This window comes from Streptococcus merionis DSM 19192 (assembly GCF_000380085.1).
Taxonomy (GTDB): Bacteria; Bacillota; Bacilli; order Lactobacillales; family Streptococcaceae; genus Streptococcus; species Streptococcus merionis.
Genome location: NZ_KB904538.1, coordinates 1 through 57,671, shown reverse-complemented (window position 1 = coordinate 57,671; position 57,671 = coordinate 1). Strand labels below are relative to the sequence as shown.

The window sequence follows — 57,671 nt, the reverse complement described above, 5'->3', positions numbered from 1 at the left end:
CTCTTTAATCTCCTCGCGGAAGCGATCATTGAAAAATCCAATACCAGACATTTGATAGCTGTTAAATTGGTGAGCCAAATGCGCGGCATCTAATCCTGTCATCATCTGCCACCCCTCACCGTAAAGATAAATATTTGGATATTTATCACGCGCAGCTTTTTCGATAGCGAGCATGGTTTTTGTATCCAAAATTCCCATCAGGTCAAAGCGGAAGCCGTCCATATGGTAGTATTTCATCCACATTAAAATGGAGTCTATGATGAATTTTTGCACCATTCGCCGCTCTGTTGCCATGTCATTTCCACAGCCAGTACCATTATAACGATGATTATTGATGTCAAAGCGAGAGCAATATCCTGGGACAATTTTCTCAAGAACAAATTTGTCAACATCATAAACATGGTTGTAGACAACGTCCATAATGACACCGATGTTTTGATGGTGGTAGGCAGCGATCGCTTCTTGGAGTTCGATAATGCGTGCATAAGGATCGTTAGGATCAGTAGCAAAGCTGCCTTCTGGAACGTTGTAGAGCATTGGGTCATATCCCCAGTTGTAAACAAGATCAATGTTGTGTTCATCCACACTGCCAAAATCATAGACAGGCATGAGTTGGATATGTGAAACACCCAGATTTTTAACATAGTTAAGTCCAAATTGATGGCCATCTTGCTCGGGAGATTCTGTCAAGCCTAGGTAACGTTTGGACTGTTTGAAGCCATATTTTTCTTGGGCCGAAAAATCTCGAACACTCATCTCATAGATAATGGCCTGGTTGATTGGGATAGGATTTCGATAGGACGTCGCGCTCTGGATTTTTTCAAGGTTGATAATGTAGCTGTGTCCGCTATTAGCTTGAGCTGATAAGGCGTAGGGGTCTTGAGCCTCCTGCCACTTGCCATTGATCAAATGAAGGTAGTAGTAGGGTTGTCCATCAAAATCACCTGAGATACTAGCGGACCAGACGCCTTTTTGCTGACGCTTCATGGGATAAGGTTGTTGGTTAATGACAACAAAAACTTTTTCAGAAATAGGCGCCCACAATTTGAAGCTCGTTTTATCAGGAGAATAGGTTGAACCGAGATCATTACCATCATAATAAAAATAGTCATCAAATTCATTCGTCCGAACAATAGCTCCCCACTGAACCTGACTCACATTACGATCCATGTCATAGATCATATATTGCTCATCATAATCAAGCGGTTGCACCGTCTGTAGTTGATAAACATGCTTGTCACCATCACGATAATAATCGATGACAGGTAGTGGTAGTCCTTCTGAGCTTAGGTCGTTTTTTAGCGTTAAGGTAAAACTTAATTTAGGGTTGAAGAACCGGTCTTCTATCGTCACTCTAATGGTTTGTCTATCCTGTAATTCTGCGATGAAAAGTCGATAAGCCATAGTCTCTCCTTCATACTTATAAATACATCCATTATATTATATCGAAAAAAAAAGAATAGTCAAAGACTTGTATTTTAATCGCCTTTGGTGTATAATAGAATCAGCGCAACCGATTGCACTGATTGTCACAGAATCTGTTGTCAAAAAAAGAAGGGATGCACATTATTTTATGAATAAACGATACAGTGGCATCTTGATGCACATATCTTCTTTATCTAACCGTTTTGGAATTGGGAGTTTTGGTCAGTCGGCCTATGACTTTGTCGATTTTTTAGATAGAACAGAGCAGAAATACTGGCAAGTTCTACCTCTTGGGCCAATTAGCTATGGTGACTCCCCGTATCAATCTTTTTCTGCCTTTGCGGGAAACACCTATTTTATTGACCTAGAACGTCTCGTTTCCGAGGGCTTGCTATCTTGGGAAGATTTAGAAAATGTTGACTTTGGTGCTAATCCTGAGTATGTGGATTATGCTAGAATTTTTGAAGTGCGACGCCCTTTGATGGAGAAGGCTGTTTGGGCATTTCAAGAAAAGGGTAATCAGGAAGCTTACCAGCATTTTCTAGCTGAAAATATGGAGTGGATTTATGACTTCGCTGATTACATGGCCATCAAGGAACATTTTGAAAATCAGTCTTGGATTACTTGGCCTGATGAAAGCATTCGTCGTCGGGACTCTGAGCGTTTGACTTACTATCGAGAACTCTTGGCAGACAAAATTGCTTATCATAGGATTACACAATTTCTCTTTTTTCAGCAATGGCATGACTTGAAAGCCTATGCTAATAGCAAGGGAATTGAAATTATTGGAGACATGCCGATTTATGTGTCTGCTGACAGTAGTGACATGTGGACCGCTCCTCACTTCTTTAAAACTGATGAGGCTGGCCGTCCAACGGTGGTCGCAGGTTGTCCACCAGATGCTTTCTCTGAAACAGGACAACTCTGGGGAAACCCTATCTACAACTGGGATGCAATGGCTGCTGACGGTTACAGCTGGTGGGTTCGCCGCATGAGAGAGTCGCTTAAACTTTATGATATGATCCGTATTGATCATTTCCGCGGTTTTGAGGCCTATTGGGAAGTACCATCAGAAGATGACACGGCCCTCAACGGTCGTTGGGTCAAGGGACCTGATAAGGCGCTCTTTGCAGCCTTTCAGTCTGAATTAGGTGAGAATCTTCCGATTATTGCAGAGGATCTTGGCTTGATTACTGATGAGGTCATTGAACTTCGTGACAGCCTTAAGTTACCGGGTATGAAAGTTCTCCAGTTTGCTTATGATAGTCTCGGAGATAGCACTTATCTGCCTCATCGTTGTGACTATAATACCGTAACCTATACCGGAACGCATGATAACAACACGATTCGTGGCTGGTATGAGGATGACATCACTGAAGAGGTTCGTCATTTCTTTGACCAGTATAGTCATCGGTCACACGACGAGACAGCTAGTCAAGCCATGATTAGGCAAGCTTGGGCTTCTAACAGCCAATTAGCGATTACGTCTATGCAGGATTTACTGAATTTAGGCAGTGAATCTCGGATGAATATCCCCTCTACGCTAGGAACAAACTGGCAATGGCGCATGTCTTCTGCTATAATAGAAAAGATGGTTGAAAATAACTTGCACAACCTCACAAAGCTTTATAGCCGTCAGAAGACAACGCAGACAGCTTATCAAGAAAGTACATTTTAGGAGAGAAAAATGTTAAATTTGCAACAACTTGTTCAGGAAACCTATGCGAAACGCATTGAAGATTGTAATAATGAGGAGCTTTATTACGTCCTTCTTAGTTTGACGCAACGTGCTAGCGATGTTCTTGCGACAAACAATCAAAAGAAAAAAGTTTACTATATTTCAGCTGAGTTTTTGATCGGAAAACTTCTATCAAATAATCTCATTAACTTGGGGCTTTACGCTGAGGTCAAAGATCAGCTTGCAGAAGCCGGTAAAGATTTGCTTCAGATTGAAGAAGTGGAGATGGAACCCTCTCTCGGTAACGGTGGCTTAGGCCGTTTGGCAGCTTGTTTCCTTGATTCTATTGCTACCCTTGGTCTCAATGGTGACGGTGTTGGTCTCAACTACCATTTCGGACTTTTTCAACAGTTATTTGAGGACAACCAACAAAAGGCTGTTCCGAACCCTTGGATCACACCCGAATCTTGGTTGAAACCGTCGAAGATTTCTTATGAAGTGCCTTTTGCCAATTTCACCTTGACCTCAAAACTCTATGACATTGATGTTCCAGGTTATAAGACCGCTACTAAAAACCGCCTCCGTCTCTTTGACTTAGGTTCCGTTGATGACAACATCATTTATGATGGGATTGAGTTTGACAAGCCAGATATCTTCCGCAATTTGACCCTCTTCCTCTATCCAGATGATTCGACGCGTGAGGGAGAATTGCTTCGTATTTTCCAACAATACTTCATGGTGTCAAATGCTGCTCAGCTCTTGATTGATGAAGCTGTAGCGAAGGGTTCAAATTTGTATGACTTAGCAGACTATGCCGTTGTCCAAATCAACGATACCCATCCATCATTGGTAATTCCAGAATTGCTTCGTCTTTTGACAGAGCGTGGCATTGACTTTGACAAGGCTGTTGAGATCGTCTCTAGCATGACGGCCTATACTAACCATACCATCTTAGCAGAAGCTTTGGAAAAGTGGCCGCTTGACTTCTTAAATGAAGTTGTACCACACCTGGTGCCGATTATTGAGGAATTGGATCGCCGTGTCAAAGAGACGTATCATAATGATTCGGTCAACATTATCGATGAGCAGGGTCGTGTTCACATGGCGCACATGGATATGCACTATGGTTTTTCTGTTAATGGGGTTGCTGCCCTTCACACCGATATCCTGAAATCGTCTGAGTTGAAGCCATTCTATGACATCTACCCAGAGAAATTTAACAATAAAACTAATGGAATCACCTTCCGTCGTTGGCTCATGCATGCTAATCCACGTTTGGCGAAATACTTGGATGAATTGCTCGGTCATGGGTATCACCATGATGCGACTGAGCTGGAGAAATTCTTAGAATTTAAGGGCAATGCTGATGTCAAGGCTAAGTTAGAAAGTATCAAAAAGCATAACAAACGCAAACTCCAAGCGCATCTTGAAGCGACGCAAGGTGTTACGATTAATCCAAATGCAATCTTTGATATTCAAATCAAGCGTATGCACGAGTACAAGCGTCAGCAGATGAATGTTCTCTATGTGATTAACAAATACTTGGACATCAAGGCCGGTAATGTGCCATCAACACCGATTACAGTCTTCTTTGGTGGTAAGGCTGCCCCTGCCTACACGATCGCCCAAGACATCATTCACTTAATTTTAGCCTTGTCGCAAGTGATCGCTAATGACCCAGAAGTGTCACCGCACTTGCAATTGGTCATGGTTGAAAACTACAATGTCACTGCAGCCAGTTTCTTGATTCCTGCTGCGGACATCTCTGAGCAGATTTCCCTTGCTTCTAAAGAAGCTTCCGGTACAGGGAATATGAAATTTATGCTGAACGGAGCTTTGACCCTTGGTACAGAAGATGGTGCTAATGTGGAGATTCATGAATTGGTAGGCAGTGAGAACATCTATATCTTTGGCGAGGATAGTCAAACTGTTATTGATACTTATGCAAACGAATCTTATGTAGCTCGTGATTTCTATGAACGTCCAAATATCAAGCCTTTGATTGACTTTATCGTGAGCGATGAAGTTCGCCAGTATGGTAATGACGAACGTCTTTTCCGCCTCCATAACGAATTAATCAACAAGGACTGGTTCATGACTTTGCTAGACTTAGAAAGCTACATCGCCATGAAAGAGCAGGTGCTCAAGGATTATGAAGATCGTGACGCTTGGTTGGACAAGGTTATTGTCAACATTGCTAAAGCAGGCTTCTTCTCCTCAGACCGTACGATTGCAGAATACAATCGCGATATCTGGAAATTGGAAGCAGCTAAGTAAGTTTATATAAACAATACGAGGGTTAAGCTTCGTGCTTAGCCTTTTTGGGTTTTGTACACTTTGTTTTAGAAAGAGACCTAGAGGGATGCTTGCTTTTGGTGAAATACCGCTCTAATCGTTCTTCATCGCCGTTGTTGTGCAGACCAGAAAGAGATCACTAAAAACTTTAAAGATAGTAAAACCGCATGAAACCTGCGTTAAGTAAACATTGATTTCATGCGATTTTTAATCATTTAACCCTAAACCTGTATTTACAAGTGAGCTATTTTCATTCTAGAGGCTTGTTTTTTGGCAATTGAAGTGCTCACTTATGATTCTGCAGGTTTTATTTTGTCTTTTTTGGTTTACGGCCACGTTTGGCTTTGGGTTTGACCAGTTCTAGGTAATAGGTTGTGAAGCGAGGGACAGTAATGGTTGTCTTACCATCTTTGACATAGAGATTGAACGTTTCAGTTGGAATGGCATTGGAGGAGAAGACGAGTTTGTATTCAGCATTATCTGGTAATTCTAACTCTGTTTCGTAGAGATTTTGGTCATTGAAGTTATTAACGACCAGAAGCTCTTGCTCATCACTGAAGCGACGGAAGGCATAGAAATTACAACTTGGATCAATCTTAGCCCACTCGAACCCATCTTCTTGAAAATCTTTAGCCCAAAGGGCACTGTTATTTCGATAAAAACGGGTTAGGGTTTTCATCATATCATGGAATCCTTGGTGGATAGGATAGTCTAGAAGGAACCAATCCATTTGACGGTAGTCGTGCCATTCTCTGATGTGTCCCCACTCATTTCCCATAAAAAGATGATTTTTTCCTGGATGAGCGTAGAAGTAGGCATAATAAGCACGCGCTTGATGGAATTGATCTTCGTAAGAACCTTGCATTTTCTCCACGATAGACAGTTTTCCATGAACCACTTCATCATGTGATAGTGGTAAAATGAACTGTTCGTTATGGTTGTAAAACATACCGAAGGTAATTTCATTGCTGTGATAAGTTCGGTGGATGGGTTGACGTTCAAAATACTTGAGCGTGTCGTTCATCCAACCTAAATCCCATTTAAGGTCGAAACCAAGGCCTTCCTCTTCGAGCGGATGTGTCACCTTAGGATAGCTCGAAGAATCCTCAGCAATCATCATAACACCCTTAAACTCAGTGTGGACTAAAGCATTAACTCGCTTGATAAAGTTAAGTGCAGGGTGATTGACTTTATCATCATCAGTTTCCCCACGCCAATAGATAAGATAGGAGAGTGCATCAACACGAATGCCATCGAAATGAAATTGCTCTAGCCAATACTTGATGTTGGATAAGAGGAAACTTTGTGTTGAGCCTTTGGAGAGGTCGAAGTTGGCAGTCCCCCATTGATAGTTTTCTCGGTCGTGTTCATGGCTATATTCATAAAGCGGGCTGCCATCAAACATGTAGAGACCGTGAGCATCTTTACAGAAATGCAGAGGTACCCAGTCTAAGATGACACCGATTCCTGCCTGATGACATTGGTCAACAAAATATTTAAGCTCATCAGGTTTGCCATAGCGACTGGTCACACTGTAATAGCCTGTGACTTGATAGCCCCAAGAAGCATCTAGTGGGTGCTCCATAATAGGCATAAGCTCAATATGGGTAAAACCGTGACTCTTGACATAGTCAATTACCAGAGGTGCCAATTCCTTATAGGAATAGAAATAGTCCAGTGGCTGCTCACCATCTAACTGCTCATCTTTACGACGTTTCCAAGAGCCTAAATGCAGCTCGTAAATAGAGACAGGGGCTGTCTTGAAATCATAGTCAACTCGCTGATACATCCAGTCGGCGTCCTTGAATTTATAACGCGAGTTATAGGTTGACGAAGCAGTACCAGGACGCGTTTCGCTGTAGAAAGCATAAGGATCTGCTTTAACAATCTCACGGCCATCATGGGTGATGATGGCGTACTTGTAGAGGACTAGTGACTTGACATCAGGCACATAAAGTTCAAAGATCCCTTGGCCGTCAGTGGTCATCGGGTGCGTCTTTTGCCAATCATTAAACTGCCCAATGACAAAAACTTCCTTAGCATTAGGAGCATAAACACGGAATTGGGTTCCCATGATTTTGTTACGCTCTTTGATAATATGAGCGCCCATGGTTTCATAAAGATTGGTATGCTGGCCAGTATTCAGATAATACAGATCTTGTTCTCCAAATTGAATCATCGATTCCCCTTTCTTAGTGTGTGATGCTTTGATAAAGATCGAGATAAGCCTTAGCTGATGATTCCCAGCTGACATCTTTGGTCATGGCATTTGCTACTAATGTTTTCCAATCTTCTGGGCGATTATAGTAGGTATCAAGAGCATAATCGTAGACCATCCGCATAGCATCCGCTGACTTGCCACTAAAGACAAAACCAGTGCCCTCTTGGTTGAATTGGTTGTACGGCCAAACGGTATCCTTAAGGCCACCGGTTTCCCGTACTAAAGGCAGAGCGCCATAACGCATAGCAATCAACTGACTGATCCCACAAGGTTCAAACATAGATGGCATGAAGAAGAGATCGCTAGCAGCATAGATTTGATGCGCCAGAGTTTCGTTATAGCCTTGGTAGAAGGCAAATTTGTCAGGATAAGCATGCTTGTAGTAGTTAAAGGTATTTTCGATGTTAGCTTCGCCATTGCCTAGTACAACAAACTGGACACGAGCCTGCAGCATTTCTGGTAATTTTTCCACCATGAGGTAGAAGCCCTTTTGCCAAGTCAATCGTGAAACAACACCGACTAAGATCGTATCCTTATCTTGTGGTAAACCGAATTGTGCTTGCAGAGCTAGTTTATTAGCGAGCTTATCTTCAATAGTATCAAGGCCAAACGGTTTGGCTAAGGCCTCATCTGTTTCACTGTTCCAGACGTCATAGTCAATCCCGTTGACAATACCAGACAGGTCAAAATAACGCAAACCGAGAACATACTGCATATTCTCACCAAATTCATCTGTCAAGATTTCCTGAGCATAAGTATTAGACACGGTTGTGACCTTATCTGCGTAGAGAATTCCCAGTTTCATGTAGCTAATCTGATCATTGTAGAATCTTGCCGTGCCATCAAGGAAATACCCATAATTCATGCCAAGGCTTGCCCAGAGTTCATGTTCTGGAAAGACGCCTTGAAAGGCTAAATTGTGGATAGTTAGCACATGCTTAATCTTGCGAAATTCTTCTCGGTAGCTGTAGAAAGTCCGGCAAAGAAAAGGAATAGCAGCTGTGTGCCAGTCGTGCGTGTGGATGATATCTGGAAAGTAGCTAAGAGCCTCAAGCAAACGGCAAGTAGCGTGCTGGAAGAAACCGAAGCGGTAGGCATCATCGCCATAACCATAAAGCTCATCACGCTCAAACATATCACGATGTTCAATGAAGTAGAAGGTCACCCCATCGCGGACTTCGCTGTAGACATTGGCCATCGTGTGAATATTGCCAGCATTAACATCATAACTCACAACATAATCAAAGCGCTCGTGGTCATTGATGGCCATTTTCTTGTAAAGAGGGAGGACAACACGGACATCAGCACCGCTTTTGGCGAGTTCTTTAGGAAGCGACCCAATCACGTCAGCCAGCCCACCGCTCTTGATGTAGGGAAGTCCCTCAGAAGCAACAAATAAAATAGATTGTGTCACGGTAAGATCCTTTCTGTGAGAAAGCAGATTAAAGGAAATCGGAGCAAGAGCGTTGCCCAGCCCCGACTATATTCCAAAGTAGTGTAGGATTCATTAGGTTTGTTCGGAAGTTCATTGAAAAGTTAGTTCCTTTTCATAAACTGTCATTCTAAGTTTTCAAATGGCTTTCTATGAGTGATGGAGAAATCTGACTTCTGAGACAGTTTTTTTGTTTCCGAACAAGTCTATCAGATAATTTCGCGCGGCTTGATGTAAACAGGGGTTTCAGGAGTCCCTTGAATATCGATAGAATGCTTGATTTCAGTTTCTTTATCGATGATGGCATTTTCAATTGTCACACCTGAGCGAATAATGGCACCGTTCATGATGATAGAATTTCTGACCACAACCCCGTCTTCAATGACTACATCGCGGTCAATGACGGAATTTTCCACCTGACCATTGATCGAACTACCGTTTGAAATCAGACTGCCAGAAACCTCAGCAAGCGGACCATACAAAGTAGGAGAACTGTCGGTTGTCTGAGTATGTATTGGCCATTTTGGCTTGAAGAGGAGCTTGCGGTTAACGGGATCAATAAGATCAATCTGTGTCTTGTAGTAGGATTCGATGGTATTGATACAGGCCACATAGTCACGATGGGCATAGCCCATGACTTTATAATCATTCACCACATCAGCCAAAATTTCCTTAAACCAATAAAGAGACGAAACTTTATTGGCGCGTTTAATAAGCTCAATGAAGAGAGTGCGCTTCATAAAGTAAGCTTCAAGAGAAATTTGGCGGTTTTTGTACTTACCGTGGTTTTCCTCAAAACCGATGATGCGTTTATTATTATCAAATTTCAAGGTATCACACCCGATAAAGGCTTCTTTAGCATTGGTCGTATTTTTGTAAAGAACAGTAATATCAGCACCTGTCTGTTCATGGGCCTCTTCAACCTTATTAAAATCTTGACTGTAAACGAAGTAACTTGGTGCAATCAAAATATATTCCTTTTTAGACCCTTCAATATAGCGAATGTTGTCTGTAAAGGCTTTGACATCATGTTGGTAGATTGATGTTGCGTTTGACTCGCTCATTAGAAGACGAAGCTTCCCGCGTTTGCTATTGATATTGTATTGATCACCAGTCCCAACGTGCTGAATGGTTGAACGCATCTTGGAAGACATGTAAACTTGGAAGTCAGTAATACCTGAGTTAGAAAAGTTAGAGAGAACAAAGTCAATCAAGCGGTAGCGCCCCAAAAAGCCGTATGCCTGAGTGCTACGGTGCGGCATAAATTCTGGACCAAAATCGACATTTTTACCATCAACATTGACAATTCCTAAGGTGTTTCGTAACATTTTAGTCCTCCTTGTTGTTTGCGATATCTTTATCAATTAGTAATATCTTGTCTTTCGTTCCAGACAAGACAACACCTGGTCCGACCTTGACTTTTTCAGCAACAATGACATACTCCAGATCAGTGTCATCTGCGATTTGCGCTCCTGGCAGAAGAACGGAGTTTTTCACAACAGCTCCTTCAGCAACTTGAACGTCAGTCGAAATAACAGAATGCTCGACATCCCCTTCAATAATGGCACCTTTGTCAATATAGGCTGACTTGACTACAGCGTGCTTTCCAATAACCTGAGCAGGAGATCCAGAGTCCTCAGAGTAAATACGCCAAGTGGCATTTGATAGTTCAAGGTCATTGCTAGAATCAAGCAGATCCATATTGGATTCCCAAAGGCTGTTAACGGTTCCAACATCCTTCCAGTAACCCTTAAACGGATGCGCATAGAGTTTTAAGCCATCTGCCAAGTATTTAGGAATAATGTCGTGTCCAAAATCGTGTGTCGATTCTTCGAGACTTTCATCTTCGAGGAGGTATTTCTTGAGCGTTTTCCAGTTGAAGATATAGATTCCCATAGAAGCGAGATTACTCTTAGGCTCAGCCGGTTTTTCTTCAAATTCCTCAATGCGATAATCCTCGTCAGTATTCATGATACCGAAGCGCGAAGCTTCTTTGAGTGGCACTTCAATAACGGCGATTGTAGCATCTGCCTTGTTGCGTTCGTGTGTTTCAAGCAGTTTGTCATAGTTCATCTTGTAGATGTGGTCACCAGACAGGATAAGGACATGCTCAGGCTCATTTAGGTCAATAAAGTCAATGTTTTGAGTAATGGCATCAGCAGTGCCCTTGTAAAGGCCAAAACCGCTAGTCTTTTCACGCGGAGGTAGAACGAAAATACCAGAATCCTTAACATCAAGCCCCCAGCGTTGCGATTTAGCAACATAGGAGTTGAGTTGAACAGACTCGTACTGAGTCAAAACACCCACGACTTCGATACCAGAATTTGCACAGTTGCTGAGCGGAAAATCAATAATACGATACTTTCCGCCAAAAGCCACTGCAGGTTTAGCGACTTTCTTTGTGAGTCCTTCTAAACGCGTTCCACGACCACCAGCAAGAATCATTGCCAACATTTTATTATTTGCCAAATCAACCAACTCCTTTGTTTTTATTATAGATATATTATATCATAAACATCAGAAAAATGAAATCGCTTTCTATATTTTTTGTCAATTTTTTAGCTAAAACTTACAAATCTTTTGCAAAGTCTTTCCATGACTGATTTTGTAAGAAATCAAACGGTTTCAGATGACATTTTAGAAACCTATTTTTTCAAAAATTAGCCTCAATTTATGAAAAAATTGAGAGGGATTACATGGTAAAGTCGATGAAAAATGAATGATAAACAAAGTGGAGAAATTAACGTTCGGTTTTTATAAGAAAAGCAGCCTTAATTAGCAGGTTCTACCAAAATATGAAAAAGGAGAAAGCTATTTTGGCTGTCTCCTTTTATTTCTATGAGGTTTTATTATTTTACAAAGGCATTAATATCAGCTTCGATAGCGTCAATTTTAGCTTGCGCATCGCTGAGATCTGTGCCAACGGTCGCAATGTAGAACTTAATCTTAGGCTCAGTTCCTGAAGGACGAACGGCAAACCATGAATCGTCAATCAAGCTGTACTTGAGGACGTTGCTTGGTGGCGTTGTCAGAGCTGTTACGTGACCATCCGCAGTAGTAGAAGTGAGTTCTTGGAAGTCTTCTGTTTGTGCCACAGCGATTTGTCCAAAAGTGCTTGGAGCATGGCTGCGGAACTTATCCATAATCTTCTTAATTTCGGCCGCACCGTCAACCCCTGATAAGGTCACTGAAATGGTCTTCTCAGCAAAGTAACCATATTCCTTGTAAATCTCATCAATGCCATCAGCTAATGTAAGGCCGCGAGAACGATAGTAGGCTGCGATTTCAGCGATGATAAGAAGCGCTTGAATCGCATCCTTATCGCGCACAAATGGCTTGATTAGATATCCAAAGCTTTCTTCAAACCCAAACATATAAGTGTGGTTATTGGTGTCTTCAAACTCTTGAATTTTTTCAGCAATGAATTTGAAGCCTGTCAGGACGTTGAACATGGTTGCGCCATAGCTTTCGGCAATCTTAGTGACTAGCTCTGTTGATACGATAGATTTAGCTAACGCTGCATTGGCAGGCAGAGTACCTGCTTGCTTGTGAGCTTCTAAGATATATTTGGCGATGATGGCACCGATTTGATTACCAGAGAGGTTCGTGTAGCTACCGTCTGGTTGACGGATTTCAACACCGAGGCGGTCTGCATCAGGATCGGTAGCGACAAGAACATCTGCTCCGACCTCACGACCTAATGCTTCTGCCATAGCAAAGGCTGCTTGGCTTTCAGGGTTTGGTGAGGCCACAGTTGAGAAGTCTGGGTCTGCAATTGCCTGTTCCTCAACAACCTCAACAGCCTCAAAGCCAGCTTGTGCTAAAGCACGACGCGCTAACATTTCACCTGTGCCGTGAAGAGGGGTGTAGACAATCTTCATATCACGGCCGAATTCAGCAATCAAGTCTGTGTTGATATTAACTGACTCAACTTCTTTGAGGTACTCTGCATCAACAGTTTCCCCAATCATTTCAACAATACCATTTTCTTTAGCTGTATCTAGATCAGCAACAGCGATGTCAAATGGATTTTCGATAGCACGGATGTAATCAGTCAGTGCATCAGCATCAGCAGGTGGCATTTGGCCCCCGTCTTCCCCATAAACCTTATAACCGTTAAAAGGCGCAGGATTGTGGCTAGCTGTAATCATAATACCAGCCCAAGTATGGAGATGGCGTACCGCAAAGGAAAGTTCAGGGGTTGGTCGCAGGCCTTCAAAAACATAGGCCTTGATACCGTGGTAAGCAAGGACAGCAGCAGCCTCATCTGCAAACTCTGGCGAGAAGTGGCGGCTATCATAGGCGATCACAACACCGCGTCGCTTAGCATCGTCTCCTTTGCTTTCAATCAGTTGTGCCAGACCTTCTGTTGCCTGACGAACAACAAAAATGTTGATACGGTTCGTTCCAGCACCGATGATACCACGCATCCCAGCAGTCCCAAACTCTAAGTTAGTGTAAAATGCGTCTTCCTTGGTCTTTTCATCCATGGAAATTAATTCTTCACGAAGGTAATTGGGAAGAGTAGCGGCATCGAGCCATTTTTGGTAATTTTCTTGATAGGACATGGGAAAACTCCTTTATTAATTAATCGCTTTCATTATACCATGATTTTGTAAAAATAACAGTTAAAAATGGAATATTTCTGAAAAATTTTCATAAGAAATCTTTGGAAAAGGAACAGAAAAAGGTGAGTCAACTCCTTCTGAGCCGACTCACCCACACAGTCATGGTAATAACTGTTTAAAACTATCTTTTCACTATTCATCATTAGCCTTTCATTGATCTGTGAATATAGGCCTAAACAGTTAACGCTTCGCTAATTTTTCTAAAACAGGAACAACAGCTACCGTTAATATAGCTGAAATCACCATCTCTGCAATAGCATTGGCACCAAAGACGGTAGCTAGCATTGCTTGGACATCACCAGAGTAGACATTGGCAAAAAGAATGAAAATACCACCTAGCACGAATAAGGTATTGGTCATGGAACCAATAGCGCCAGCAATGATAAGCCCTGTCTTGTTTTTCAAAAAGTTGTAAACGAAGTAAGGTGTAATCCCAATTAAAATCCTCGGTATCATAGCAATGATCAGTGAGTTGATATTCCCATTAGGGACAAAGGGAGAGAAAAGGTAACTAGTCGGTAAGAGGATCATTGTGTTGGTTACCACACTGATAATCCCCATTAAAAACCCTAGACTAGCACCAATACGTGGTCCGTAGATGATAGAGGCGATGATGACAGGGACGTGAACTAATGTCGGTTTGATGGGAACCGGAAGCACATTGAAAATAAATGAGGTCATAAAATGGATGACTAGCATAGTCGCAAAAAACATGGCAACAACAGCCAGAGTGTTAGATTGTTTTTTTCTATTGAGTGATGGCATCTATGGTCTCCTTGATCGTTTGGATAATGAGTGGTAAGTCGGCTAAGGCACCGCGTCCATAATCACCGCAGGCCAGTAAGGCTTCGCGTGGCATGATTTCTTGGTAGCCATAAGCCTTCAGGCTTGCAATATTGGCTTGGGTAATGGAATTTTGGTACATTTGGGTGTTCATAGCTGGCGCAATCAACTTAGGCGTCTCAGCAGGTAAAGCCAGGGCGACACAAGAGACAATATCATCGGCTAAACCATGCGCTAACTTAGCAATTGTATTGGCAGAAGCTGGCACAACGATAAAAAGATCCGTTTGCTTCGCCAGTTCGATGTGATTGACTTTATCTGCTTTTGGCTCATCCATGACATCCAAATGAACACTGTTTTTAGACAAAACTTGTAGGGTTAATGGTGTGATGAATTGCGTGGCAGATTTGGTCATCAAAACGGTCACATCATATCCCAACTTGGTCAACTGACTGGTCAAATCAGCTGCCTTATAAGCTGAGATAGAGCCTGTAACGGCTAACGTAATGCGTTTAGTCATGACTGATGTTCCTTTCGTTCGAGATAGTTCAAGAGTTGTAGGGAGATTTCCTGCTTGGTTGTGGCACGTTGCTCGGACTCATGATCAACAAGGTAAGCGATATGCCGATCCCCTGAAATCTCTGTCAAATCATTGGCCACAATCAAATCAGCTTGGTTTTTAAGAAGGCTATTCCTAGCAACACTAAACAGTTCAGACTTGTCAACATCGACCAAAAGTTTAAAACCAATAAGAATTGTCTCAGGGTTCCATTTTTTGATCATGCTGATGAGTTTCGGTGTTTTTTTGAGAAATAGAACTTGGTAATTAGCGTTAGACGAAATTTTAGTTTCCGAGTTTTGAGCATGAAGAAATTCAGTCAGATCGTCCGAGTTTGCCACAGTATCAAAGTCAGTCATATAGATTGGACTGTAATCAGAAACCGCCATAGCATGGATAACGGCATCGTGCGTAGGAACTTGCTGTTCTAAAGCCTCTAGCAAACTGGCAACATTGCTCACAAGCAGAGTTGTCAACCTATCGTGCTCGGGTGGCTTCAGCGCATGCTTGGTGGTCACAAAAGTCACCTCATGACCGGCTGCCAGAAAGATTTCAGCCATGACTTGTCCTAGTCTACCAGTGGCTTGGTTGGTAATCTCACGGACTTGATCAATGCTTTCAGCTGTCCCGCCAGATGTTATCAAAATTTTCATAGGCCTATTTTACTTTATTTGACGCAGTAAGTCCAGATTTTGCAACAGTTTGCAGAAATTAAATCGTATCTTCTGATTGATTTTTAGGTGGTTTTGACCAGTACCAGCTCAGCGCGATGATATGAGCAAGGTAAATTCCCAGAAGCATCCATTTGACTCAGACAGTACATGCCCAACCCAAAAATGATTGTCAATGAGAGAAAGAGGTGGCTTTTTTTACGTTTACTTACTTTTCGCTCGACAAAAGGTTCGACAATATATTCTTGATATTTCTTAGAGGATGCCATTTTTGATAGAGCCGATCAGGAGATCTCGCAAAACAAAAGGCTGCTATCAGATAAAAGACCGTCGTTGGTAATATCGGCAAGTACAAACCCAGCGTTCCAAGAACAAAAACAAGCAGACTGATGATTAAAAAGATAATTTTTTAAGATGGTGCATGTTAATTCCTCAGTCAAATATCGTTTTTAAAATTGTACCATATTTTTGAAAAAAGAAGAGACATAGGCAACTTTCTTCCTACACAAGAACTTATCCCCAAATAGCGTTGTTATCTTTTGTAAGGGAAATATTATACAATTGTTACATAATGTCCTTTATTCGTCAAACCCTTCTGTTATAATAAACCTTGGACATTAAAAGAATCTCAGGAGAATTGAAAATGAAAAAGATGGCTCAGAAAACAATAATGACAGGCCTAGCCTTGGCAGGTGTTTTTGCTGGATTGGTTGGAAATCCTTTCACGGCAACTGATAATAACGTCGAAGCACAAGGATTGACTGGAGATGCAACGCAGGATTTTATCAACTTAATTGGTGAGCGCGCGCGCCAAATCGGCCAAGAACGTGATCTTTATGCTTCGGTAATGATTGCGCAGGCTATTTTGGAATCGCACAGCGGTCAGTCTGGACTAGCTATTGGTCCAAGCTATAACTTATACGGTATCAAAGGCTCTTACAACGGTCGCTCCGTTACGATGAAAACTTGGGAAGATGATGGCTTTGGCAATCCTTACTATATTGACGCACCGTTTCGCGCCTATAATAGCTGGGCTGAATCAATGTACGATTATGCCAATCTTTTAAGCTCTGATTTTTATGCAGGAGCTCGTAAGTCTTTTGCGCCCAACTACTGGGATGCAACGGCAGCATTAACGGGAACTTATGCGACTGATACATCCTATGCGACAAAACTCAATAGCATTATTGAGCGTTATGGTCTGACAGTTTATGACCAGCCAGCCTATGTGGTAGCCGCGCCAGCCGGAGATACGGTTTGGAACAGCTATCGCGGTCAGTACACCAGCTCACAGACTTTAGCAGAAGACGAATCTTGGAGCACCTATCTTCGTAGTAACGGTTACGGACAATAAAAAATTGCCCTCACAACTTAACACTTATCACAGTGCCTCACTTGTGATACAAATTCTAAAAATTACAGACTGCGTCTTACAAAAGATTGCAGTTTTCTTTTTTTGAAAAATCTCTTGACAAGTATTTTTAGATATGCTAGACTAAGCTCATTAATAAAAATGAAAGGAGTTTGAAAAAATGAAACAAGCAACAGTAAAATCAATTCAAAATCTGACTCCTTTTATGGTAGATGACGTGTTTTAAGTGTGCAGCTTAGGCTCAAGTAGTCTTTTCGTGTGTAAAAATACTAAAACCATACCCTTTCAGGCGTCAGATAGCTTGAAAGGGTATGGTTTTTTGTGTGGAAAAGTGAAATAGGAGAAGCTCGTTTGAAGAAAGTTTAGGAGCAATTGCTGTCTTTGTCAGCGTTTCTGTTTTAGTGATTTTAATGCTCGAGCCGTCCTAAATCCTGAACCCTCTGCGTCCGTGGTTCATTGGTGCTAAAGCACCTAGTGACTTGCTGCCATTTTTCGTTGCTTTTCTTAACGGGCTTTGTATCTTAATGAACTGAACACGGGCTAAAATGCTCGGTAAAATTCAAAAATTTCCTAGAGTGTTTACACTCCTCGTCAATTTTCTCATTTTTCAACGNNTNTCTNAACGGGCTTTGNATCTTAGAACTGAACACGGGCTAAAATGCTCGGTAAAATGCGTGAGTTCCCTTGAGTCTTCGGACTCATCGGTCACTCCCTTATTTTCCAGCGCATTTCTATACGCCCTTTGTATCTTAGTATAAGGAGAATTTTATGAACGATTTGTCTAAGGAACGGTCGATGCTGTCTGCAATTTGGTTTTTTGTGAAAGCAAATTGGATGACTTACTCAATTGTTAGCCTTGGTCTTTTGATTAGTTATGGGCTTTTTGTGGTGCCAACGCAAATGACTCAGAAGGTCATCAATCAGATCAGTCAAGGAACGTTGACACAAGAAAGTTTGCTTTGGTCAGTGTTTATAGTTTTGCTGGCAGGTATTGTCACATATATTGCTGATTTGATCTGGGTTCGCTTGCTTTTTGGAAAGGCCAGTCGTTATCGCTTTGAGTTACGTCGAGGTCTTTTTAACAAACTGATTCACATGCGGACGCCTTTTTATGAAAAATTTCGGTCAGGTGATATGCTGACACGCTTCACCAACGATACCAATGATTATTCTGAACTGCTAGGCTTTGGTGTGATGAGTATCTTTTCAGCTTTGGGAACGATTTTCTTTGTCCTACCTGCCATGGTTTTGATTTCCTGGCAGATTACCCTGCTAGCTAGTCTGCCGATTCTGATTTTGGGCATCATTGTCTACTGGATCAGCACTAAGCAGGAGATTGCTTCTGAAGAATCACGGGAGGCTGTGGCCAACCTCAGTAATGAAGTCCTAGAAGTGATCGAAGGCATCCGCGTTACACGTGCCTACGGTAAGAAGGATTTAGGTGCTAGGCGTTTTCAGAAAAAGACTGAACAACTGGTGCTTAAAAATGATAAAATCATGTTTTATCAATCTGCCTACGGGCGTTTGGCGCTGACTTTCTTGGGGTTAAGCACCGCTTTGGTTGTCGGATTTGGCGGCTATTACATGAGTATTGGGAGCCTCCAACTAGGGGATGTCGTTGCTCTTCAGCTTTACGCTATCATGCTGATGGATCCGATGTGGGTGCTCTCTGACATGGTGTTGGTTTACCAGATTGGTAAGGTGGCTTATGATAAGCTGACCGAGCTCATGAACAGCACCGATGATATGGAAAAGGACGGTCAGCTTCAAGCGGATGCTCTTGAGCGCATTACGTTTAGAGATTACAGCTTCGCCTATGCTGGCAGTGATTTGCCTACCCTAAAAAATATTAACTTGACTCTGGAAAAAGGCCAAACATTAGGAATTGTTGGGAAAACAGGTAGTGGAAAAACGACTTTGGTCCGCCAACTCTTGCGTCAGTATCCGATTGGAACAGGGCAATATCTGGTCAACGGCCGTCCGATTACCCAGTTTATGCGTCAAAGTTTGGAAGACAAGCTGGGCTATGTCCCACAAGAACACATCCTTTTTTCTCGTAGCGTGGCAGACAACATTCGTTTTGGCCAGCCAGAAGCTAAGGCTGTTAAGGTCATGAACGCAGTTGAAGCAGCAGTTTTTGCAGAAGATGTGACACGGATGAGCCAAGGCTTAGAGACCATGGTTGGGGAGAAAGGCGTGTCCATCTCAGGAGGCCAAAAGCAACGGATTTCAATCGCGCGTGCTCTCATCAAAGAGCCTGAATTGCTAATTTTGGACGATTCGCTGTCAGCAGTTGATGCTAAAACTGAGCGAAAAATTATTGAAAACATTCAACAGCTCCGCCAAGGCAAGACCAATGTCATCGTTACCCACAGGCTCTCAGCAGTTAATCATGCTGACTGGGTGATTGTGCTTGAAAATGGCCAAGTGGTTGAAGAAGGACGCCCTGCTGATCTGCTAGCTCAGGGTGGCTGGTATTTTGAACAATACCAACGCCAGCAAAGCGAAGAAACGATAGAAGGAGGAGCTTAAAATGCAGATTACCTTACGATTATTAAAAGAAATTAAGCTCTTTTGGAGACTCTTTGCTCTGGGGATTTGCTTGATGATCCTCTCAGGAATTATGGTTCAAGTGGCACCTTTGATTGTCCAAGAGACCATTGATACTGTACTGACACCTGTTTCAAAAGGTGCTCCGCTAGATACAGGGCGTTTGCTGACCCAGCTGGGACTTTTCATTGGACTGACCATTATCGGAAATAGCATCAGCTATGGTTCGGTTCGCATACTCATGCATGTGGCCAATAAGGTCGGCGAAGCCCTTCGAAATCGTGCCTATGATGTCATGCAACGCCTGCCTATTTCTTATTTTGACGATAAGCCTGCCGGAAAAATTTCCTCACGGATCGTCAACGATACTGAAACGCTGCGCAGCCAATTTTACGGCACTATGCTATCTAATATCATCATCAATCTACTCTGGGTAGTCATCATCTATGCGGTTTTGATTTACCTCAATGTCTGGCTGGGGCTTTCGCTCATGCTTTTGATTCCTGTTTTTATACTCTGGCAAAAATATTACTCTCACCAGACAGAAGCTGCTATGACTAGCTTCTACGAGGCCCAGAGCGAACTCAATAGTCAGGTCAACGAAGCGATGAATGGTGCGAGTATCATTCAGCTTTTCGGCCAAGAAGAAGCAATGGCCACTCAGTTTGACCAGACCGCTGAGCGCATGCTGGCTTCAGACCTCAAAATGACCAAGGTGGAGTCTACCATATCCTGGTCTTTAGTTGAACTCTTCAAGCGGATTGTTCTATCCTTGATTCTTGCTGTGGTTGGCTATTTCTTTCTCGGAGGAAGCCTTGGCATTTCCGCTGGTTTGATTTTCTCCTATATCAACTACACCGAGCGCCTCTTTAATGCTTTGGGCATGCTGGTACGTTTGTTGCCAAATATGCAGCGCTCCTTAGCGACTGGCAAGCGGGTCTACGAACTCTTAGATCAACCTCTAGAAAGCGATAGTGACCGCCAATTGGTGGTTGAAAAAGGCGAGGTTGTTTTCGAACACGTTTCCTTTGCTTATAAGGAAGGCCATGATGTCTTAAAAGACATCAACATCACTGCTAAGCAAGGCCAAACCATTGCTCTGGTCGGACACACAGGTTCTGGTAAGAGTTCCATTATGAACCTACTCTTTCGTTTCTATGATCCGCAAAAAGGACGAATTTTGATTGACGGCCAATCTATCGCTGACTTCAATCGTGAAAGTGTTCGTGCTGAGATGGGGATTGTCCTGCAAGACCCCTATCTTTTCACAGGAACCATTGCTAGCAACGTGGCCATGGATGATCAGAATATGTCTGATGAGACGATTTTGTCTGCCTTAGAAAAAGTCGGCGCCAGTGATATGATTGCTCGTCTTGAAAAAGGGATTCATGAGCCAGTCGTTGAGAAAGGCAATGCCTTCTCCAGCGGTGAGCGCCAATTGATTGCCTTTGCGCGGACGCTAGCGTCTGACCCTAAAATCTTGATTCTAGACGAAGCAACCTCTCACATTGATACCGAAACCGAAGAAGTCATTCAAAAAGCTATGGACGTGGTCAAGGAGGGACGCACCACCTTTATCATTGCCCATCGCCTGTCTACGATTCAAAATGCCGATCAGATCTTGCTTCTCCACGAAGGTCAAATTGTAGAACGAGGGACGCACCATGAACTCCTCGCACTCGGTGGTCGTTACGCTGATATGCACCGCATGCAGCAAAAGGTGTAACCTAGCACTCCCTTTAAAATTTGTACGTTAATTCTCGGGTAAATCCCCCTTTTAAAGATTAAACTATACTCGGAAGGAGAACAGGACATGAATATGATCCAATCGTTTAATCGTACGATTGATTACCTTGAAACAGTTCTTGACGATGAGATTGATGAGAAGAAAGTAGCTTATTTATCCGGCTATTCCTATTCCATGTTTAGTCGCTTGTTTTCCATATTGACGGAAGCCCCTCTATCAGACTATTTAAGATGCAGAAGACTGACAGAGTCTGCTATAGCACTAAGAGATACTGACGAAAAAATTATTGACCTCGCTTTCCGCTTTGGTTATGAATCATCAGACTCGTTTGGAGTAGCCTTCAAGAACTTTCATGGTTTTTCGCCTTCCCAAGTCAGAAAGGGAAAGCCTTTCAAAGTTGTCTCACGTGTGCAATTAGCACTAAGTGTCAAAGGAGGAAGAAGTATGAACATCACCATTCAAACAAAAGAAAGTTTTACAGTTGCAGGGGTGAATGAACAAAATATTGATTCATCATTATGCACCAAAGTCTGGAATAAACTCTATGCTAAGTATAGCCATGAGGAGTTTGCTGTATTAGGAGAAGGGCAGTGTGTTGGGGTTTGTCATGATATATTAAATCTTAAAACGCACGATGTTTTAAATTCAAACACGATCAATTACATGGCAGGCTATATCATTACTGATGTGGATAAGGCTAAAAACATGGGCTTAGATATCCTAGAAGTGGATAGGACAGAATATGCTGTTGTTGAACTCAAAGGCTCTGTACCAGACTGTATTCACCAAGGCTGGAAATATGTCATGGAAGTCTTTTTCCCCGAACATGGCTATAGGCATTCTGGGCGTCCAGATTTCGAATATTACTACGAAGGTCACATGGATAGTCCAGATTATAAAATGGAACTGTGGATACCGATTATCAAAGACTAATAGTCATTGATTTGTATGTTGAACTTCCTTGTCTAGGTCTAGGAAAAAACGAGAAGAACGATAAAGGGCTGTGTCTACAGTCCTTTTTGACTTTATTAACCACATAAATATAATGCTTGTCTTCTTCGAACAACGGTTAAAAAATATATATTCAGGTTAAATTTTGTAGTATTGTTCGGTAATAACACTTGATCTGACGTTTCGCAAGTTAAAAATTCTCTATTGATACTGGAAATGCTATAATAGTCCTAGATTTTGCTGAAAAAGAAGGAGTCCCATGAAAACAGATATCGAAATTGCTCAAAGTATTAACTTGAAACCTATTGTTGAAATTGCCCGTAAAGCGGGAGTTGCAGAGGATGATTTGGAACTCTATGGCAAGTACAAGGCCAAGCTATCTTTTGACGCGATTAAGTCCGCTGAAGAAAATACCAAGGGAAGCTTGGTTCTGGTGACGGCCATCAATCCCACTCCTGCAGGGGAAGGCAAGTCTACGGTGACCATTGGTCTAGCAGATGCCTTGTCTGCCCTCAATAAAAAAACGATGATTGCTCTGCGCGAGCCATCACTCGGTCCTGTTATGGGGGTCAAAGGCGGTGCTGCTGGTGGTGGTTATGCCCAAGTCTTGCCGATGGAAGACATCAATCTCCACTTTACAGGGGACATGCATGCTATCACGACAGCAAACAACGCCTTATCTGCCTTGATTGATAATCACCTCCACCAAGGAAATGAGCTCAATATCGACCCTCGTCGTATTCTTTGGAAGCGTGTGGTGGATCTTAACGACCGTGCTCTGCGTCAGGTGACCATTGGTCTGGGAAGTCCGCTCAATGGCATCCCACGTGAGGACGGATTTGACATCACAGTTGCCAGTGAAATCATGGCTATTCTCTGTCTAGCGACGAGTTTGGACAATCTCAAGGAACGCCTAGCTAATATTGTCATTGGCTACCGCTATGATCGCACGCCGGTCTATGTTCGCGACCTTAAGGTAGAAGGAGCGCTAGCCCTCATTCTCAAAGATGCCCTCAAACCTAATTTGGTGCAAACGATCTATGGAACACCTGCTCTCGTCCATGGTGGCCCATTTGCCAATATTGCCCACGGCTGTAACTCTGTTCTAGCCACCAAGACAGCTCTTGGCTTGGCCGATTATGTGATTACCGAGGCTGGATTTGGCGCTGATTTGGGCGCTGAAAAATTCCTTGACATCAAAGTGCCGCAATTGCCTAAAGCTCCTGATGCTGTGGTTATCGTCGCTACCATTCGCGCCCTCAAGATGCACGGTGGCGTGGCCAAGTCTGACCTAACTGAGGAAAATGTAGTAGCACTGAAAAATGGTTTTGCCAACCTAGCCCGTCACATCCAAAACATTCGCCAGTACGGTGTACCAGCAGTCGTTGCCATCAATGAATTCGTCTCAGATACCGAGACAGAGATTCAAACACTCAAGGAACTTTGCCAAACTATTGATGTTCCAGTCGAGTTGACCTCTGTCTGGGCCAAGGGAGCAGAAGGAGGAGTGGCACTGGCCGAAACTTTGATCAAAACCATTGAGCAAACATCAAGCCAATACACGCGCCTTTATCAGGACAATCAATCGATTGAGAGCAAGATTGAAGCTATTGTGACCAAGGTCTACGGTGGTAATAAGGTCATCTTCGAGAAAAAAGCCAAGACTCAGATTGCTCAAATAACTAAGAACGGCTGGGATCAACTTCCTATCTGCATGGCCAAAACTCAGTACAGTTTTTCAGACGATCCAACCCTGCTTGGCGCGCCAAAGGAGTTTGCCATCACTATCCGTGAGCTGGTACCCAAGCTGGGTGCAGGGTTCATTGTTGCTCTGACGGGTGATGTCATGACCATGCCAGGCCTGCCAAAAGCCCCTGCGGCCTTAAATATGGACGTCACAGCTGATGGTACAGCACTTGGCTTGTTCTAAGCCGTTGGAATCTGACGATTCGAGATACTTTTTGCCCGAATGCTATTGAAAAAATAGGCATAATTGAAAGGAGATTTAAGAAAACAGTATTCACAGTTCTGTACATACATTCGAGGTTGCTTTTTTGGAAAAACAATCTTTCAAATCAAAGCATCTTACTTGTGAAATACTGATTTTAAAAACATCATGAAAAAGAAATTCACTCTATCACTTATCTTACTAACAGCGCTCGTGACCCTCTCAGGCTGTCAATCCATTCAAAATTGGTTTAGCAATTTCCGCGAGGAGTGGCTTGGTCTGGATATGACAGTTCGTACCTTTGATGAAAATTCCCAGTTGATTGATGAAATGTCAGGAACATCGCTATCTATTTCCCGAAACGATGACTTCGACTCTGTCGATGCTGACGGAACATCAAATGCGGACAGCACTGTTCTCAAAATTACTCTCGGAAAGTATGAAATTGACCACGTTGGCTCATCTCTGATTGCAGCCGAAGAGGGCTTAGAAGACATTTTCGCTAAGTATCAGTCAAGCGTTTCAATCGAAAACACCGACCGCAGTGTACCTGTGCTTAACCGTATGGTCTCAAGTTTCAAAAACGACTTTACAGGAAAAGCAAAGGTTATCCTGATTCGTTCGCAAAATGGCACACCGCTAGCAACCTATGTCGGAAATAAAGTGTCCCTCTACGCATCAGACGCTCCTAAGACTAGCGAACTCTTGATAGACGGGAAGCGTCTTATCATCTACCGCTGTGATTACACCATTTATGACAGGGAATTGTTGGAACAATAAAAAAGATTTAAGCAAAAGTCGGACTCAAAACGAAGCTAAACAGGCTTAAATCTCATCATAAAAAGCTAGTGATCTCACTGTTATGGTCACTAGCTTTTTTATCTACCCTACCCCGATGACAATAATCCCCTCAAGGATCAGAAATAACAGTGCTATCAGTTTTTGCTTTATCATGTGACGATACTCACTTTCCTTTTTCTCTATTGTATGATAATATAGGAAAAACACTATTTCATTCCCATATATGCCTACTGGAGGGTTACTATGAAAAATTTTGGAGAAATTTTTAGAAAATTTAGAGAATCAAGAGGTTTGCGGTTAAAAGATGTTACCAAAGCTGGTATATCAACCTCTCAACTCTCGCGCTTTGAAAAGGGAGAGACGGATTTAACCATTACAAAATTCATGGCCATCCTAGATCAAATCAATATGCCGATTGATGAGTTTATGTATGCCGCCCATGATTTTCATCGAGACGAATTAAACGACTTACTTGAGAAAGTAAGATTATTTGTGACGACACACGATGTTGAAGGGCTGGAAAAACTATTGATTTCTCAAATGGAGAAGGACAGCCAAAACGAAAAATTCCACCAGCTTAATACGATACTCTTAAAAATTCGACTTCAAGACCTTTCAGGAGACACTTACTATAACGAGTCTGATCTGACTTACTTGACCGATTATTTGTTTAGTGTTGAGCATTGGGGAAACTACGAGCTATTGATTTTTATGAATACATTAGATGTTTTAAAGCATAAACCATTTATGATTTTATCGCGTGAAATGGCCAGACGTTCTGACTTTTACAAAGAGATTCCAACCAATCGCCGGTTAATTTCAACCATGTTGCTCAACGGCTACATCACATGCATTGAACGCCAGAAGTTTATGGATGCTTTGTATTTTGAAAAGCAATTAAAGCAGTGCTTTTTCATCGAAACAGAAATTTATGAACGTTTAGTTTTTCAATACGCCCAAAATTTATATCATTACCAAAAAAACGGCACAAAATCAGCTATTATTGAAATGAGAAAGTGCATTGCCGCAATGAAACTAGCAGGAAGTAACCATCTAGCACAGACCTACGAAGGCCATTTAGAAAAAACGTTAGCCAGCAAGTAGCAATGTGCAGATACGGGAAAACTATTCTATACAAAATAAATAGAGCTATAATAGAATTATCAAAAAATAGAAGTCTAGCGATATTATGACTAAAGAGCTCGAAAAAGTCCTTAATGATTACGTATAAAAAGTATTCTGTCTTGTTTCTTTTATAGTCTGAATGGATTGACGTAGTGCATTTAAGACTAAGAACACGAACTGTTTAACTTGTAGCTTAGTCAAAATTTGTGAGGGTGGTTGTTATGTTAATCTTATCAAGGAGAAAAATCCAGAGTTCTCTCGGGATTCAGTTTGCGAATTATGAAGTCTAACCGAAGACACTTATTTTGGATGACTATTTTTCTATCTAGTCTACCCTATTATTTTGTAGCAATCCTTTTATTAAAAGAGCTTGGCTTTTCGTTTACGTTAATTGGGACGTTGTCTGTCATTACTGAAATATTTGGTTCCCTTTTTGATATCCCATTAAGTCTTTTTTCTAAAAAAATTGGATATAAGAGGATTTTGATGATATCTCAACTATTGCTGGTTTTGGGGCTATTGTGTTTAATGTTTGCAGATCCTCAGGTTGCTTATGTTTCTGCTATTTCATTCGGATTATCAGAATCACTTTCTTCTGGAGTACTTGTTGCCTATCATTTTGAGATAATTGATAATAAAAGTGAATATGATAACTTTTTAAGGAATCTGAGTACTATAAAGTATCTCTTTATTGCAATGATTACGATGATCTCACCCTATTTACTCCAGAAAAACTATCTTTATCCTATCATGCTATCCATTCTGTTTGTTTTGTTGAGCTTATTAAATCTGTCTAGATTGCCTGAAATTAAAGGTGAGGCAGTTGATGGCAAGACCTCCTTTTCCTTGCAAAATATGAGGCATATTCCTTGGGATTTAATCGTATTAGGAGTAACTTTCTCAACTTTGATCATGATTGTCAATTCCTATTCGGGAGTGTATTTGAATCAGTCAGGTATCTCTTTGAAAATATTAGGCTTCATACTGTTTATCTTTAATCTATCAATGGCAATAGGAAGTTATCTGAAAATAAGGTTTGCGTTAACGTTATTGCTACCGATGCTTGTCATTTGCCTCTCCCTTCAATCAAATCCGATTGTTCAAATTATTATTTTCCTGATAATTAGAGCGCTTAATTCGAGCTATAACAATCATTTCTATTCAATGTTTAACACCGCAATAAGTAACAACAGAGCAACATCATGGTCAATCTTTAATTTTCTCATGTCTATTACTTTTATTTTGGCAGATTTTTTAGCAGGAATTTTAGCAGAAAATTTTGGATTGCAAATAACCTATCAAGTATTTGGAAGCATCTCACTCATTTTTTTAATTCTATATTTTACGGTAAAAAAGAAAACAGAATGACCACAGTAACGCTAATCAATGTGAAATTTAGGAAAGAGCAGACAGCTCTTGTTTTCAAAGAAATTGATTTGCTGTCACACCTTCGTAAAGTTAACTGGGATAGAACAAATCCAAACCATCTTGTGCAGGTTTTAAAACTGGCAAAGATCAAGATTTAGCATTGCACGAGCATCTCGCTTTTCAGTAATCAGCAAAATTATTAGTTCATTAAATAGTTATGAAATGGAAATCAATAAAAGTTGATTCATATCAATAAAAGAAGATACATTTAAAAACTTAGTTTCATTGGGGTTATTATTGATGAGTGAAGTCGAAGTGGAAGTGTATGGTGTCAAAAAATATTTTCGTAATCAATTAATATTAGAAATACCTAGCTTTGAGGCAAAAAAAGGAGAAATCGTTTCTATAATTGGTACAAATGGTGCAGGTAAATCGACTTTGATTAAAATTATTTCTGGCTTGATGATTCAAGATAAAGGGAATGTTTTGATTTATGGACATAAAAATACATCAAGTATTGTTCACAATGCTGTGAAGTTGGTATTGGAAAGTGGCAGAGGTTATTATGAGTACCTAACGGCAAATCAAAATATTGATTATTTTTTACATTTGAATAAAATATCACGATCTGATGTAAAGCATGAGTTAGAAGACCTGTTTCATAAGTTAGATTTTGGATCCTATGCCGATAAGCTGGTGTCTGAATTATCGCAGGGAACAAGGCAAAAATTGTCTTTGATTATTGCTCTGGTCTGTCAGCCAAAAGTGCTATGTTTAGATGAACCAACAAATGGTTTAGATGTGGTAGCTAAAAAGCAGTTTGCAAAATTGTTAATTGAACTGAGTCAAAAGAAGGGAACAATTATTCTGTTAACAACCCATGACATATTTTTTGTAAAAGAAGTATCAACTAGAATTTGTGTCATGAGCAAAGGAAAGATAAAAAAGCAGGGTAGTTTTTTAGATATTTTTGGAAAAAATAACAAATGGGTCAAATATAAAATTGGCATCTCTCAGTCTGAAAAAATAAGGTTTGATAAAATTTTTTCTGGTATCCATTATCAATTAGAAGATGAAAAACTGATTGTGGAAGTCACAAGTAATGAGTTAAAAAATAGCATCTTTCAACAGTTTGATATTGTGTTTTTTGATGAAGTCAGAAAAAGTATTGAAGAGATTCTGTATGAGGTAATTACTGATGATTAAGGAGATAAGAAGGGAACTAATAAGGCAGCTACAAGAGATGCTACAATTCAAATTTAATTTGTTTTTTGCAAATTTTGGAATTCTAATTATGGTTTCTTCGTACCTTCAATACTTTAAAGAAACTCAAAGTAAATTCCTATTATTTTGCTTATTATTTACTTGGTATTTTACTAGTCATAGTGTGACACATCCAACATTTTTTATTGAGGAAGATCTTTATGATAGAACATTAATAAGTGTGATTCAGAGCAGTAAAAGTATTTTTCATGTGGTTATTTTTAAAATTATTGTGCAAATCCTGATCGATTTAGTTAAGGCGATTCCAATTTTTATAATACTATCAATATTAAATAACATTGATTTTCCTCAAAATTCCCTAAGGGTAGCTATCAGTTTCATGGCTTGTTTATTAGTCATTGTTGTGATATACGGTTTAGGTTTTTGCCTTTCAAGTATCTGTTTTATTTTTAATCGAACATCCAGTATAACATCTTTAATTTCTTATTTTATGCTATATTTTACTGGGATACTTACTCCATTAGATGGTGTGCTTTCGACTATTGGAAATCTTTTTCCCTACTATTCGTTAAGAAATTTTATCATATCTCCAACATATAAAAATATACTCGAAATAATCGTCTACGGTATCGTATATTGGTCATTGGGGATCCTACTGTTTTCTAGATTGTTAAAAGTTGCTAAAAAAAGAGGGAGCCTTTTCCATGTTTAACGAATTAAAACGATACTTTAATTATAGATTCAGGTATTTTTTTGATAGTATTTGTGACATTCTCTATTCAGTCATTTTTATTATTGGGATAATGGTTATTTTTGACCGCAAAGAACCGATAAATTTACTTTATTTTTTTATTTATTATGCTATCACAAATGTGATATTGCTTGCCAATGAGGAATTAGAGTACGAAATAAGAACGAATCAATATGCGAATATAAAAACAACAAAACGTAGCCCTTTGGTGATTTACATCTCAAGGTCAGTAACCTATTTTATTTGGACAACTCTTGTCTTTTTGATTTCAATCATTTTGTCTTTGCTTTTCTTAAAAGTTAGATTTGTACTTCCTTCCTTAACTTTAGTTGATTTGATAATTATCTCAATACTAAATTATATTATGTTTTTAACACTTTATACTTTGTCTATTAAAATGACAGAACGGTTCGAAAGGATTTCTGTTTTTTTGAACCTAGTTAATACAGTGCTGTTATTTTACTCTGGTTTAGTATTTCCAACACCATTTATCACTTATGTGGATTTGCTCGATTTTATATTATCAAAATAATATTAATGTTGAACGACTTTCTAAATCTCCAAGCCATGATCTAACACATTAGGTTGAAAAACTCATTAAGCGCTAGATTCAAGAAACAGAGTGGAGAAAGGCATAAAGAAGAAGCAAGGTTATTATGAAATTATTATCTTATCTTGAAAAATTCAAGTACACAGCCCTACTCATTTTTATGCTAGGTGGCTTTGCTAGTATTTTACAGTCACTCGTGATTAAAAGAGTTACTGCGATTGATACGATATCTGATTTTAATTCTTTGTGGAAACTCTTTGTCGTGGGACTTTTGACCTATTTAGTATTCTACAGTTTTGAATTTGGAGCTGATGTGGTCTATGATGTAGCTTGTAAGCGCATTATGCTGATTTTGCGAGATAAACTGGTAAAAAATCTCCTTTTATCCAGCGAAGCAGTAGACCAACATGAGTCAACGAACTTTCTTAGTCAGGATCTGGAATTTTTTTACGACAACTATGTGACACAGGTCCTACATCTCCCTAAAAGTGGAATGATTTTTATCGTTGTATCAATGTATCTTGTAACCTTGAACCCGCTTTTGGCGTTTCTTTTTATCTTGGGTTCTCTGTTGCGGCCGCTGCCTCAGGTGTTTTTGACCAGGCTAGCCAACTCTTTAGGAAAAAGACAGAGTGAGGAGCGCGAACGGTCTATGGCCTTAATAATAGACTACGTGAATGGCAGTAGCACGCTTTTACATCATCAGGCTTTTGGTAGTACTTATGGCAAGCTTAAAAATCAAGTCCTCACTTACGAAACTGCTCGGCGTAATTACTATTATCTATCTAATTTCCTCTTTTTCTGTAATGGACTGACACAATTTTTGGGTCGCATTTTGCCAGTTGGTGTTTATTTCTTATTTCCAAATACGTTTGGTCATATTCCTGTATCTTCCCTTGTAGCCATGTTTATTGCTTCAAGTAGTTTGTCCAGCCCCCTTCAAAATATGATGTATGCCACTTTTAGCATGCAGGCTGCTTCATCGGTAAAGGAAAAAATTTATCAATTGATGGACAAAGTGGTGGTTGAAGAAGAGGTGCCTTATATCTCAGATTTCAAAAATCTGACCTTGCAAGACATTACAAAATCTTATGGAGAAAAAACTATTTTTAAAGATTTTTCCTATACGTTTGAAAAAGGTAAGAAGTATTTAATCAAGGGAGCTAGTGGACGAGGAAAGTCAACACTCTTGAATATCATCATGGGAGAGCCTGTCGATTCAGGTAACGTAGCCCTTATCACAAAAGACAATCAAGCGTTTGAGGGCTATCAATCAAATATTGGTGTGGTGAGTCAGGCACCATTTCTCTTTAATGGTACCTTGGAAGAAAATGTTTGTCTAAATCAAGAATTTTCTAAGGAGAGTATCCTGAAGGCTTTAGAGCAAGTTCATCTTCTAGAAGAATTGCCTGACGGATTGGCCTTCAAAATCGAAAATAATGGAAGTAATATTTCAGGTGGTCAACGTGTACGGATAGAATTGGCACGATTTTTACTCCGTCAAAAGGATGTTTTGCTTTTGGATGAGGTGACTGCTGCCTTAGATAAAGACAATGCTCGGAGAGTCAGAGAGCTGATTTTCTCGCTGCCAGTGACCATTATTGAAGCGGCTCACCATATGGACGAAGCGTTCAATTATGATGCTGTGATAGAACTGTAGGTGATGAGATGTTTAAGTATTTTAATAAATTTTTGGTGACCTTAGCCCTCATCTCCAGTGTTTTAAATAGTTTCGTCTTTCTCATTGAACCATTGATGACAGACAAAATCTTTGATCTTACAGCATTAAATAGCCGCAAAGAGACATGGGATTTTTTGGTCTACGGACTGATACTCTATTTGCTTTTATATGCGGTGATGTTTATTGCCAATCTCTTGCTGAACCAGATAATGACCATAGGTTGTGGCAACATTCGACTTCGCCTCTATCAACAGTTGATATTAGCTCATCAGGAAATGGGCAATGATAAGAAAATTTCAATACTGACTCAGGATGTTGAATACTATCTCTGGAACTATATCAGCCCTAGTGTCCTCCTCGTTGCACACATCAGTAATTTCCTCTTACTTAGCATCTACCTCTTAGTAAAAAATATACCGATTGGTTTGTTGTTTATTGCCTGTGCCTTTATTTTCTTAGTTGTTCAACTTAGGATTAGTAAAATGGCAGAGCGAAAAGGTGGCGAGCAAGCCGCAGAAAGACAGAAATTACTGAGTTTATTGAGCGATACGATTGCTGGAAGGTCAACGTTGATTCATAATCAAGCTCTTTCTCCTGGTCTCAAAATGGTTCAAAACCAATCAGCACGCTACGAAAAGTCACGGCAAACATTTGGGATTTATCAATCTTTCTTTGTCTTTTTAGCTAATCTAATGCTCTTTGTGTCTCAATTCTTACCAATCTTTTTAGGACTGGTCTTAATGACAGTAGGTACAGAATTGAGAACGACTGACCTGATTGCTATGTTTATTGCGGCAACACGTCTGGAGCAACCATTGTTGAATATTGTTAACGATATTTTTAGGCTCAAAGGAGCAAAAGCTATTTCTGAAACATTTGATCAGATACTGGTGCAACCAACTCCTGACCATCAGCTATCGTCTTTATCAACGGAAGGTTTTGAAGCTTTGGAATGCTATCATTTGACTAAATCATTTGCAGATAGGGGTGCTTTTTTCAAACCTTTCTTATCGTTTTGAAAAGGGGAAGAAGTACCTGATTAAGGGAGCAAGTGGGTCTGGGAAATCAACTCTCTTTAAGCTGATGTTACAAGAATTAATTCCAGACAAAGGCGAACTAACTATGGTACTTGATAAGGATCAGGTGGCGAAGGATTACCAACAGCGTATCGGTTTAATTGCCCAGTCTCCTTATCTATTTAATAACAGCATTCGTTATAATTTGACGTTGGGAGCGGATTTTTCAGATGATTTATTGTTAGAAAAACTGGAACAAGTTGGTTTGACGGATGAATTTGACGCTATCTTAGACTATCAGATTGTCAATAATGGCGAAAACATCTCAGGTGGTCAAAAGACACGTCTTGAAATTGCGAGAAGTCTCATTAGGCAAAAAGACGTTCTTCTAGCCGATGAAGTAACAGCTCCGCTTGATGCTAAAAATGCGAAGGTCATTCGAAATTTGCTTTTCAATTTACCCGTAACTATTATTGAAATTGCTCATCATATCGATGATGAATTTATCTATGATGGCGTCATTGATTTATCACAAACAATAGAATCAAAGTTATAATGCACGCTATTTTACAAAAAAAGCCTGAGATAAAAAAGATTTCTCAGGACAAAAACCAAGGAGCGGGACTCAATCGTAATTGATTGTTCTCACTCCTTGGTTTATAGATTCAAGCTAAAAATGATTTGCAGTTTTTTAACTTTTTCTAATGACTAATTTTCCTTACGCGTTTGATATTAAATCTGTCCCATCGTGACTTTTTCTGCCAAGTTTAGGACATGGTCAGACACTCTACTGTAATGTGAAATCATATCAATAAAACTAACGCCAGCTTGTGGTGTGCATTGCTCATTATTAAGCCGTTTGATATGTTTTTTACGATAATACCGCTCCAAGCTTTTGACCTGTTGGCATTGATCGATGAGCTTCTGAGCTAAATAACTGTCTGACGCTTCAATTGCCTGAAGGACATCTTTAATCATTTGGAGGGTTAAGGAATGGATTTCGTCCACTTCTTGCATCGCAACTGCTGACAATCTGGTGTGATGGTGGTTAATCTGGTTGACAACTTCGACCAGTCGAAAGGCGTGATCGCCAATCTTTTCTAAATCCCGTGAAGCATCTAGCAGATTCCCCAAGACATCACTTTCAGAGGGACTAAGCTCTTCACGAGACAGTTCAATCAGATAACGTGTCAATTCATCATCAATCGTATTGATTGTTTTTTCGTATGTTGTAACTTTATTAGCTTCCTGTGTATCTGACGTTATCAAATACTGATAGGCATGTGACAGGGATTTAACAGCATAGGAGCCCAGATGTAGGAATTCTTTTTTGGCATTTCCAATTGCGATAGCCGGTGATTGACTGATAACGATGCGTTCTAGATACAAGGATTCGTACTTGACTCCCTCGTCTTCGCCTGGTATCAGTTTCGTAACCAAATAGGCCAAGAAATTGATAAAAGGAAAGAGAAATATAGTATTGGTCACATTAAAAGAACCATGAGCTAAAGCAACAGTCATTTCTGGACTGAGCTTTAAAGTCACTTCCAACCACTGCATGATATGGGTGAAAGGGGTCAATAAAATAATAAAAATAACAGTACCGATGACATTGAATAAGACGTGCGCAGCAGCAACTCGCTTAGCAGCAATATTGGCTCCAATCGCTGCCAAAACAACGGTGATACAGGTTCCAATGTTACTTCCTAAAAGAATGGGAATTGCCCCTTGAAGCTGGAGTAGACTTTCTGCATACAGCCCTTGGAGAATTCCGATAATGGCAGCAGAGGACTGAATGATGGCGGTTAAGATAGTACCAATAAAAACACCTTGGATAGGTTTGTCACCGAGAGTGGCTAGATAGGATTGAAAACTGGAGACATCACGCAAAGGAGCCATGGCATCGCTCATGATAGTCAAGGAAAAGAAGATGCCGCCGATACCAAAAACAATTCTTCCCAAATTATTTAAGTGTCGCTTATTTGTGAAAAATAGAAGCGTTGCCCCTACAAAAATCATAGGAAGCGCATAAGCTCCTAAATTAAACCCAATCAAAATTGAGGTGACAGTTGTCCCAATATTGGCACCCATAACGATACCGATAGCTTGCTTTAAAGTGAGTAGATTGGCCATTACCAAACCAACAGCGATGACAGTTACCCCAGAGCTCGACTGAATCAAGGCGGTCATGACAATCCCAACTAAAATCCCTAGAAGAGGATTACTAGTATATTTATCAATGTAAAATCGCAACCGTTCACCAGCGACCTGTTGTAAACCATCTCCCATGTATTTGATACTAAACAAAAACAAGCCTAAGCCACCAAGGAAATGAAACGCCATCTCTTGCCAATTGATTGTCATAAGTACCTCTCTTCTAAACCGGATTCTAATCTCACTCTATTTTAATCCAAATACTCATTTCATACAAGTAAATCTAGAGAAATAAGATGAATATTTTTTAAATTAAGTCCTCAGACTTTGCTTTTGTGATATACTAATTAGTAAAAAGAAGGAAAAGCTATGAAATCTATTTTTGCGTACGAGAGCAGCCAAGAATTAGAAACGATAAAGCCACTGGTAGAGGAACTGCTTGCCCAGTCGGAAGCTTACAAGGCTTATCTGGTGCAGAATTTCCAACTGATTGATCCTGCTCAAGCCGTTATCTGGACAAGGGCAGAGCAAGCCATGACCGTTTTCGCTCAGCAGCCTATCCCTGCTTATAACAACGGCATCAGGATTGTCATGACACCTGATATCGTAGAGTGGCGGACGTTCTTTGAGGAGATGTTGTCGCCATATCCAGATATTCCTGATCTGGTGCGCAATTACTATCAAAACCTTCCAGAACATCATATTCAGCAAGTCTTCTTTCATGAATTAACCCATGATTGCGATGTTTTCGAGTCAGATTACGAGAGTAGCAGAGATGATCTCTGGTTTGAAGAGGGAATGTGCGAGTATTTATCACGACGCTACCTGTTATCTGATGAGGCTTTTGAGCAAATTTACCAAATCGAAGCACAGCAAGTTGCTTACTTCGAACAATATTTTGGGAAATTTCATGTCGAAAACTTCAATCAAGAAACATACGCCAGTCAGAATTTAGCCTATCTGATGACCTTTTATGCCAATGCTTTTCTGGTTATCTGCCAGTTAGTAGAGCAGTACGAAAGTTTGGAGAAGATTTTTGAACGCTATCACGCTTGGTGGCAAGAAGAAGCCGAGCTCTCCTTGTACGATTGGCTAAAAAGGACGTAGAGTGTCAGTTGAAATTATGATAGATGAATAAAGAGAGGCATTGTGATGGATTTATATACTCCTGTGGTTGCGAAATTAAACGAACTTTCTATCCCTTTTCAGATTGTGGAACACCCACCAGCTCTCACAACAGAGCAAGCTGACAGTTTTATTGAAGGAATTGAGGGCGTACGGACGAAAACCATGTTTTTGACAAATAAGAAAAAAACACAGTTCTACTTGCTCATCATGGATGACCATAAAATGCTGGACATGGATAAATTTAAGTCTATCGTTGGCGCCAATCGTATTAGGCTGGCTCCAAGTGATAGTTTGATGGAGAAAATGTCCTTGACACCGGGTGTCGTCTCTCCTTTTGGCCTTTTAAATAACGCTGATAGGGACATTGCTGTTTACATTGATCAGGAAATTATGACAGAGCCCCGTATGAGTTTCCATCCAAATACTAATGACAAGACACTGTTTGTAGAGACTTCCGATCTGCTAACATTTATCCAAAGTATTGGTTATCAAGTTGAGGTCATTGATTTGTAATCTGTTTGTCGTGTGTGTAAAAACGCCCCTTGCGAAAAAACTTTAGCTGTGTTAAAATAAGAATATGCGATGAGCCGAATTTGGCATTAGCCATATTTGCGCATGGGGGTCATTAACGCAGGAGCGGACCTTGGTAGATTGTGTGAACCTTTCTATCTCACCCATCTGGGTGCCCATTTTGGTGGGGCTGGTTTTATCCAGTCCCACCATTTTTTATCTTCAAGGGAGTTTGAAGAAGTAGAAGTGAGCGGACAAAACTGACTATTTTTGTCTGAGTTTGAAAACAGCAGAGCTGGTTTAGTTGTTAAGAGTTGAGTCATTCTTTTTATCATTGACCTATGATTAGTGCAAATGCTATGATTATAAACGTAATTTAATTTATGTAAAACAAAACCAGATTTAAATATTAATTAAATTTACATAAATTAAACTATGTAAAACAAAAATAGATTTTCATTTCTACATAATTACTTTACAAGAGAATCATTGATAATCTGGAATAAAGGCTATAACTTTTGCTATTTTTTTGGTATAATTAAGCTTATGGAAATTGAAAAAACCAATCGTATGAATGCTCTGTTTGAATTCTACGCTGCTTTGTTGACAGATAAGCAAATGAATTATATTGAGCTATATTATGCTGATGATTATAGCTTAGCTGAAATAGCAGAAGAATTCAGCGTGAGTCGTCAGGCTGTTTATGATAATATCAAGCGGACTGAGAAGATTTTAGAAGACTATGAGCGTAAGCTCCACATGTACTCTGACTACATTGTTCGTAGTCAAATCTTTGATGAACTATTGACTAAGTATCCTGAGGATATATTTATTCAGGAAAAAATCACGCTTTTATCAAGCATTGATAACAGGGATTAAAAATAAAAAGAGGTAAGTATGGCATTTGAAAGTTTAACAGAACGTTTGCAAAGTGTTTTTAAAGGACTCCGTGGCAAGAAAAAAATCTCCGAAACAGATGTCCAAGAAGTCACGAAAGAGATTCGACTTGCTCTTTTAGAGGCGGATGTGGCTCTTCCTGTTGTAAAGGAATTTGTCCGTAACATTCGTACACGGGCTTTGGGGCAGGAAGTCATTGATACGCTGAATCCAGCTCAACAAGTTGTTAAGATTGTCAATGAAGAACTAACTGCGATTCTAGGTTCTGATACAGCTGAGCTAAATAAGTCTCCAAAGCTTCCAACCATTATCATGATGGTTGGTCTTCAAGGTGCGGGTAAGACAACTTTTGCTGGTAAGTTAGCCAATAAACTGAAGAACGAGGAAAAAGCTCGTCCGATGATGATTGCAGCGGATATTTACCGTCCAGCAGCCATCGATCAGCTGAAGACTTTAGGAAAGCAGATTGACGTGCCTGTTTTTGAGCTTGGCAATCAGGTGCCTGCAGTTGAGATTGTTCGCCAAGGTTTGGAGGAAGCGAAAAAGCATCACAATGACTATGTCTTGATTGATACAGCGGGTCGCCTACAAATCGACGAAGTCCTCATGAATGAGCTTCGTGATGTTAAAGCATTAGCACAGCCAAATGAGATTCTCTTAGTTGTCGATGCCATGATTGGTCAAGAAGCAGCTAATGTTGCCCGCGAATTTAATGCCCAGCTAGACATTACTGGGGTAGTCTTAACCAAAATTGATGGTGATACCCGTGGCGGTGCGGCTCTCTCTGTTCGCCAAATTACTGGTCAACCAATTAAGTTTACTGGTACAGGTGAGAAAATCACTGATATCGAAACTTTCCACCCAGACCGTATGGCAAGCCGTATTCTGGGAATGGGGGATTTGCTGACCCTAATTGAGAAGGCATCTGCTGAGTACGATGAGAAGAAATCATTGGAATTAGCAGAAAAAATGCGGGAAAATACCTTTGATTTCAACGACTTCATTGACCAGTTAGAGCAAGTTCAAAACATGGGACCTATGGAAGATCTGCTCAAGATGATTCCTGGTATGGCTGGAAATCCAGCCTTGTCTAAACTTAAGGTTGACGAGCGTGAAATTGCGCGAAAAAAAGCGATTGTCCAATCCATGACGCCTGCTGAGCGAGAAAACCCTGAACTTTTGACACCGAGTCGTCTCCGTCGTATTGCTGCTGGATCTGGTAACAGCTTTGTTGATGTCAATAAATTTATCAAGGACTTTAATCAAGCCAAGACCATGATGCAGGGGGTTATGAGCGGTGATATGTCTAAGCTAATGCGCGACATGGGGATTAATCCTAACAATATGCCTAAAAACGTACCAAACATGCCTGATATGTCAGCCTTTAATGGTATGCCGGGCATGCCTGATATGGGTAATATGGATATGAGCCAGATGTTTGGTGGTGGGCTTAAAGGCAAAATTGGAGCTTTTGCAGCAGAACAAAGCATGAAACGCATGGCCAATAAGATGAGAAAAGCTAAGAAAAAGCGGAAGTAGACTTATGGCGAAGGGGAGTGGGAAAGAACTCTATCAATCAAAAAAGAGTTCGTTTTCCCACCCTCGCACAGTTGATTAGGCCAGATTTGGAGTGTATAAAACACGAACAAATCTGCCAATCAGCAGTGGTTCATTGGCGCTAAAGCGCCTAATGACCTTTGCAGGAGTAAGACTAAGTTGGCATGGCCAACAAGTCTTACTCCCAACCACTACGCTGAGATGTTTACGCAAACGATGAGAGGTGAGATTGGACTTGAGCCCAGTCTCTTTATTTTTAAAAATTAACTTTTGGTGAAAGAAAATGGAGTTTATTGATGAGTGATCATATTTTTTTAGCGCTATTTACGGGGATTTTTTACGGACTATTACGATACTTTGCTTATTTGACCAAAGATCGTGAATCACATCAAGATAAAGGAACGCTCAATGAACTATTTGTGGGGCGCCTTGCTTTCTGGCTTGGAGGCCCCATTCTCCTCTTTTTTATCGTGGATATTGTACGCATCCAAACGGCCAGTAAACCCATGTATTGGTTAGTAGCCTTGTTTATTATGGGTAGTGTATTGATTATCTTAATTGGTGTTGAGGTAGTTTACCGAAAATTTAAGTAAGAACCTGACGATGCTTTGATTTGGAAAGGCGTTTTCGATTATTAAGATAGTTATAGTCAATTTCAGTAAAATCACAAGTTCTTATACGTAATCTTCAACGATTATATACTTTGGGGTGAGGGCGATGTCATCATGGCTATTGACCTCACTCTTTTTTACTATATAATGATAATGATAGAAAAAAAACAATCTTCAAAAAGTCTTGAATTTTCTGACAAAGTATGTTTTAATAGTCTGGTAACGATTTTGTTACAGATTAAATTTACAAGGAGATTCTTTTATGGAAAAGAAACAAAAATTTTCACTACGAAAATACAAAGTTGGTGCTGTCTCAGTTCTTTTGGGTGCAGTTTTTTTGTTATCTCATGCCCAAGTGGTCACTGCAGATGAACTAGCATCTAATACTGATGTTGTAGCAACGGTTGCTACGACGAGTTCTGATTCTGAGACTCCTTTGGAGGCATCGGTTGAAACGGCGCTTGAAACAGTTTCATCATCAGAAACAGCTAATCCTGTAGCAGCTCAAGATAGCGTTAGTCCCGAAACGCCTCTGTCATTAACAAAAGAAAGTCCTGACAACACTTCTGAGGAAACATTGTCAGAAACTGAAAGTGAACCAAAAGCAACTAAAACCGAGGAAGCTGCTCAACCGCAAAATATTGACAGTAATACCGTTATCAATGTCCCAAAGACTTGGGAGAACGGCTACAAAGGACAAGGAATGGTCGTTGCCATTATTGACTCAGGTCTTGATGTTGAGCATGATGTCTTGAAAATCTCTGATATGTCAAAAGCTAAATACAAGTCAGAAGATGAAATGAAAGCAGCTATGGAAAAGGCGGGCATCACCTACGGGAAGTGGTATAATGACAAAGTTATTTATGGTTATAACTATGTTGATGTCAATACTGAGCTAAAAGAAGCCGACAAAACTTCACACGGGATGCATGTCACAGGTATTGCAGCCGGTAACCCAAGCAAACCTGTCGGTGAAGAATATATTTATGGTGTAGCACCAGAGGCCCAAGTGATGTTTATGCGGGTCTTCTCAGATGTGCATAATCGTACAGGTGCAGCTCTCTACGTGCAAGCTATCAATGATGCAGTAAAACTTGGCGCTGACAGTATCAACCTCAGCTTAGGGAGCGCTACAGGCTCTTTGGCAAATACAGATGAGCAGTTGAATGCAGCTATTGAAATGGCAAGAAAAGCTGGTGTCTCAGTTGTTATTGCAGCTGGTAATGATGGAACGTTTGGTTCTGGCCATACATTGCCACTCGCAACCAATCCTGATTATGGCCTTGTAGGTAATCCATCAACTGCCCGAGACGCTATCTCTGTCGCTTCTTTTAACAATACGACAGTCATGGGAGAAGTAGTACAGATTGTTGGTTTAGAAAATGACGAAAAGTTGAATCACGGAAAAAGTTCCTTTACCAATCCAGATGTGAGCGACAAAAAGTTTGAAAATAATAAAGAGTATGAGCTGGTTTATGCAGAACTTGGAAAACCTGAAGACTTTGCAGGAAAAGACTTCACTGGCAAGTTGGCCTTAATTAAACGGGGTGAGATCACTTTTTCAGACAAGATTGCTAACGCTGCAGCAAACGGAGCTGTAGGAGTTGTTATTTTTAACCACACAGCTGGCGAAGCCAATATTAGTATGGGAGTTGATGATGATAACGGCCGTACGATTCCATCTATCTTTATTCCAGCAGAGTTTGGCGAAGCTTTAGCAGCAAATTCGAATTTAAAATTGATGTTTAAGGGAGAAGTCGAAAAAACGGCACATCCGAAAACAGGAGAATTTTCTGATTTTTCAAGCTGGGGCTTAACAGCGGACGGTGAGTTAAAACCAGACATCTCAGCTCCTGGTGGAGGAATCTTTGCCTCAATCAATGACAATGAATACAGCTCAATGAACGGTACAAGTATGGCTGCACCCCATGTTGCAGGCGCTGCTGCTTTAGTCAAGCAGTACCTAAAAGGAGCCTATCCAGAGAAAACAGCTGAAGAGTTGGAAGCACTTGTCAAAAACCTGATGATGAGTACAGCTAAACCTCATCTGAATGCTGAGACTAAAGCATATTCTTCACCTCGTCAACAAGGAGCAGGGCTCTTAGACGCAACAGCAGCCATCACAACAGGTCTCTATGTAACAGGGACAGACAACTACGGTAGTATTACACTTGGAAATGTTGGTGAAGTCTTTAGTTTTGATGTCGTTGTTCATAACATCACAAATGAGACTAAGACACTAAACTACAAGACACATGTCAATACGGACTCTGTTGAAAAAGGGCTTGTAACTCTCTCTCCTAAGGAACTTAGTCAAATCGATGGCAATGTCATCAGCATCGCTCCAAACAGTAGCACCACTGTCAAAATCACCGTTGACACAACAGCATATACAGAAGAATTGAGCAAAGAAATGCCAAACGGCTATTACTTAGAAGGGTTTGTCAGATTTGTAGATCCAGTAGATGGCGCTGATGTGATTAGTATTCCATACGTTGGCTTTAAAGGGAAGTTCCAAGATTTAGATGTTCTTGAAAAGCCAGTTTATGAACTTATCTCAGATGGAAAAGGTGGCGTTTATTTTGCACCTAAGGATGATAAAGTTGTTCCAGGTAGGGAAGACTTTACTGGTCTTGTCACCTTTGGTTCTGAGGTTATTTACTCCAATGCAGAAACACGTATCAATACAGGTCTCAAGTTGCTAGGCACTTTTGCCAATAAAGATGGGAAATTTGTCTTAGAAGTTGACGGGTCAGGAACTCCTTATCTAGCTATTTCACCAAACGGAGATGGAAACCAAGACTTCCTTGCTTTAAAAGGTGTCTTCCTCCGAAATTACAATAACTTGATGGCCAGTGTTTATCGCGCTGATGACGTAAACTTAGAAAACCCTCTTTGGTCAAGCGAGCCAGCAGGAGGTCGAAAAAACTACTTTAGTGGTGTTCCAGAGAATCCTAAATCAACGATTGTCGTTCCAACAGAATGGTCAGGGTATGACAATGATGGCCAGCCTCTGGAAGATGGATTTTATAAATATGTTTTGACCTACTACCCAGACGTTATCGGGGCAGACAAGCAGACCATGGTATTTGATGTTGTTGTCGATCGTCAATCCCCAGAAATCACAACTGCTAAGTATGATGATAAGACGTTTGTATTCACCCCTCGGAAACCTATCGTTTATGGTCCATCACCAATTGTACGTGATCAGGTTTTCTACTTGGCTAAAGATTCAGCAGGCAATGCCAGCGTCATCAAGAGAGACCCTGAAACAGGCCAAATTACGATTGGAGAAAACAAGGTCTACATTGCTCCAAATGCAGATGGTTCCTTTACCTTACCACTGGACTTAGCAAAATTATCTGATTTTTACTACACAGTTGAAGATTTTGCGGGAAATCTTGTATCCGCCAAAGTTGAAGATCTCGTTGCAGTTGGCAATGACTTGGGGCTTGTTGAGGTCAATGTCCTAGATCAGGAAACGAATCGTCCGACAGCTATCACCTATTCTTTCTCAGTTAAAGATGCAAATGGCAATCTTGTGACTGATTTGCCACGTAATGGTTCTGCCAAGAATGTACTGAAATTACCATTTGGAACTTACACCTTTGAAGTTTTCCTGTATGACACTGAGAACTCTGTCATGACCGATAAAAAAGCTGTAGTGGTCAATCTGACAGAAGACGCTAGTCTTCAACGTGCTAATTTCTTTGTCAAACTCTTGCCAAAAGAAGCGCTGACTGTTGTCTTTAATCAAACTGTCCCAGAGGGCACAACTGTCAACTTGACTACTGAAAACGGAGCGACAATTAGTCTTCCAGCCGCCAAATACAAAGAAGCAGCGTTTGGCAAAGACGTGCCAGTAGGTGAATACAATCTATCCGTAACGTTGCCAGAAGGTTTTGACATTCTAGAAGACTTGAGTCTCACCGTTCTAGAGGGGCAGCAAAATGTTAAGACCCTAACATTGATCAATAAACAAGCTCTTTTAGCGACAAGTTCAGAAGATATGACAGAAAATCCTGTCTACTATAATGCTGATCCTGAACTTCAAAAAACCTACCAAGAAGCATTGAAACTAGCTCAGCAAGTCGCAGCCAATAAGAACGATCAAGCAACTGTAGATCAGGCAACCCAAGCTCTACTTAAAGCTAAGGCTGCCCTTAACGGCCAAGCGACAGACAAGTCAGCACTTGAAAAGCTAGCCAAGGCTTCAGAAGAATTGGTCAACCAAGAAGATGTTCGTTACAAACATGCGACAAGTCAAGTAAAATCAAACTTTGACAAACAACTGGCACTCGCTAAACAATTACTGACTAAAGAGCATGTTAGTCAAACAGATATTGATGAAGCCTTAGCCTTGTTAGACCAAGCTAAAGCAGCTTTAAATGGTGTTGAACCGAAGAGTCCAAACCCAGTGGTGCCTAAACCACCTGTTGAAAATGATAAAGAAAGCGAGGATGTGGCGCCAGCGCCCCCAATTGTCGTCCAACCAAGTGTCCAGCTTGACTCAGCAGTTGTCTCTACTTTAAATCATTCAGCAACTAATGAGCCACAAAATACTGGAGCAATTCTTAACAATTCCCTAAATGCTAAACCTAAATCGTTAGCAGCGGTTACAGGCAAGCAACCTGATAATGTTGCAAACATCACAAGCAAAACACAAAGCTTGCCTCAAACAGGCGATCAGGATAGTCAATTGGATAAATCCATGGTATTAATCGGCTGGATCGTCTTGACAATATCTTACCTTGCTTATCGTTTTGAACGCAAAGACAAAAACATCTAGCAGCTAAAGATAAACAGTTTTTCGTTTGCTACAAAATAAACCCACATCTCATCAGGTTATAAATACTTGATGGGCTGTGGGTGTTTTATGTCAGTTACACGTTTGTTTTAATGAGTTCGGAAATAATTATCCCTATAATATCTTTCCGAAAAACTATAATTTTCTTGAAAAATAGATAAGTCTGTGATATACTACTTTTATAATGATAATAATGAGGAAATCCAATGAAACGTGAACTCTTACTAGAAAAGATTGATCAACTAAAAGAAAAAATGCCCTGGTTTGTCCTAGATTATTATCAGTCTAAGTTAGCTGTCCCATATTCGTTTACGACCTTATACGAATACCTCAAAGAATACGCTCGTTTTTTTGATTGGCTCATGGACTCTGGCATTGCTGATGTTGATCAAATGGCTGATATTGACCTATCTACTTTGGAACATTTGACCAAAAAGGATATGGAATCCTTTATCCTTTACCTGCGTGAACGTCCCTTGCTCAATGCTAATACCACCAAGCAAGGGGTGTCGCAGACGACCATTAATCGTACCTTATCAGCTCTGTCAAGCCTTTATAAATACCTGACAGAGGAGGTCGAAAATGAACAAGGTGAGCCTTATTTTTACCGAAATGTGATGAAAAAGGTATCTACCAAAAAGAAAAAGGAGACCTTGGCTGCGCGAGCTGAAAATATCAAGCAAAAACTCTTTTTAGGCGATGAAACACAGGAATTTTTAGACTTTATCGAAAATGAGTATCCAGAACAACTGTCTAATCGTGCTCTATCATCTTTTAATAAGAATAAGGAACGTGATTTAGCTATTATCGCCCTTCTGCTGGCATCGGGTGTTCGCTTATCTGAAGCAGTTAATCTTGACTTGAGAGACCTTAATCTTAAAATGATGCTAATTGAGGTGACACGAAAAGGTGGCAAACGCGATTCCGTTAATGTAGCAGGCTTTGCGAAGCCTTATTTGGAGACGTATTTAGCCATACGTAGTAAACGCTACAAGGCTGAAAAGACAGATCTAGCCCTCTTTTTGACGGAATATCGAGGGACACCAAATCGCATTGATGCCTCTTCTATTGAAAAAATGGTCGCTAAATACTCTGAAAACTTCAAAATCCGTGTCACACCGCACAAGCTGCGGCATACACTAGCAACTAGGCTATATGATGCGACCAAATCTCAGGTTCTGGTCAGCCATCAACTCGGCCACGCTAACACTCAGGTCACAGACCTTTATACCCATATCGTCAACGATGAACAAAAAAATGCCTTGGACAAATTATGACCCAAGGCATTTTTGCATAATAAAAGTTATGTAACTTTTTGTGATAGCTAATCGTTAAAACCTACGCTAGCTACAAAGCAGTCTGAACTGGTATAATTAGAACAGATATTTTGCGTAATTAAATTTATGTAAACACTAATCTGTAACACCAGCTAAACTTGCAGAACCTCCTTCAGGTGTGACAGAATCAACAGGTGGATTGATGGTTGCTGCTCCTGCCCATACGCCATTACTGATGCCAATATAAACATGGTAGGTCATTGGAACAATGGTTTCAAACTCACTTTGCTCAACGACTGTGCCTCGGGGCTGGCTAGAGTCAACCCAGTAGGTTTCATAGGTGATTTCTGCTCCGCGTGACTGGTACTCCTCAAAGAAGTATTTGGCCAATTCGCTTGCATTCTTCCCTCGAATATCCTTGAGATAAGGAGCCCCTTGAGAATAGATAACAAGGATATTCTTGTTTTCTTTCTCAGCTAGTTGTTTGCCCGCTTCAATACTTTGTGACAAGAGGATTCCATAACGGATATTAGGATCAAAACGATACTGAACAGTCACAGTCAAACCAGGTACTGTACCTGCTGCTTCTGGTGATAAGGTTGCAAAGTCAGGAACAGAGACGCCTTTTCCAACGGAGACAAAGACTTCCATCTGATCTTTTTTAGCGACCTTTTCACCAGTAGTCACTGATTGGGAGATGACATTTCCAGCAGCAATGCTTTCGCTAGCTTGCTCAGTATAGGTGACTTTTACTTCATTTCGCTTGGCCCAAGTTTCGACTTCAGACTTTGGCTTATTAGCAAAATCAGGCACTTCTATATTCTTTTCTAATTTTTCCTTACCACGCGAATAATAAAGATTTGCCTTATCCCCACGCTTATAGTCTTTTTCGGTCACACCTGGCGATGTGATATCCAGTCGAATAAAGCGGTTAGCAGCAACCGTCTCATTGAATTCTTTTTTGAGTGTTAGATTCTCTGCCTTGTTCTCTTTGATCCATTTTTCAGCATCAGAAGCTGAAAGGTTTGAAAAATTTGGTAATTTAAGAGTTTCCTCAGGATCTGCACCTTTAGAGACAACAAGCTTGACAGTGCTTCCTTTGCGAATTTGCTTATTAGCTTTTTTGTCCTGTGAAACAATTTGATTGATGTCTTGTTTAGTGCTGAAAGCTTGCTCCATCTGAAAGTCAATATTATTCTTAACGCCCCAGGCTCTAGCTTCTGAGATGGTCTGGCCGACAAAATCAGGAAGTTTGATATGTGTTACTTTGTAAATCAAAAATATCACAGCCAAGAGGGCTAGAATGCTTCCTGTAATCACATAACGTCGCTTCTTTTGCTGTCTGTCCTTGTAGGTCGGATCAACCTCGTACTCATCATCTGTTTCGTAACGACGTGCAGCACGCGTAGGCCGTGATTGACGATGAGTGCTGGTGTATGAAGTCTCCTTTTGGTACAAATCATGATCTTTCTCAGCCACATCAGGAAAACTTCCCTCAGCTAGAAGTTCTTCGTGGACGTTCTGTTCCATCTTGACAGGCGGAGAATCCTGCTTAGTAGGGTGAAGGGGCGCATGACCTGCTTTAGCGAGCCCTTCTTTTTTGGGTAAGGGTGGAGCTTCTGAGTGTGCCTTGTCTTTTTCTAGGAGATCATCGTAATTTTTCCCAGAAAATTTGGAGAGAAAGTCATTACTCATGGACAGCTAGATTTCCTTTATGAAGATAGAGGGTTTGATCGCTCTGCTCAGCAATTTCCTTAGCATGGGTCACGACGATGACACATTTCCCATGCTCGTGGGCCAGTTTTTTAAAGATGGCAACAATCTCAGCTTCCATATCCTCATCAAGGTTTCCTGTAGGTTCATCAGCCAAGATAATGTCAACATTGGTAGCGAGGGCTCGAGCAATGGCAACACGTTGCTGCTCACCACCCGAGAGCTGGTTGACCAAGCGGCCAGCCTTGGCTTTGTCAAGACCGATATAATCTAGCAAATTATAGGCAACATTTTTCTTGTCAGCTGGCAGTTCATTGTGGGTAATAGCCATAGGCACCAAGACATTTTCGACAGCGGTCATGTAGGGAACGAGGTTGTATTGCTGAAAAATAATACCAATCTTATCACGGCGAAATGGTTCGTACCCGAGTTCTTTGATGTTCTTCCCATTATAAAGAATCTGACCTTCTTTAGGCTCATCAAGGGCGCTGATTAAAGATAAGAAAGTGGTCTTACCAGAGCCAGATTGGCCTAAAATGGTGTAGAATACTCCTTTTTCGAACTGAACGGAGGTATTTTTCAAGATATTACGGCGTTGTTCACCATCTTGGTAGTAATAATTGACATTTTGAGTTTCTAAAATAGCCATAGAATAACCTCCTTTACATCATGATTTTCTTAGGATTGAGACGCAGAATATAAGTTAATGGAGCTATCGTTGCAAGAAGGGTTGTTCCTAAACCAACAGCGTACATGATCAACAGATAAATTGGTGTCAGACTGACCTTATAAGCAGAAATCACATCATCTGTTGTGTAATTATGACTTCCTAAAACAGCTAAATTATAAAACACGCCACCCATATCAGCGGGTTGCTTTTCGAGCTGATTTTGAATCAAGCTCCCTGAGAGGCTATTGGCCAAAAGATTTCCTGTAAAGACAGCTAGGGTAATGGCTACAAAGGCAATGAGAAGGACCTCGATTAGGATTTGACCGAAAACTTTAGACTTCTGCTCACCAAAGGAGAGATAGATACCAAGCTCGTGTTTGCGATCACGAAGAAAGAGCAAGACCACCAAGGTAATGATCAAAATAGCAGCTAAAATAGCAACGATGAGCACATAACCAGCTAGTTTAGACATGGACTGAACCGGTGCGGCAATTGTATCATACTGGTCTGACGAGGCTGTAATGGTGTGATACTCAGGCAGTAAAGCCATATTTTCTTCCTTAAATTTAGCCACATCTTCTGGTTTATTAAGAACATAGACTGGCGAATAATAAACGGGTGCGGCCCCAGACTCTTCTCCGTACACTTCTTGGTAGAATTGGCTGGAAGCTTCAGCAATTTTAGCAACCGTCTTGTTGGATGTATAGACCGTATTGTTCATGTCTTGCTCCATAAAGGCTCGGTTCATGTCGTCTCTGTGCTGCTGTCCTGTTGAGGAGTCTGAAGATTCTGTCCCATATTGTTGAGTTGGCACTTCAAAGATACCAATGATTTCAACCGTATAATCGCCAAGGTTGGTCACATTGGCTTCTGAAACATTGCCATCTGAACTACCTGAATAGTCAAGACCATAGTTTGTCAAGGTAATGCTATCACCGACTTTCAGATTATTGAGGTCAGCCACTCGTTTCGAAATGAGACCAACTGCTGCCCCTGAATTGACTTCTTCTTGGGTCAAAACACGGCCATCCACAAGATTGACCTTCTTTTCTTCGATATCCAGAATATTGGCATATTGGACGCCCTTGAATCTAAAAGCGTAATATTTTTGGTCAGGAGAAGTTCCAAGGCTACCGTTTTCTTCCTGCTCCTTCATGTAATCAGAAGTGTAACGCTCAAGATTTTCAGCGCCTACCGCTTCAGAAACGTTGTAGTCGTAGTACTTGACATAAGAGGATTGGCCAACTTGATCAATCAATTTCGGCGTCAGGTTGACGTCAAATCTGAAATTAGGATCTTCCGAATAAGCTTTCTGAAGGGCTTCGTTATCAGGCTCTATGGTCGCTGTCGCGCCCATGTCGTGTTTGATCTTCTCCTCGACACGCTTGCTGGCCTGCTGGATAGATATGGCACCAGCAATAACATTTGCAATGATAAAGATCAAGGCAAAGAGTAAGAGCGACTTGCCCTTGCGTCTCGTCACACTTAACCACGCACGGTTTAGAAAGTTCATATGGGTTCCTCCTTATTTAGTGAGATATAAAGCCTGTTTAAAAAAGCGTACTTTTTAGGTTGTATTGAATGAGTAGGCATTGAAATGAAGGATTTCGGAATAGGAAAACGCTTTCCTTAAGTATAACAGTTTTTTGTGCTTTTTTCAAGGTTTACTTGAGATAAGAACTGTTTCGTCCATTTCAGAAACGTTTGGAAATTTTTCATTCACTGGCTTAGACAAGACAATTACATCATTTTAGTTATGATAGAGTTCAACCATTTACGGTCGAATGGGCGATCCGTAACCAGCTCTACAGCGTCTTGAACACTCAACCAAGTCACTTGAGCCAGTTCACTTTTTTGAATCACGATGTTTGACTTGCTCTCTTCTGGAATGACAGCTGTGTAATAGTGCATGATACTTTTAATGTCTGCTCTGACATCGTAGCCATGGTAGTGAAAATCTAAGTTAATGAGCCCTAGCTCTTCTGCTACTTCTCTAGCGATACCCTGATCAGGATTCTCACCAGCTAGAATAGAGCCACCTGTAAAGATGTCCCAAACCCCAGGATTGGTTTCTTTTTGCAAAGAGCGTTGTTGAACGAGAATATTTCCCGCTTCGTCTCTCAGCAAAGCATTAACACAGGCATGAAAATGCCCTTCTTTGAGAAGGTGAACATCCTTGCGGGCGATGGTCTGCCCAGTGAGCTGATTTTTTTGATCATAAATATCCCAGATTTCCATTAAGTTCTCCATTCTTGATAGATAGTCCCTGCTAGGGCTTTTAGGATAGCAATCTTGCGGTCTTCAATCATCAGATCTGGTAAGTGGTCTGGTGCAAACCAGACCAGTTCAGCATTCTTTTTTTCCTCCATGATTTGCGGTTTACCATTGAAGTCTGACACCTTAAAATAGAGGTAAATGTAAGGAAAGTCATCTTCTTGCCCTGTTCGGTGTACCGTATGAATCAGCTCTAACGCTTCTGCCTGGATTTCAATACCAAGTTCTTCCTGACATTCACGGATCAGGGCTTCTGTGGCTGTTTCATTGGGGTCAATGTGGCCAGTTCCTGCCAAATCCCAGAAACCATCCATATAACCTGTATTTTGCCGTCTGTGCAAAAGAATGTTACCGTTTTGGTCTTGGATAATCGGAAAAACAGCTGCATAGAGTTTGAAGTGATTTTTAGACATCAGTTACTCCTTTTTGAAATGGTAACGGTCGTGCCGACCTCGATTTGACTGGTAATCTCAATGGACCAACTCAGCTCATCCAAGATACGCTTAGCCATGTAGAGACCCAAGCCAGTTGACTTGTGATGCTGGTGACCGTTAAAGCCTGTAAAGCCTTCTTCAAAGAGACGAGGTAGGTCTTCAGCCAGAATCCCTAATCCTTGGTCGCTAATAGCAAGACTGCCTTCTGTTATTTCAATCTTAATTTGACCACCTGGGTGGCTGTACTTGATGGCATTGTCTAAGAGCTGACTGACAGCAAAATGCAACCACTTGCGGTCAGACTTGACTTGCCAATCCCCCAGCAAATGAACTGAGAGGTCCTTGCTGAGACACTGGCTGCGGTAGGACTTGACCAAATCAGTCATGAGCGCTCTCATAGAGAACTCTTCAAATCGATAATCATCAGTCTTATCTTGGAGTTTGAGGTAATTGAGCAAGATAGCTAGATAATGTTCCATAGACTGGATTTGGTTGGTCACTTGTCTGCTGTCTAGCTTGCCCGTTTGCGCCATCAAATCTAGACTGGCTAGTGGTACTTTGATCTGGTGAGACCACATCTTGACTAGATTTTTGAGATGATCAGTCTCCTGATAGATGACTTCTTGCTCCTTATACAGAGTATCTAATGTTTGGTTGTGTTTATCCCAAAAGGCCTGCTCTAAAGGACGACTGAACTGTGGTTGCCCACTCCCATTGTCCAAGTCTTGAATGTCTCTTAGGGTTTTCCAGAAGCAAAAGAAGGCATAGAGTATGACCAGAAGAAAAATAGTTCCTGAAAAGAGCAGGCTATTGAGAAAGATCGTCATAGGTAGGCGATAGAGCCAAAAAGTGACCAGAAATGTCGCTGCAAGAGCTAGGTATAAGCTAAACCAGAGCTGGTACTGGCGAAAAAATTTGAATATCATTGAACGAGAAAGCCTACCCCTCTAATGGTATGAATACGGTCAAAATCCAACTGGCGGAGCTTTTTGCGCAGTCGGGTCATATTGACATTGAGCGTATTTTGGTCGATAAAGTCATCGTTTTCCCAGAGCTTATCCAGCAGCTGTTCCTTAGTCACCAATTGCCCCTGTTGCTGCAAAAGGATATGAAGGATTTTATTTTCTGTTGGAGATAGCTGGACTTTCTCTATCCCAAGGCTAAACTCCCCTTCAGGTGATAAGTGATAATCCCCATAAACAAGGTCTGTGGGCACATAATCCTGACTACGGCGCAGTAAGGCCGCTATTTTGGCTTCTAAAATTGAGAGGGAGAAAGGCTTGGCGATAAAGTCATCGGCACCCATGTTAAGCGCCATGACAGCGTTCATCTCGTCATTGGCACTGGAAATGAAAATCAGCGGTAGACTTGAAGACTTGCGCAACTCTGTCGTCCAGTAAAAACCGTTAAAATAAGGCAGGGTAATATCCATGAGAACCACATCTGGTGCTACTTCTGTGATTTCCTGCTGGACAGCACGGAAATTCTGCACGCTGACGACCTGATAACGATCCTTAAAATAGATCCTCAAGGAATCCACAATCGACACATCATCTTCCACCACAAAAATCGTTTTCATCTTCTTCATAGGTCTATTGTATCAGAAAATCACTGGCCTGCCTTGATTTTCCCTCACCTTTCAATAATCTTATAGTAAACCCGACTGGTAATGCGATAGACAATAAAGTAAAACAGGATAAAGCCGATAGTTAGACTAGCGCTAGCCATCAGAATGGTATTTGATGCATCCATCCCCATTTCGCGCAACACGCGAATCATCAGCAGTATGGCAAAACTAACATGCAAGACAGCAACCGTGAGCGGTGCAAAGAAAATCAGTAACACTTGTCCATTGATCGTGCGCTTAACCCTCTTTTGGCTCATACCGATTTCTTGCAAGACCTTATAGGACTTCTTATCCTCGTAGCCTTCAGAGATTTGCTTGTAATACATGATGAGGCAGGCCCCCATCAGAAAGGTCGCCCCGATAATGGCTCCAATAAAAAGGAAAGGAGCTGTAGCCTCCACATTATCCTTGCGATAGGAAGCCTTCGTCTCTCCCCAGAAGAAGAGCCGCTTAGCATCATTTTTATCACGTATCGCAATGAGACGCTCCGCTTGTGCGTCATCAAGAGTAGCGGTCACAGTGTATTGCAGATGACCATTATAGGGCTGATCATCAGTGTAGAGCTGCTCCGTCCACTCTTTGCCTTGAATCGCCTCAACCATTTTTAGCAAAAAAGCTTCTGATGGCACAACCACTATCGCTTCTGTTCTAGAGGGAGAGTTGTAAAAAGATTTAAAGGGCACGATATCGGTCAAGGGGCGAACCTTATACGTTTGACCGTCTGCCAGCGTGATTTCCTGAGCAAGTAAGTTATCGTCGTAGCTTGAATGGTAGTAACCAACTTCCCCTTCTGCTAAATCCAGTGACGCGTTGCCCAGGGCGACATAATCTTTCATGGGCAGAAAGAGAACCTCGGTAATTCCGTCACCAATCTGGTATGACTTTGTGAGATTGATTTTTTTCGTATTAGAGATATTTTCAAATTTTGACCAATAGAGTAAGGCCTTTCTATCTACCTCTGATGCTCCAATGTCTCGAAATAGCTCATCTACCACAATTTCTGCACTGGCACGGTCTTTTACCGACAGATAAGATAGGTAAGCATTGTAAGATGGAAAATGCTCCTCAACCATCTGATTAGTAGCTAGATAAAGTGATGTCGTCCCACAAAGTGTTGTCAGCACCATACAGGATAAGATGGTAATATTAGCTAGACCAAAAGCATTTTGTTTCATGCGATAAAGCATGTTGGAGATAGGAATGATGTGAGTGGCACGGTAAAAATAGGACTTGGAATTTTTTTGGCGTTTTAGCACCCAAATCGTGAAACGCATAAAGAGCAGGTAAGTGCCCAAAATGACCCCTAACACCGCTAAAAAGGTGTAGAAAAGATAGTTTTGTGTGATATTTTTGACATCGTAAGCAGCAAATGCGTAGGCTGATACAATCATCAGAAGTCCTAAAAATCCTAAAAAAGCATTGCCCTTAGGCTCTCGTGCAATTTTTTGATGCCTTCGCAAGAGAGAAAGCGAGGACTGTCTCAGAATTTGATACCAAGTCACGATCAGCACCATCACCAAGATAAGAAGAAACAGCGAAACTGCTCCTAGATAGCCTTTGGCAATCAAGGTCATTTGAAAATCTGAGGTTTCTAAAAGATGAATCAAAACCAAATATAGAAACTTAGCCAATACTGTTGCTAAAAGGCTTCCTACCAGCATCACTAAGGAGAAAATCATTACCAACTCTAAACTAGCAATGGTCGCAATCCGTTTACGGTTCATACCAAGAACGCTGTAAAGACCAAATTCTTTGGTCCGTTGCTTCATGAGGAAATGATAACTGTAAAGCACGATAATCAATGCAAAGATAGCGATGACCCAGAAGGCAAATTTAAGGAACACAGGCGTTATTCGACGTACTTGCACCTCTGGTGCCATCCAGATGAGGTTGATGGTGTTAAGCAAGATGAAAAGGGTCATGCTAGACAGGATAAAGGGCAAGTAGGCTTGATTGGCTTTTCTAAGATTGCCCCAAGCGAGTTTGAGGTAAAACATCCTACTCACCACCTCCAATCAGGCTACTCATGGTCAAGGAGATGGTTTTGTAAAATTCTGGACTCGTCTGGTCCCCACGGTACAGCTGGTGGAAAATCCGTCCATCTTTGATAAAAAGGACACGACCAGCGTGACTAGCCGCCATAGGCGAATGGGTCACCATAAGAATAGTCTGCCCCTGACGGTTAATGTCTTCAAAGATACGCATCAAATCCTCCGAGTTACGGTAATCAAGTGCCGCTGTCGGCTCATCTGCTAAGACCAATTGCGGATTGGTAATGAGAGCGCGTGCGATAGCCACCCGTTGCTGCTGACCACCTGAGAGCTCGTAAGGACGCTGATGCAAAAGAGATGAAATGCCCAGTTGATCCGCTAGATCAGGCAGGCGAGCTTCCATCTCCTTGACAGGCAGGTCATTAAGCACCAGAGGTAAGAAAATATTGTCCTTGACATTGAGTGTGTCCAACAGATTAAAGTCCTGAAAGACAAAGCCCAGATTGTTCAGGCGAAAATCCGCCATATCAGCTTCCTTGATGTGAGTCAAATCTTGACCGTTGAGAATAACAGCACCTTTAGTCGGACTATCAAGAGTTGCCAAGATATTGAGCAGGGTTGTCTTACCAGATCCAGATTCTCCCATAATAGCGATAAACTCGCCTTTTTCAACTTGAAAATGCACATCTTGCAAGGCACGAACCTCGGTCTTAGAATGTCGTGTCTTGAATGTCCGTTGCAAATGTTTAGCGTATAAAAACATAGCCTTACTCCTTTTCTTTATTATATCAAATGTGTGTTCAATGGTAATGTGCGACTAGCCATCTTTAGCCGCAAAAATGAACGAATAGCTCAACCAAGGTTACAAAGGCGATCAGAATAGCTGAGTTAGATCCTAGCAAGAAGAAACCTAGCCACCAGAGCCAAAATGCAGAATTCATAAACTCTAAGTCTCCTGTCTTTTGTGTTCCAATTATTTTTCAAGAGCAATATTCTAGCCAAAACTCCCTATCTTTAGCAGTCCTTTTGCTCGAAAATGTAATATACAAGAGCTCAGCGCATGCGTCAAAATGAGAGCAATGACAAAGGCCAGCTGTCCCTTGGTCCAAATCGGCCAATCTTTTGTATTTAGCCATGCAAAGCTAATCTCTACAAAAATCGGATGTAGGAAAAAATAATACACGCTGTAGGCCTTTAATTTTTGCCAGGCTTTTTCTCTAAACAAAGACGAGCGGATAGCCCAGTTAAACAGCAACAAGGTCACGGGTATCAAGCTCAAAAAGAAATTTTTATCAATGCCTTGATTTTGAAAGATTAACCACCCTTCACCGATAAATGCCAAAAGAGACAAGGACAGTTTTGTTTTTAGCCTTTTGACTAAAATAGGGTGACGATAATGATGATAAGTCCAAGCCCCCAGATAGAGAAAGATGGGTGCAAAGAACAGAGCATTTCGTGCTGTGTAAAAGATTTTCTGATAATTTTGATAAAGCACCCCCAGTCCACTATCGTCCAAATACGCAAAGTAGGTTTCCAACAATCCAAAACTATACAAGCTTAGACAAATGAGAAAGACAATCTTGCTGTTTAGGTATTTTTCCAAAAAAGAAAGCAAGCAAACACCCTCCAACACTGCCGCCAGATACCACAGGTGGTAGCAAGTCCCAGTGTAGAGTAGGGCGACTAACAGCCCTGCTGGAAAGAAAGAAATAGAAAGCTGGGTCTGAGCAAAATAGCTCAAAGCATAAGGCAGGTAAAAGACCGACCAGAAAAGATAGGTTTTTCCGAATTTAGCAGCCCACTGCTTCAGACTTCTCCCCTCTTTTTGAGCCTTTGCCAGAAAAAAGCCTGTTGATAGCATGAAAAATGGTACCGCCAGACGGCTAAAGAGGCTCTTTTGGATAAAGTGCAGACTATCATTTTCAAAAATCCGTTGACAATGCAGGGCAATGACCAAGATAGCCAGCATAAACTGACATAGACTGAGCAAATTTGTATTGACTTGGGCATTCTCAGAATAGTTGGTCATCACGCATCGCCCTCCAAGCCTTTGATATCTCTAGTATAATCGAAATTACTTCTATTTCCGCTTACACCTCAAGACTGATTTCTTACAAAATTGTAAGTGAAATCACTTGAAAACTGCGCTTTTGTGATATACTCAATTTAGGAGCTTGAAGAGTTTTGACAAATAGTAGAAAATCTTCTTTAAGACCGTGTTTTGCTATGGAATAAAGCTCCGAAAACAAATGAGCCTGAGAGCTTTTCCGTGGTTAATAGAAGGAGATTGAAATGGTTGCACGTAAAGTTGGTAAATTTGCAGGTGGTGCGCTCAAAATTTTAAATTCAACACTGTCAGTCATTCCTGATACAGTGGCCATCGCAGGAAAAATCACAGATAAGGCCGCTCCCATCGTTGATAAAGCCTTGGATCGACGTCATGAGGCTAAATCTAGCTTGATACAGCTTCCAAACGTCATTGACATGCCCGTAGATTCAGCCAAAACTTATTTAGAAAGTATCGGCCTAACTGTCCATGTCTTACCAGCCAAACCTCATAAGAGATTTGCCAAAGCTTCTATTGATGAAGTCGTCGCCATGAGTCCGCGTTCAGGGAAGTTCAAACCAGGCCATCTGATTAAGATTTACCACCTAACCACTGAAACTTTGGAAGCCAGCCAAAATCTCGTTGATGCCATCGCACTGCCAACAGACCTTAAAGGTACAGAGATTGATGAAGCAGAACGCATCTTAACCCAACAAGGCTTTACTGTCATTCGTAGGATCATTGCACCAAGAGCTGAGCTGGGAAATAAACAAGCCAATCAGGTTATCGAAACCTATCCCAAGCAAAACTTCCTCAATAAATCCGCCAAACCAGGCACAATCGTTCGGCTAGACTATCTGGACGGTCACAACATGGCTTGTAGCCGAAAACTGCTAGCGGAACGTCAAGCCAAACAAAACGGCTCTATACTATCTGTAGTGGGTAACTCCACTTTGGATAGTATAGGGCTTTTTGAGTACACAAAAAGTCCCATAAGACTTATAATGAAAAGCGCTAACCAACTCATTAGAAAGCATCTTATGGAACACATCAATCATACCACACAACTCATCGGAATGAAAGATAAAAATATCAAACTAAACGAAATCATGAAATATGATACCCATATCCTTATCAGAGCTACACTAGATTATATACCTCCTCTATGCAAGCATTGTAGCGGAAACATGATCAAATA

Annotated in this window: 44 protein-coding genes and 1 pseudogene (1 of these 45 running past the window's edge); 24 read left to right on the top strand and 21 right to left on the bottom strand. The window is 41.0% G+C overall.

Annotated elements, in window-relative coordinates:
• Nucleotides 1-1,404 carry the 5' portion of a type I pullulanase gene (gene pulA, locus A3I5_RS0100225; protein ID WP_018372597.1) on the bottom strand. 693 nt of this gene lie to the left of the window's left edge, so the window shows 1,404 of its 2,097 coding nt (coding positions 1-1,404); the start codon lies at nucleotides 1,402-1,404; the stop codon falls past the left edge of the window.
• A gap of 121 nt (nucleotides 1,405-1,525) precedes the next feature.
• Here pulA and malQ point away from each other — a divergent pair, with 121 nt between their 5' ends.
• Together malQ and A3I5_RS0100215 are read left to right on the top strand one after the other, a co-directional pair.
• A complete protein-coding gene (gene malQ / locus A3I5_RS0100220) occupies nucleotides 1,526-3,103 on the top strand; it encodes a 4-alpha-glucanotransferase (protein ID WP_282705043.1) in 1,578 nt (525 codons plus the stop codon).
• Nucleotides 3,104-3,112: 9 nt separating this feature from the next.
• A complete protein-coding gene (locus A3I5_RS0100215; RefSeq protein WP_018372595.1) occupies nucleotides 3,113-5,380 on the top strand; it encodes a glycogen/starch/alpha-glucan phosphorylase in 2,268 nt (755 codons plus the stop codon).
• Nucleotides 5,381-5,705: 325 nt separating this feature from the next.
• Here the strand turns inward: A3I5_RS0100215 and glgB are convergent, their stop codons facing one another.
• From glgB to A3I5_RS13025, 9 genes are all read right to left on the bottom strand, one after another.
• Nucleotides 5,706-7,577, bottom strand: coding sequence for a 1,4-alpha-glucan branching protein GlgB (gene glgB / locus A3I5_RS11375; RefSeq protein ID WP_018372594.1), 1,872 nt, complete (start codon nucleotides 7,575-7,577; stop codon nucleotides 5,706-5,708).
• Nucleotides 7,578-7,590: 13 nt separating this feature from the next.
• Entirely contained in the window at nucleotides 7,591-9,033 is a 1,443-nt protein-coding gene (locus A3I5_RS0100205; protein ID WP_018372593.1) for a glycogen synthase, read from the bottom strand.
• Between the two features lie 227 nt (nucleotides 9,034-9,260).
• Nucleotides 9,261-10,379 carry a glucose-1-phosphate adenylyltransferase subunit GlgD gene (gene glgD, locus A3I5_RS0100200; protein ID WP_018372592.1) on the bottom strand — a complete coding sequence of 373 codons (1,119 nt, stop codon included), beginning with the start codon at nucleotides 10,377-10,379 and terminating at the stop codon, nucleotides 9,261-9,263.
• Nucleotide 10,380: 1 nt separating this feature from the next.
• Nucleotides 10,381-11,520, bottom strand: coding sequence for a glucose-1-phosphate adenylyltransferase (locus tag A3I5_RS0100195; protein ID WP_026216841.1), 1,140 nt, complete (start codon nucleotides 11,518-11,520; stop codon nucleotides 10,381-10,383).
• A gap of 380 nt (nucleotides 11,521-11,900) precedes the next feature.
• On the bottom strand, nucleotides 11,901-13,619 hold the full coding sequence (locus tag A3I5_RS0100190) for a phospho-sugar mutase (protein ID WP_018372590.1): 1,719 nt from the start codon (nucleotides 13,617-13,619) through the stop codon (nucleotides 11,901-11,903).
• 240 nt (nucleotides 13,620-13,859) lie between these two features.
• A complete protein-coding gene (locus tag A3I5_RS0100180; protein WP_018372589.1) occupies nucleotides 13,860-14,444 on the bottom strand; it encodes an ECF transporter S component in 585 nt (194 codons plus the stop codon).
• Complete coding sequence (gene coaC, locus A3I5_RS0100175; RefSeq protein WP_018372588.1) at nucleotides 14,428-14,982, bottom strand: phosphopantothenoylcysteine decarboxylase; 555 nt, start codon at nucleotides 14,980-14,982, stop codon at nucleotides 14,428-14,430. The genes A3I5_RS0100180 and coaC overlap by 17 nt, the downstream gene beginning before the upstream one ends.
• Nucleotides 14,979-15,674 carry a phosphopantothenate--cysteine ligase gene (locus A3I5_RS0100170; protein WP_018372587.1) on the bottom strand — a complete coding sequence of 232 codons (696 nt, stop codon included), beginning with the start codon at nucleotides 15,672-15,674 and terminating at the stop codon, nucleotides 14,979-14,981. Before A3I5_RS0100170 ends, coaC begins: the two co-directional genes overlap by 4 nt.
• Before the next feature lie 226 nt (nucleotides 15,675-15,900).
• Nucleotides 15,901-16,095, bottom strand: a complete 195-nt coding sequence (locus tag A3I5_RS13025) for a DUF454 family protein (protein WP_408640777.1) — start codon at nucleotides 16,093-16,095, stop codon at nucleotides 15,901-15,903.
• 240 nt (nucleotides 16,096-16,335) lie between these two features.
• On the opposite strand from A3I5_RS13025, the gene A3I5_RS0100165 reads away from it, so the two are divergent.
• The 14 genes from A3I5_RS0100165 to A3I5_RS12840 all read left to right on the top strand — a co-directional run bounded on the left by A3I5_RS0100165 (nucleotide 16,336) and on the right by A3I5_RS12840 (nucleotide 33,332).
• Nucleotides 16,336-17,046 (top strand): glucosaminidase domain-containing protein, encoded by a 711-nt coding sequence (locus tag A3I5_RS0100165; protein ID WP_018372586.1) that lies wholly within the window; start codon nucleotides 16,336-16,338, stop codon nucleotides 17,044-17,046.
• An 813-nt stretch (nucleotides 17,047-17,859) separates the two neighbouring features.
• Nucleotides 17,860-19,596: an ABC transporter ATP-binding protein gene (locus A3I5_RS0100160; protein ID WP_026216839.1), complete on the top strand. Its 1,737-nt coding sequence runs from the start codon at nucleotides 17,860-17,862 to the stop codon at nucleotides 19,594-19,596.
• 1 nt (nucleotide 19,597) lies between these two features.
• Entirely contained in the window at nucleotides 19,598-21,340 is a 1,743-nt protein-coding gene (locus A3I5_RS0100155; RefSeq protein WP_018372584.1) for an ABC transporter ATP-binding protein, read from the top strand.
• A gap of 87 nt (nucleotides 21,341-21,427) precedes the next feature.
• Nucleotides 21,428-22,294 (top strand): AraC family transcriptional regulator, encoded by an 867-nt coding sequence (locus tag A3I5_RS0100150; protein ID WP_018372583.1) that lies wholly within the window; start codon nucleotides 21,428-21,430, stop codon nucleotides 22,292-22,294.
• Between the two features lie 277 nt (nucleotides 22,295-22,571).
• Nucleotides 22,572-24,242 carry a formate--tetrahydrofolate ligase gene (locus A3I5_RS0100145; RefSeq protein ID WP_018372582.1) on the top strand — a complete coding sequence of 557 codons (1,671 nt, stop codon included), beginning with the start codon at nucleotides 22,572-22,574 and terminating at the stop codon, nucleotides 24,240-24,242.
• 186 nt (nucleotides 24,243-24,428) lie between these two features.
• Nucleotides 24,429-25,040: a DUF5052 family protein gene (locus tag A3I5_RS0100140; RefSeq protein ID WP_026216838.1), complete on the top strand. Its 612-nt coding sequence runs from the start codon at nucleotides 24,429-24,431 to the stop codon at nucleotides 25,038-25,040.
• Nucleotides 25,041-25,304: 264 nt separating this feature from the next.
• Nucleotides 25,305-26,165: a helix-turn-helix domain-containing protein gene (locus A3I5_RS0100135; RefSeq protein ID WP_018372580.1), complete on the top strand. Its 861-nt coding sequence runs from the start codon at nucleotides 25,305-25,307 to the stop codon at nucleotides 26,163-26,165.
• Nucleotides 26,166-26,495: 330 nt separating this feature from the next.
• Nucleotides 26,496-27,554, top strand: a complete 1,059-nt coding sequence (locus tag A3I5_RS0100130) for an MFS transporter (RefSeq protein WP_231869674.1) — start codon at nucleotides 26,496-26,498, stop codon at nucleotides 27,552-27,554.
• A 300-nt stretch (nucleotides 27,555-27,854) separates the two neighbouring features.
• Nucleotides 27,855-28,760, top strand: coding sequence for an ABC transporter ATP-binding protein (locus A3I5_RS0100120; RefSeq protein ID WP_018372577.1), 906 nt, complete (start codon nucleotides 27,855-27,857; stop codon nucleotides 28,758-28,760).
• Entirely contained in the window at nucleotides 28,750-29,490 is a 741-nt protein-coding gene (locus A3I5_RS0100115) for an ABC transporter permease (RefSeq protein ID WP_026216836.1), read from the top strand. The genes A3I5_RS0100120 and A3I5_RS0100115 overlap by 11 nt, the downstream gene beginning before the upstream one ends.
• Nucleotides 29,483-30,061 (top strand): ABC transporter permease, encoded by a 579-nt coding sequence (locus tag A3I5_RS0100110; protein ID WP_018372575.1) that lies wholly within the window; start codon nucleotides 29,483-29,485, stop codon nucleotides 30,059-30,061. The genes A3I5_RS0100115 and A3I5_RS0100110 overlap by 8 nt, the downstream gene beginning before the upstream one ends.
• A 124-nt stretch (nucleotides 30,062-30,185) precedes the next feature.
• The gene (locus tag A3I5_RS0100105) at nucleotides 30,186-31,739 is read left to right on the top strand and encodes an ATP-binding cassette domain-containing protein (RefSeq protein WP_018372574.1); all 1,554 of its coding nucleotides are present in this window, start codon (nucleotides 30,186-30,188) and stop codon (nucleotides 31,737-31,739) included.
• Nucleotides 31,740-31,747: 8 nt separating this feature from the next.
• Nucleotides 31,748-32,779, top strand: a complete 1,032-nt coding sequence (locus tag A3I5_RS11370; protein WP_018372573.1) for an ABC transporter transmembrane domain-containing protein — start codon at nucleotides 31,748-31,750, stop codon at nucleotides 32,777-32,779.
• Complete coding sequence (locus tag A3I5_RS12840; protein WP_018372572.1) at nucleotides 32,748-33,332, top strand: ATP-binding cassette domain-containing protein; 585 nt, start codon at nucleotides 32,748-32,750, stop codon at nucleotides 33,330-33,332. The genes A3I5_RS11370 and A3I5_RS12840 overlap by 32 nt, the downstream gene beginning before the upstream one ends.
• Before the next feature lie 176 nt (nucleotides 33,333-33,508).
• Here the strand turns inward: A3I5_RS12840 and A3I5_RS0100095 are convergent, their stop codons facing one another.
• Nucleotides 33,509-35,140: a Na/Pi cotransporter family protein gene (locus A3I5_RS0100095; RefSeq protein ID WP_018372571.1), complete on the bottom strand. Its 1,632-nt coding sequence runs from the start codon at nucleotides 35,138-35,140 to the stop codon at nucleotides 33,509-33,511.
• Between the two features lie 159 nt (nucleotides 35,141-35,299).
• On the opposite strand from A3I5_RS0100095, the gene A3I5_RS0100090 reads away from it, so the two are divergent.
• From A3I5_RS0100090 to xerS, 7 genes are all read left to right on the top strand, one after another.
• On the top strand, nucleotides 35,300-36,037 hold the full coding sequence (locus tag A3I5_RS0100090; protein WP_018372570.1) for a hypothetical protein: 738 nt from the start codon (nucleotides 35,300-35,302) through the stop codon (nucleotides 36,035-36,037).
• A gap of 45 nt (nucleotides 36,038-36,082) precedes the next feature.
• Nucleotides 36,083-36,571 carry a prolyl-tRNA synthetase associated domain-containing protein gene (locus A3I5_RS0100085; protein ID WP_018372569.1) on the top strand — a complete coding sequence of 163 codons (489 nt, stop codon included), beginning with the start codon at nucleotides 36,083-36,085 and terminating at the stop codon, nucleotides 36,569-36,571.
• A gap of 543 nt (nucleotides 36,572-37,114) precedes the next feature.
• A complete protein-coding gene (locus tag A3I5_RS0100080) occupies nucleotides 37,115-37,447 on the top strand; it encodes a putative DNA-binding protein (RefSeq protein ID WP_026216835.1) in 333 nt (110 codons plus the stop codon).
• 18 nt (nucleotides 37,448-37,465) lie between these two features.
• Entirely contained in the window at nucleotides 37,466-39,004 is a 1,539-nt protein-coding gene (gene ffh / locus A3I5_RS0100075) for a signal recognition particle protein (protein ID WP_018372567.1), read from the top strand.
• A gap of 314 nt (nucleotides 39,005-39,318) precedes the next feature.
• A complete protein-coding gene (locus A3I5_RS0100070) occupies nucleotides 39,319-39,615 on the top strand; it encodes a hypothetical protein (protein WP_018372566.1) in 297 nt (98 codons plus the stop codon).
• Between the two features lie 280 nt (nucleotides 39,616-39,895).
• The gene (locus A3I5_RS0100065; RefSeq protein ID WP_018372565.1) at nucleotides 39,896-44,422 is read left to right on the top strand and encodes a S8 family serine peptidase; all 4,527 of its coding nucleotides are present in this window, start codon (nucleotides 39,896-39,898) and stop codon (nucleotides 44,420-44,422) included.
• 224 nt (nucleotides 44,423-44,646) lie between these two features.
• Nucleotides 44,647-45,717 carry a tyrosine recombinase XerS gene (xerS, locus tag A3I5_RS0100060; protein WP_018372564.1) on the top strand — a complete coding sequence of 357 codons (1,071 nt, stop codon included), beginning with the start codon at nucleotides 44,647-44,649 and terminating at the stop codon, nucleotides 45,715-45,717.
• Between the two features lie 135 nt (nucleotides 45,718-45,852).
• Here xerS and A3I5_RS0100055 read toward each other — a convergent pair whose 3' ends face one another.
• From A3I5_RS0100055 to A3I5_RS0100010, 10 genes are all read right to left on the bottom strand, one after another.
• A complete protein-coding gene (locus A3I5_RS0100055) occupies nucleotides 45,853-47,412 on the bottom strand; it encodes a PASTA domain-containing protein (RefSeq protein ID WP_018372563.1) in 1,560 nt (519 codons plus the stop codon).
• A complete protein-coding gene (locus tag A3I5_RS0100050; RefSeq protein WP_018372562.1) occupies nucleotides 47,405-48,079 on the bottom strand; it encodes an ABC transporter ATP-binding protein in 675 nt (224 codons plus the stop codon). Before A3I5_RS0100050 ends, A3I5_RS0100055 begins: the two co-directional genes overlap by 8 nt.
• A gap of 13 nt (nucleotides 48,080-48,092) precedes the next feature.
• A complete protein-coding gene (locus tag A3I5_RS0100045) occupies nucleotides 48,093-49,613 on the bottom strand; it encodes an ABC transporter permease (RefSeq protein WP_018372561.1) in 1,521 nt (506 codons plus the stop codon).
• A gap of 227 nt (nucleotides 49,614-49,840) precedes the next feature.
• Nucleotides 49,841-50,338, bottom strand: a complete 498-nt coding sequence (locus tag A3I5_RS12010; protein WP_018372560.1) for an NUDIX domain-containing protein — start codon at nucleotides 50,336-50,338, stop codon at nucleotides 49,841-49,843.
• Nucleotides 50,338-50,787 carry an NUDIX domain-containing protein gene (locus A3I5_RS0100035; protein WP_018372559.1) on the bottom strand — a complete coding sequence of 150 codons (450 nt, stop codon included), beginning with the start codon at nucleotides 50,785-50,787 and terminating at the stop codon, nucleotides 50,338-50,340. Before A3I5_RS0100035 ends, A3I5_RS12010 begins: the two co-directional genes overlap by 1 nt.
• Nucleotides 50,787-51,734, bottom strand: coding sequence for a sensor histidine kinase (locus A3I5_RS0100030; protein WP_018372558.1), 948 nt, complete (start codon nucleotides 51,732-51,734; stop codon nucleotides 50,787-50,789). Before A3I5_RS0100030 ends, A3I5_RS0100035 begins: the two co-directional genes overlap by 1 nt.
• A complete protein-coding gene (locus A3I5_RS0100025) occupies nucleotides 51,731-52,396 on the bottom strand; it encodes a response regulator transcription factor (RefSeq protein WP_026216833.1) in 666 nt (221 codons plus the stop codon). Before A3I5_RS0100025 ends, A3I5_RS0100030 begins: the two co-directional genes overlap by 4 nt.
• A 44-nt stretch (nucleotides 52,397-52,440) precedes the next feature.
• The gene (locus A3I5_RS0100020; RefSeq protein WP_018372556.1) at nucleotides 52,441-54,432 is read right to left on the bottom strand and encodes an FtsX-like permease family protein; all 1,992 of its coding nucleotides are present in this window, start codon (nucleotides 54,430-54,432) and stop codon (nucleotides 52,441-52,443) included.
• A gap of 1 nt (nucleotide 54,433) precedes the next feature.
• Entirely contained in the window at nucleotides 54,434-55,189 is a 756-nt protein-coding gene (locus A3I5_RS0100015; RefSeq protein ID WP_018372555.1) for an ABC transporter ATP-binding protein, read from the bottom strand.
• A gap of 231 nt (nucleotides 55,190-55,420) precedes the next feature.
• Nucleotides 55,421-56,455: an acyltransferase family protein gene (locus A3I5_RS0100010; RefSeq protein WP_018372554.1), complete on the bottom strand. Its 1,035-nt coding sequence runs from the start codon at nucleotides 56,453-56,455 to the stop codon at nucleotides 55,421-55,423.
• A gap of 1,058 nt (nucleotides 56,456-57,513) precedes the next feature.
• Here A3I5_RS0100010 and A3I5_RS12835 point away from each other — a divergent pair.
• Nucleotides 57,514-57,671, top strand: a pseudogene (locus A3I5_RS12835) (ISL3 family transposase); the annotation flags it as partial.

Excerpts from the sequence above, each read along its gene's own strand:
- ffh (WP_018372567.1), top strand. The coding sequence starts at position 37,466 with ATGGCATTTGAAAGTTTAACAGAACGTTTGCAAAGTGTTTTTAAAGGA.
- A3I5_RS0100025 (WP_026216833.1), bottom strand. The coding sequence starts at position 52,396 with ATGAAGAAGATGAAAACGATTTTTGTGGTGGAAGATGATGTGTCGATT.
- A3I5_RS0100145 (WP_018372582.1), top strand. The coding sequence starts at position 22,572 with ATGAAAACAGATATCGAAATTGCTCAAAGTATTAACTTGAAACCTATT.
- A3I5_RS12010 (WP_018372560.1), bottom strand. The coding sequence starts at position 50,338 with ATGGAAATCTGGGATATTTATGATCAAAAAAATCAGCTCACTGGGCAG.
- A3I5_RS0100070 (WP_018372566.1), top strand. The coding sequence starts at position 39,319 with ATGAGTGATCATATTTTTTTAGCGCTATTTACGGGGATTTTTTACGGA.
- A3I5_RS0100010 (WP_018372554.1), bottom strand. The coding sequence starts at position 56,455 with ATGACCAACTATTCTGAGAATGCCCAAGTCAATACAAATTTGCTCAGT.
- A3I5_RS0100160 (WP_026216839.1), top strand. The coding sequence starts at position 17,860 with ATGCTGTCTGCAATTTGGTTTTTTGTGAAAGCAAATTGGATGACTTAC.
- A3I5_RS0100085 (WP_018372569.1), top strand. The coding sequence starts at position 36,083 with ATGGATTTATATACTCCTGTGGTTGCGAAATTAAACGAACTTTCTATC.
- A3I5_RS0100050 (WP_018372562.1), bottom strand. The coding sequence starts at position 48,079 with ATGGCTATTTTAGAAACTCAAAATGTCAATTATTACTACCAAGATGGT.
- A3I5_RS0100170 (WP_018372587.1), bottom strand. The coding sequence starts at position 15,674 with ATGAAAATTTTGATAACATCTGGCGGGACAGCTGAAAGCATTGATCAA.
- A3I5_RS0100215 (WP_018372595.1), top strand. The coding sequence starts at position 3,113 with ATGTTAAATTTGCAACAACTTGTTCAGGAAACCTATGCGAAACGCATT.
- A3I5_RS0100095 (WP_018372571.1), bottom strand. The coding sequence starts at position 35,140 with ATGACAATCAATTGGCAAGAGATGGCGTTTCATTTCCTTGGTGGCTTA.
- A3I5_RS0100140 (WP_026216838.1), top strand. The coding sequence starts at position 24,429 with ATGAAAAAGAAATTCACTCTATCACTTATCTTACTAACAGCGCTCGTG.
- A3I5_RS0100020 (WP_018372556.1), bottom strand. The coding sequence starts at position 54,432 with ATGTTTTACCTCAAACTCGCTTGGGGCAATCTTAGAAAAGCCAATCAA.
- A3I5_RS0100090 (WP_018372570.1), top strand. The coding sequence starts at position 35,300 with ATGAAATCTATTTTTGCGTACGAGAGCAGCCAAGAATTAGAAACGATA.
- A3I5_RS0100150 (WP_018372583.1), top strand. The coding sequence starts at position 21,428 with ATGAATATGATCCAATCGTTTAATCGTACGATTGATTACCTTGAAACA.
- A3I5_RS0100135 (WP_018372580.1), top strand. The coding sequence starts at position 25,305 with ATGAAAAATTTTGGAGAAATTTTTAGAAAATTTAGAGAATCAAGAGGT.
- A3I5_RS0100105 (WP_018372574.1), top strand. The coding sequence starts at position 30,186 with ATGAAATTATTATCTTATCTTGAAAAATTCAAGTACACAGCCCTACTC.
- A3I5_RS0100080 (WP_026216835.1), top strand. The coding sequence starts at position 37,115 with ATGGAAATTGAAAAAACCAATCGTATGAATGCTCTGTTTGAATTCTAC.
- A3I5_RS0100015 (WP_018372555.1), bottom strand. The coding sequence starts at position 55,189 with ATGTTTTTATACGCTAAACATTTGCAACGGACATTCAAGACACGACAT.
- A3I5_RS0100155 (WP_018372584.1), top strand. The coding sequence starts at position 19,598 with ATGCAGATTACCTTACGATTATTAAAAGAAATTAAGCTCTTTTGGAGA.
- coaC (WP_018372588.1), bottom strand. The coding sequence starts at position 14,982 with ATGACTAAACGCATTACGTTAGCCGTTACAGGCTCTATCTCAGCTTAT.
- glgD (WP_018372592.1), bottom strand. The coding sequence starts at position 10,379 with ATGTTACGAAACACCTTAGGAATTGTCAATGTTGATGGTAAAAATGTC.
- A3I5_RS0100065 (WP_018372565.1), top strand. The coding sequence starts at position 39,896 with ATGGAAAAGAAACAAAAATTTTCACTACGAAAATACAAAGTTGGTGCT.
- A3I5_RS0100110 (WP_018372575.1), top strand. The coding sequence starts at position 29,483 with ATGTTTAACGAATTAAAACGATACTTTAATTATAGATTCAGGTATTTT.
- A3I5_RS0100120 (WP_018372577.1), top strand. The coding sequence starts at position 27,855 with ATGAGTGAAGTCGAAGTGGAAGTGTATGGTGTCAAAAAATATTTTCGT.
- A3I5_RS0100045 (WP_018372561.1), bottom strand. The coding sequence starts at position 49,613 with ATGAACTTTCTAAACCGTGCGTGGTTAAGTGTGACGAGACGCAAGGGC.
- A3I5_RS0100165 (WP_018372586.1), top strand. The coding sequence starts at position 16,336 with ATGAAAAAGATGGCTCAGAAAACAATAATGACAGGCCTAGCCTTGGCA.
- A3I5_RS11370 (WP_018372573.1), top strand. The coding sequence starts at position 31,748 with ATGTTTAAGTATTTTAATAAATTTTTGGTGACCTTAGCCCTCATCTCC.
- A3I5_RS0100130 (WP_231869674.1), top strand. The coding sequence starts at position 26,496 with ATGACTATTTTTCTATCTAGTCTACCCTATTATTTTGTAGCAATCCTT.
- xerS (WP_018372564.1), top strand. The coding sequence starts at position 44,647 with ATGAAACGTGAACTCTTACTAGAAAAGATTGATCAACTAAAAGAAAAA.
- A3I5_RS0100030 (WP_018372558.1), bottom strand. The coding sequence starts at position 51,734 with ATGATATTCAAATTTTTTCGCCAGTACCAGCTCTGGTTTAGCTTATAC.
- A3I5_RS0100055 (WP_018372563.1), bottom strand. The coding sequence starts at position 47,412 with ATGAGTAATGACTTTCTCTCCAAATTTTCTGGGAAAAATTACGATGAT.
- A3I5_RS0100190 (WP_018372590.1), bottom strand. The coding sequence starts at position 13,619 with ATGTCCTATCAAGAAAATTACCAAAAATGGCTCGATGCCGCTACTCTT.
- A3I5_RS0100035 (WP_018372559.1), bottom strand. The coding sequence starts at position 50,787 with ATGTCTAAAAATCACTTCAAACTCTATGCAGCTGTTTTTCCGATTATC.
- A3I5_RS0100180 (WP_018372589.1), bottom strand. The coding sequence starts at position 14,444 with ATGCCATCACTCAATAGAAAAAAACAATCTAACACTCTGGCTGTTGTT.
- glgB (WP_018372594.1), bottom strand. The coding sequence starts at position 7,577 with ATGATTCAATTTGGAGAACAAGATCTGTATTATCTGAATACTGGCCAG.